The sequence below is a fragment of the Myxococcus sp. AM010 genome, from assembly GCF_013372585.1.
Classification (GTDB): Bacteria; Myxococcota; Myxococcia; order Myxococcales; family Myxococcaceae; genus Myxococcus; species Myxococcus vastator.
In genome coordinates, this window is sequence record NZ_JABXEO010000025.1 from 1 (window position 1) to 57,671 (window position 57,671).

The 57,671-nt window shown below is 72.1% G+C and carries 45 protein-coding genes; 29 read left to right on the forward strand and 16 right to left on the reverse strand.

Going from position 1 to position 57,671, the window contains the following annotated elements:
* The 7 genes from HV826_RS14490 to HV826_RS14520 form a co-directional block, all read right to left on the reverse strand.
* The coding region (locus HV826_RS14490; RefSeq protein WP_176417599.1) for a methyl-accepting chemotaxis protein at positions 1 to 717 on the reverse strand (717 nt) is incomplete at its 3' end.
* Complete coding sequence (locus HV826_RS14495) at positions 714 to 1,883, reverse strand: sensor protein KdpD (protein WP_176417600.1); 1,170 nt, start codon at positions 1,881 to 1,883, stop codon at positions 714 to 716. The genes HV826_RS14495 and HV826_RS14490, both read right to left, overlap by 4 nt.
* Positions 1,884 to 1,972: 89 nt before the next feature.
* Positions 1,973 to 2,599, reverse strand: a complete 627-nt coding sequence (gene kdpC, locus HV826_RS14500; protein WP_176417601.1) for a potassium-transporting ATPase subunit KdpC — start codon at positions 2,597 to 2,599, stop codon at positions 1,973 to 1,975.
* Positions 2,600 to 2,613: 14 nt separating this feature from the next.
* Positions 2,614 to 4,674: a potassium-transporting ATPase subunit KdpB gene (kdpB, locus tag HV826_RS14505; protein WP_176417602.1), complete on the reverse strand. Its 2,061-nt coding sequence runs from the start codon at positions 4,672 to 4,674 to the stop codon at positions 2,614 to 2,616.
* A 1-nt stretch (position 4,675) separates the two neighbouring features.
* Entirely contained in the window at positions 4,676 to 6,397 is a 1,722-nt protein-coding gene (gene kdpA, locus HV826_RS14510; RefSeq protein ID WP_176417603.1) for a potassium-transporting ATPase subunit KdpA, read from the reverse strand.
* A gap of 9 nt (positions 6,398 to 6,406) precedes the next feature.
* Positions 6,407 to 6,496: a K(+)-transporting ATPase subunit F gene (kdpF, locus tag HV826_RS14515; RefSeq protein ID WP_163778980.1), complete on the reverse strand. Its 90-nt coding sequence runs from the start codon at positions 6,494 to 6,496 to the stop codon at positions 6,407 to 6,409.
* 108 nt (positions 6,497 to 6,604) lie between these two features.
* On the reverse strand, positions 6,605 to 7,708 hold the full coding sequence (locus HV826_RS14520) for an outer membrane beta-barrel protein (protein WP_176417604.1): 1,104 nt from the start codon (positions 7,706 to 7,708) through the stop codon (positions 6,605 to 6,607).
* A 295-nt stretch (positions 7,709 to 8,003) separates the two neighbouring features.
* Here HV826_RS14520 and HV826_RS14525 point away from each other — a divergent pair, with 295 nt between their 5' ends.
* From HV826_RS14525 to HV826_RS36695, 4 genes are all read left to right on the forward strand, one after another.
* Complete coding sequence (locus tag HV826_RS14525; RefSeq protein WP_368670922.1) at positions 8,004 to 8,663, forward strand: cytochrome b/b6 domain-containing protein; 660 nt, start codon at positions 8,004 to 8,006, stop codon at positions 8,661 to 8,663.
* Positions 8,656 to 9,351 (forward strand): molybdopterin-dependent oxidoreductase, encoded by a 696-nt coding sequence (locus tag HV826_RS14530; protein ID WP_176417606.1) that lies wholly within the window; start codon positions 8,656 to 8,658, stop codon positions 9,349 to 9,351. The genes HV826_RS14525 and HV826_RS14530 overlap by 8 nt, the downstream gene beginning before the upstream one ends.
* 111 nt (positions 9,352 to 9,462) lie before the next feature.
* On the forward strand, positions 9,463 to 10,128 hold the full coding sequence (locus HV826_RS14535; RefSeq protein ID WP_176417607.1) for a hypothetical protein: 666 nt from the start codon (positions 9,463 to 9,465) through the stop codon (positions 10,126 to 10,128).
* Between the two features lie 48 nt (positions 10,129 to 10,176).
* Positions 10,177 to 10,854 carry a hypothetical protein gene (locus tag HV826_RS36695; RefSeq protein WP_217918629.1) on the forward strand — a complete coding sequence of 226 codons (678 nt, stop codon included), beginning with the start codon at positions 10,177 to 10,179 and terminating at the stop codon, positions 10,852 to 10,854.
* Positions 10,855 to 10,904: 50 nt separating this feature from the next.
* Here the strand turns inward: HV826_RS36695 and HV826_RS14540 are convergent, their stop codons facing one another.
* A complete protein-coding gene (locus HV826_RS14540; protein WP_176417608.1) occupies positions 10,905 to 11,339 on the reverse strand; it encodes a hypothetical protein in 435 nt (144 codons plus the stop codon).
* A gap of 26 nt (positions 11,340 to 11,365) precedes the next feature.
* Positions 11,366 to 12,151, reverse strand: a complete 786-nt coding sequence (locus HV826_RS14545) for an alpha/beta fold hydrolase (protein WP_176417609.1) — start codon at positions 12,149 to 12,151, stop codon at positions 11,366 to 11,368.
* Between the two features lie 129 nt (positions 12,152 to 12,280).
* Here HV826_RS14545 and HV826_RS14550 point away from each other — a divergent pair, with 129 nt between their 5' ends.
* Positions 12,281 to 13,021, forward strand: a complete 741-nt coding sequence (locus HV826_RS14550; protein ID WP_176417610.1) for a DNA methyltransferase — start codon at positions 12,281 to 12,283, stop codon at positions 13,019 to 13,021.
* On the opposite strand, the gene HV826_RS14555 is transcribed toward HV826_RS14550, so the two are convergent.
* Together HV826_RS14555 and HV826_RS14560 are read right to left on the reverse strand one after the other, a co-directional pair.
* The gene (locus HV826_RS14555) at positions 13,022 to 13,627 is read right to left on the reverse strand and encodes a hypothetical protein (protein ID WP_176417611.1); all 606 of its coding nucleotides are present in this window, start codon (positions 13,625 to 13,627) and stop codon (positions 13,022 to 13,024) included.
* An 88-nt stretch (positions 13,628 to 13,715) separates the two neighbouring features.
* The gene (locus HV826_RS14560; RefSeq protein ID WP_176417612.1) at positions 13,716 to 14,606 is read right to left on the reverse strand and encodes an EamA family transporter; all 891 of its coding nucleotides are present in this window, start codon (positions 14,604 to 14,606) and stop codon (positions 13,716 to 13,718) included.
* A gap of 172 nt (positions 14,607 to 14,778) precedes the next feature.
* On the opposite strand from HV826_RS14560, the gene HV826_RS37165 reads away from it, so the two are divergent.
* From HV826_RS37165 to HV826_RS14630, 14 genes are all read left to right on the forward strand, one after another.
* Positions 14,779 to 15,201 (forward strand): hypothetical protein, encoded by a 423-nt coding sequence (locus HV826_RS37165; RefSeq protein WP_255217221.1) that lies wholly within the window; start codon positions 14,779 to 14,781, stop codon positions 15,199 to 15,201.
* A complete protein-coding gene (locus HV826_RS14570; protein ID WP_176417613.1) occupies positions 15,198 to 16,556 on the forward strand; it encodes a sensor histidine kinase KdpD in 1,359 nt (452 codons plus the stop codon). The genes HV826_RS37165 and HV826_RS14570 overlap by 4 nt, the downstream gene beginning before the upstream one ends.
* Positions 16,553 to 17,290 carry a hypothetical protein gene (locus HV826_RS14575; RefSeq protein ID WP_176417614.1) on the forward strand — a complete coding sequence of 246 codons (738 nt, stop codon included), beginning with the start codon at positions 16,553 to 16,555 and terminating at the stop codon, positions 17,288 to 17,290. Before HV826_RS14570 ends, HV826_RS14575 begins: the two co-directional genes overlap by 4 nt.
* Positions 17,287 to 18,171: a cyclopropane-fatty-acyl-phospholipid synthase family protein gene (locus tag HV826_RS14580; RefSeq protein WP_176417615.1), complete on the forward strand. Its 885-nt coding sequence runs from the start codon at positions 17,287 to 17,289 to the stop codon at positions 18,169 to 18,171. Before HV826_RS14575 ends, HV826_RS14580 begins: the two co-directional genes overlap by 4 nt.
* A gap of 163 nt (positions 18,172 to 18,334) precedes the next feature.
* Positions 18,335 to 18,658, forward strand: coding sequence for a hypothetical protein (locus HV826_RS14585; RefSeq protein WP_176417616.1), 324 nt, complete (start codon positions 18,335 to 18,337; stop codon positions 18,656 to 18,658).
* 286 nt (positions 18,659 to 18,944) lie between these two features.
* Complete coding sequence (locus HV826_RS14590) at positions 18,945 to 20,198, forward strand: DNA repair exonuclease (protein WP_176417617.1); 1,254 nt, start codon at positions 18,945 to 18,947, stop codon at positions 20,196 to 20,198.
* The gene (locus HV826_RS37860; protein ID WP_176417618.1) at positions 20,195 to 23,419 is read left to right on the forward strand and encodes an AAA family ATPase; all 3,225 of its coding nucleotides are present in this window, start codon (positions 20,195 to 20,197) and stop codon (positions 23,417 to 23,419) included. The genes HV826_RS14590 and HV826_RS37860 overlap by 4 nt, the downstream gene beginning before the upstream one ends.
* A gap of 59 nt (positions 23,420 to 23,478) precedes the next feature.
* Positions 23,479 to 24,348, forward strand: coding sequence for an alpha/beta fold hydrolase (locus HV826_RS14600; protein WP_255217222.1), 870 nt, complete (start codon positions 23,479 to 23,481; stop codon positions 24,346 to 24,348).
* Positions 24,349 to 24,538: 190 nt separating this feature from the next.
* Complete coding sequence (locus tag HV826_RS14605) at positions 24,539 to 25,435, forward strand: ATP-binding cassette domain-containing protein (RefSeq protein ID WP_176409248.1); 897 nt, start codon at positions 24,539 to 24,541, stop codon at positions 25,433 to 25,435.
* 41 nt (positions 25,436 to 25,476) lie between these two features.
* Entirely contained in the window at positions 25,477 to 26,241 is a 765-nt protein-coding gene (locus HV826_RS14610; RefSeq protein ID WP_176409247.1) for an ABC transporter permease, read from the forward strand.
* A complete protein-coding gene (locus HV826_RS14615; protein ID WP_176417619.1) occupies positions 26,228 to 27,478 on the forward strand; it encodes an aminotransferase class I/II-fold pyridoxal phosphate-dependent enzyme in 1,251 nt (416 codons plus the stop codon). Before HV826_RS14610 ends, HV826_RS14615 begins: the two co-directional genes overlap by 14 nt.
* Positions 27,475 to 28,386 (forward strand): nucleotidyltransferase domain-containing protein, encoded by a 912-nt coding sequence (locus tag HV826_RS14620; RefSeq protein WP_176417620.1) that lies wholly within the window; start codon positions 27,475 to 27,477, stop codon positions 28,384 to 28,386. Before HV826_RS14615 ends, HV826_RS14620 begins: the two co-directional genes overlap by 4 nt.
* 14 nt (positions 28,387 to 28,400) lie before the next feature.
* Positions 28,401 to 30,083 (forward strand): alpha-amylase family glycosyl hydrolase, encoded by a 1,683-nt coding sequence (locus HV826_RS14625; protein ID WP_176417621.1) that lies wholly within the window; start codon positions 28,401 to 28,403, stop codon positions 30,081 to 30,083.
* Entirely contained in the window at positions 30,080 to 31,069 is a 990-nt protein-coding gene (locus HV826_RS14630) for a nucleoside-diphosphate kinase (protein WP_176417622.1), read from the forward strand. The genes HV826_RS14625 and HV826_RS14630 overlap by 4 nt, the downstream gene beginning before the upstream one ends.
* A 5-nt stretch (positions 31,070 to 31,074) precedes the next feature.
* Here HV826_RS14630 and HV826_RS14635 read toward each other — a convergent pair whose 3' ends face one another.
* The gene (locus HV826_RS14635) at positions 31,075 to 31,863 is read right to left on the reverse strand and encodes a hypothetical protein (RefSeq protein WP_176417623.1); all 789 of its coding nucleotides are present in this window, start codon (positions 31,861 to 31,863) and stop codon (positions 31,075 to 31,077) included.
* 86 nt (positions 31,864 to 31,949) lie between these two features.
* On the opposite strand from HV826_RS14635, the gene HV826_RS14640 reads away from it, so the two are divergent.
* Genes HV826_RS14640 through HV826_RS14650 form a run of 3 tightly spaced genes read left to right on the forward strand, consistent with a single transcriptional unit; the run spans position 31,950 to position 36,074 of the window.
* Positions 31,950 to 34,691, forward strand: coding sequence for a PEP-utilizing enzyme (locus HV826_RS14640; protein ID WP_176417624.1), 2,742 nt, complete (start codon positions 31,950 to 31,952; stop codon positions 34,689 to 34,691).
* On the forward strand, positions 34,684 to 35,313 hold the full coding sequence (locus tag HV826_RS14645) for a gamma-glutamyl-gamma-aminobutyrate hydrolase family protein (RefSeq protein WP_176409240.1): 630 nt from the start codon (positions 34,684 to 34,686) through the stop codon (positions 35,311 to 35,313). The genes HV826_RS14640 and HV826_RS14645 overlap by 8 nt, the downstream gene beginning before the upstream one ends.
* On the forward strand, positions 35,310 to 36,074 hold the full coding sequence (locus tag HV826_RS14650; protein WP_176417625.1) for a phosphocholine cytidylyltransferase family protein: 765 nt from the start codon (positions 35,310 to 35,312) through the stop codon (positions 36,072 to 36,074). The genes HV826_RS14645 and HV826_RS14650 overlap by 4 nt, the downstream gene beginning before the upstream one ends.
* 3 nt (positions 36,075 to 36,077) lie before the next feature.
* Here the strand turns inward: HV826_RS14650 and HV826_RS14655 are convergent, their stop codons facing one another.
* The 4 genes from HV826_RS14655 to HV826_RS14670 form a co-directional block, all read right to left on the reverse strand.
* Positions 36,078 to 36,593 (reverse strand): hypothetical protein, encoded by a 516-nt coding sequence (locus HV826_RS14655; RefSeq protein WP_176409238.1) that lies wholly within the window; start codon positions 36,591 to 36,593, stop codon positions 36,078 to 36,080.
* Positions 36,594 to 36,689: 96 nt separating this feature from the next.
* Positions 36,690 to 38,021: a peptidoglycan-binding protein gene (locus tag HV826_RS14660; protein WP_176417626.1), complete on the reverse strand. Its 1,332-nt coding sequence runs from the start codon at positions 38,019 to 38,021 to the stop codon at positions 36,690 to 36,692.
* 151 nt (positions 38,022 to 38,172) lie between these two features.
* Positions 38,173 to 38,643, reverse strand: a complete 471-nt coding sequence (locus HV826_RS14665) for an NUDIX hydrolase (RefSeq protein ID WP_176417627.1) — start codon at positions 38,641 to 38,643, stop codon at positions 38,173 to 38,175.
* Positions 38,640 to 39,830, reverse strand: coding sequence for a DUF2380 domain-containing protein (locus HV826_RS14670; RefSeq protein ID WP_176417628.1), 1,191 nt, complete (start codon positions 39,828 to 39,830; stop codon positions 38,640 to 38,642). The genes HV826_RS14665 and HV826_RS14670 overlap by 4 nt, the downstream gene beginning before the upstream one ends.
* Positions 39,831 to 40,316: 486 nt before the next feature.
* On the opposite strand from HV826_RS14670, the gene HV826_RS14675 reads away from it, so the two are divergent.
* The 7 genes from HV826_RS14675 (at position 40,317) to HV826_RS14705 (ending at position 57,305) form a co-directional block, all read left to right on the forward strand.
* The gene (locus HV826_RS14675) at positions 40,317 to 41,027 is read left to right on the forward strand and encodes a 1-acyl-sn-glycerol-3-phosphate acyltransferase (RefSeq protein WP_217917319.1); all 711 of its coding nucleotides are present in this window, start codon (positions 40,317 to 40,319) and stop codon (positions 41,025 to 41,027) included.
* 69 nt (positions 41,028 to 41,096) lie between these two features.
* Complete coding sequence (locus tag HV826_RS14680; protein ID WP_176417629.1) at positions 41,097 to 44,273, forward strand: carboxypeptidase-like regulatory domain-containing protein; 3,177 nt, start codon at positions 41,097 to 41,099, stop codon at positions 44,271 to 44,273.
* Between the two features lie 50 nt (positions 44,274 to 44,323).
* A complete protein-coding gene (locus tag HV826_RS14685) occupies positions 44,324 to 45,178 on the forward strand; it encodes a phospholipid scramblase-related protein (RefSeq protein WP_176417630.1) in 855 nt (284 codons plus the stop codon).
* An 18-nt stretch (positions 45,179 to 45,196) separates the two neighbouring features.
* The gene (locus tag HV826_RS14690; protein WP_176417631.1) at positions 45,197 to 47,929 is read left to right on the forward strand and encodes a hypothetical protein; all 2,733 of its coding nucleotides are present in this window, start codon (positions 45,197 to 45,199) and stop codon (positions 47,927 to 47,929) included.
* A gap of 15 nt (positions 47,930 to 47,944) precedes the next feature.
* The gene (locus HV826_RS14695; protein WP_176417632.1) at positions 47,945 to 48,832 is read left to right on the forward strand and encodes a cupin domain-containing protein; all 888 of its coding nucleotides are present in this window, start codon (positions 47,945 to 47,947) and stop codon (positions 48,830 to 48,832) included.
* Between the two features lie 86 nt (positions 48,833 to 48,918).
* Positions 48,919 to 55,455 (forward strand): HEAT repeat domain-containing protein, encoded by a 6,537-nt coding sequence (locus tag HV826_RS14700; RefSeq protein WP_176417633.1) that lies wholly within the window; start codon positions 48,919 to 48,921, stop codon positions 55,453 to 55,455.
* Positions 55,452 to 57,305 carry an SWIM zinc finger family protein gene (locus HV826_RS14705; protein ID WP_176409233.1) on the forward strand — a complete coding sequence of 618 codons (1,854 nt, stop codon included), beginning with the start codon at positions 55,452 to 55,454 and terminating at the stop codon, positions 57,303 to 57,305. The genes HV826_RS14700 and HV826_RS14705 overlap by 4 nt, the downstream gene beginning before the upstream one ends.
* Positions 57,306 to 57,671 lie beyond the last annotated feature (366 nt).

Consider the following 57,671-nt stretch of genomic DNA (forward strand, 5'->3'; position numbering starts at 1 on the left):
AGAGGTGTATAAGAGACAGATTTCGTCCCGCCCCTCCACCACCGCGCGCGCCGCGTAGTCGCCTTCGCCCAGGCGCCGCACTGCCTGCGACAACACCGACACCGGCCGGAGCGCCCGGTGCGTCAGCGACTGCGAGGCGAGCACCCCCACCACGAAGGCCACCAGCACCGCCGTCACCATCACCGTGTTCACCCGCGCGCTCTGCCGCTGCAACGCCTCGCTCTTGCGCACCATGGCGTCCTGGTTCAGGTCCAGGATGGCCCGGGCCGCGCCCATCACCGTCTGGAAGGCCGGCTCGAGCCCACCGAAGTACGCCGCCCGCGCGCCCTCCTGCGACGGCTGGGCGAGGAACCCCTCATAGCGTTCCAGGTAACGCCGCCAGGCCAGGCGCAGCCGGAGCGTCGCCGCGTCCTCGGCGGGCTCGGTGACGTTGCCCTCCTGCACCCGCAGCCGCGACTCCACGCGCTCGCGCTGCGCCGCCTGCTGCGCCAGCCCGCGCTGCCGCTCGCCCGCGATGATGAAGAGCGCCCCGCTGTCCATGCGCTCCAGCTGCGCCATCATCTCCTGCGCGGCCAGCACGCTGCGGTAGTTGTCCTGAAGCACCCGCGGCCCAGCGCGCCCCAGCCGGGACAACGTCCCCACGGCCACCACGCCCACCAGCAACAGCGCCAGGGCCAGGGGTGCCTGGGCCAGCAACAACCGGGCTCGCAGCGTCATGGGCGGCGTCCCTCCTCCCGCGGCTCGAAGGCCACCACGTGGATGTCGAAGCCCCGGCCCTCGCGCACCAACCGCACGTCCACCGAGCGCCCCAGCCGCTGCTTCCACCACGGCTGATGCGAGCGGCCGACGATGATGTGCCCCACCCCGTGCGAGCGCGCGAAGTCCAGGAGTCCCTCCACCGGGTCCCGGGTCCGCAGGCGCACCACCTCCGCGCCCAGCTCCTTCGCCTTCTCGATGTTCGTCAGCAGGTGCCGCTGCGCCTCCGAGTCGATGAGGTGCGGCGCCTCGCGCGGCGTCTCCACGTACACGACGAACCAGTCCGTGTTCAGCCGCCCCGCCATCCGCGAGCCCCGGCGCAGCAGCGTCGCCGCGTGCGGGGGATGGCTGGACAGCGCCACCAACACCCGGCCCCACGCCGCGCTCCGCTGCGAGCCCTCGTCCCCTTCACGCGGCGCTGGCCTCGCGGTGGCGCGGTCCAGGCTCTCCGCCACCTCCCGCAGCGCCAGCTCGCGCAGCGTGGCCAGGTTCTCCGCATTGAAGAAGCGCTCCAGCGCCTGGGGCACCTTGTCGTCCGCGTAGATCTTCCCTGCCCGGAGCCGCTCGTGCAGGTCCTCCACCGCCAGGTCCAGGTTCACCACCTGGTCGGCGGCCTTGAGGAAGCTGTCGGGCAGCGTCTCGCGCACGGTGACGCCGGTGGCGCGCCCCACCAAATCATTGAGGCTCTCCAGGTGCTGGACGTTGAAGGCCCCGATGACGTTGATGCCCGCCTCCAGCAACGCCTGCACGTCCTGGTAGCGCTTGCGGTGACGGCACACCGGCAGGTTGGTGTGGGCCAGCTCGTCCACCACCGCCACCTGCGGCTTGCGCGCGAGCACCGCGTCCAGGTCCATCTCCTCCACGGTGACGTCGCGGTAGGTGTACTGCTTGCGCGGCACCACCTCCAGGCCCTCCACCAGCGCCTGCGTGTCCGCGCGGCCGTGCGCTTCGACGAAGCCCAGCACCACGTCCACACCGCGCCGCTTCAGCGCATGCGCCTCCTCCAGCATCCGGTACGTCTTCCCCACTCCGGCCGCGAAGCCGATGTAGAGCTTGAGCCGGCCGCGCCGGCCCCGCTCCACCAGCTCCAGGAAGTCCTCCGCGCGTGAGCGCCGCGTCATCGTCATCCTCTCCCCATCCGGTGGGACGCCGGCGGAGGATGCCCTCGCGCCCGGCGAAGCTCACGTGGTGAATGCGCGCCTGCACGCAGCGGTGTTCAGGGCGGGCCACGGCCCGGCCGCGGCCCGCCGTCCCCCACCCCCGGCGCCGGGCCGAAGCGCCGGTCCAGCGCCAGGTTCAACAGCAGGACGTTGACGCGCGGCTCGCCCAGTACACCGAGCGTCCGCCCCTCCACCTGCGCGTCCACCACGGCCAGCACCCGCTCCGGCGCCACCCCCCGAGCCCGCGCCACCCGCGCCGCCTGCCAGCGCGCCGCCTCCGGCGACAGGTGCGGGTCCAGTCCAGACGCGGACGTCGTCACCAGCTCGGCGGGCACGGGCCCCGGGGCCTCCGGATTCTCCCGGCGCAGGCGCTCCAGCTCGGCCGCCGCGCGTTCCTTCAGCTTCAGCGACGTGGGCCCCAGGTTGCTGCCCGAGGACGCCGCGCCGTCGTAGCCCGCGCCAGCGGCGGAGGGACGCGGATGGAAGTACCCCGCCCGGGTGAAGCCCTGCCCGATGAGCGCGCTGCCCACCACCCGGCCCCGGTCGTCCTTCACCAGCGAGCCGTTGGCCTCCCCCGGAAAGAGGAGCTGCGCCAGCCCGGTGACGGCCAGCGGGTACAGCAGGCCCGTGAGCACCAGCGTGACGACGCATGCGCGCAGGGCCGTGAGGAGTGTGGAGAACATGGGGATGAGTCCTTTCACGCCAGGCCCACGGCGCCGAGCAGCACGTCGATGACCTTGATGCCCACGAAGGGGGCGATGACGCCGCCCACGCCGTACAAGAGCAGGCTGCGCCGCAGCAGGGCCTCCGCGCCCAGCGGGCGGTAACGGACGCCCTTCAGCGCCAGGGGGATGAGCAGGATGATGATGAGCGCGTTGAAGATGACGGCCGACAGCACCGCGCTGAACGGCGAGGCCAGCCCCATCACGTTGAGCGGAGCAATCTGGGGAAAGACGCCCATGAAGAGCGCCGGGAGGATGGCGAAGTACTTCGCCACGTCGTTGGCGATGGAGAAGGTCGTCAGCGTGCCGCGCGTCATCAGCAGCTGCTTGCCCACCTCCACCACCTCCAGCAGCTTGGTGGGGTTGGAGTCCAGGTCCACCATGTTGCCGGCCTCCTTCGCCGCCTGGGTGCCGGTGTTCATCGCCACGCCCACGTCCGCCTGCGCCAGCGCGGGGGCGTCGTTGGTGCCGTCGCCCGTCATGGCCACCAACTTGCCTCGGCCCTGCTCGGTGCGGATGAGGGCCAGCTTGGCCTCGGGGGTGGCCTCGGCCAGGAAGTCATCCACGCCCGCCTCGCGGGCAATCGCCGCCGCGGTGCGCGGGTTGTCACCCGTAATCATCACCGTGCGGATGCCCATGGCGCGGAAGCGGTCGAAGCGCTCCTTGATGCCGCCCTTCACCACGTCCTTCAGGTGGATGATGCCCAGCAGCCGCGCGCCGTCCGCCACCGCCAGCGGCGTGCCGCCCGCGTCACCGATGCGGCCAGACACCTGGGTCAGCTCATCCGGCACCGCGCCACCCTGGGACTTCACATGCGCGACGATGGCGTCCACCGCGCCCTTGCGGATGCCGCGCGGGTGCGGGTCCACCAGGTCGCAGCCGCTCATGCGGGTCTGCGCGGTGAAGGGCACGAAGGTGGCGTGGTGCGCCTGGAGCTCGCGCGGGCGCATCTTGTACGTGTCCTTCACCAACGTGACGATGGAGCGCCCCTCCGGCGTCTCGTCCGCGAGGCTGGCGAGCTGCGAGGCCTCCGCCAGCTCCTCCATCCGCACGCCCGGCATGGGGAGCAGCTCCGTGGCCATGCGGTTGCCCAGGGTGATGGTCCCCGTCTTGTCGAGCAGCAGCGTGTCCACGTCACCCGCCGCCTCCACCGCGCGTCCGCTCATGGCCAGCACGTTCTTGCGCAGCAGCCGGTCCATGCCCGCGATGCCAATGGCGCTCAGCAGGCCGCCAATCGTCGTGGGGATGAGGCACACCAGCAGCGCCACCACCGCCGCGCCCGACAGCGGCGCGCCCGAATAGAGCGCCAGCGGCACCAGCGTCACGCACGCCAGCAGGAAGATGAGGGTGAGCCCCACCAGCAGGATGTGGAGCGCCACCTCGTTGGGCGTCTTCTGCCGGGCCGCGCCTTCCACCAGGCCAATCATCCGGTCCAGGAAGGACTCGCCGGGGTTGGCGGAGATGCGCACGCGGATGCGGTCGGAGAGCACCTTCGTGCCCCCCGTCACCGCCGAGCGGTCGCCGCCCGACTCACGGATGACGGGGGCGGACTCGCCCGTCACCGCGGACTCGTCCACGCTGGCGATGCCCTCCACCACCTCGCCATCGCCGGGGATGAGGTCTCCGGCCTCGCAAATCACCTCGTCGCCCTTGCGCAGGTCCGGCGCGGGCACGCGCTCCTCGCGACCGTCCTTCCAGCGGCGCGCGGGGGTGTCCTTGCGCAGCTTCCGCAGGGCGCCGGCCTGGGCCTTGCCGCGCCCCTCCGCCATGGCCTCCGCGAAGTTGGCGAAGAGCACGGTGAACCACAGCCACACCGTGACCTGCACGGTGAAGCCCAGCGGCGCGGCCTCCGGGCGCGGCGCCACCAGGTCCTTCACCACCAGCACCGTGGTGAGCAGGCTCCCGGCCCACACCACGAACATGACGGGGTTGCGCGCCACGTCGCGCGGGTGGAGCTTGCGCAGGCTGTCCACCAGCGCGGGTTTGAGCAGCGAGGCGTCCAGCAGCGACGCCGGCTTCGAAGCAGGGGAGGACATCTCAGTAGACCTTTCCGGCCCCGGCGAGGAAGTGCTCGACGATGGGACTCAGGGAGAGGGCGGGGAAGAACGTGAGCGCGCCGACGATGACAATCACGCTCACCAGCAGACCGGTGAAGAGCACGCCGTGCGTGGGGAAGGTGCCCGGGCCCGCTGGCGCCACCTTCTTGCCCACCATGGAGCCGGCGATGGCCAGCGCGGGCACCATCACCAGGAAGCGCCCGCCGAGCATCGCCATGGCCAGGGTGATGTTCCAGAAGGGCGTGTTGGCGTTGAGGCCCGCGAAGGCGCTGCCGTTGTTCGCCGTGCCGCTGGTGTACGCATAGAGGATTTCCGACAGGCCGTGCGGCCCCGCGTTGTTGAGCGAGGACACGCCCTGCGGCAGCACCGCCGCCAGCCCGCTGAAGCCCAGCGTGAAGAGCGGAAAGATGAGCACGTACAACATGGCGAGCTTCATCTCCCGCGCCTCGATTTTCTTGCCGAGATATTCGGGCGTGCGGCCCACCATCAGCCCTGCGATGAAGACGCTGAGCATCACCATGACGAGGATGCCGTAGAGGCCCGCGCCCACGCCGCCGAAGACGACCTCCCCCAGCTGCATGTTGACCAGGGGCACCAGGCCGCCCAGGGGCGTGAAGCTGTCGTGCATGGCAATCACCGCGCCGCACGAGGCCGCGGTGGTGACGGCGGCGAAGAGCGCGGAGGCGGTGATGCCAAAGCGCGTCTCCTTGCCCTCCATGTTCCCCGCCTGCGCCACCTGCCCGGCGGCGGCGATGGCGGGGTTGCCCTGGGCCTCCGCCGCGTACACCGCCGCCACGCCCGCGAGGAAGAGCACGGACATCGCCGCGAGCAGGGCCCAGCCCTGCCGGGTGTCACCCGCCATCTTCCCGTAGGTGTACGTGAGGGCCGCGGGGATGGAGAAGATGGACACCATCTGCACCAGGTTGGTGAAGGGCGTGGGGTTCTCGAAGGGGTGGGCGCTGTTGGCGTTGAAGAACCCGCCGCCGTTGGTGCCCAGCATCTTGATGGCCTCCTGCGAGGCCACCGGCCCCTGCGCCAGCGTCTGGCTCGCGCCCTCCAGCGTCGTCAGCCGCAGGTAGGGCGCGAAGCTCTGGAGCACGCCCTGCGACACCAGGAAGAGCGCGTAGAGCAGACACAGCGGCAGCAACACGTAGAGGGTGGCGTTCATCACATCCACCCAGAAGTTTCCCAGCGTCCTCTGTCCTTCCGGGCCGGGCCGGCGGGTGAAGCCGCGCGCCAGCGCCAGGGCCACGCCGATGCCCGCGGTGGCGGAGACGAAGTTCTGCCACGCCAGGCCCACCATCTGCGTGAAGTAGCTGAGCGAGGACTCCCCGCCGTACGCCTGCCAGTTGGTGTTGGTGGTGAAGCTGGCGGCGGTGTTGAACGCCAGCTCCGGCCCCACCGCCGTCATCCCCTGTGGATTGAGCGGCAACAGGTGCTGCGCGCGCTGGAGGCCGTAGACGATGAGGACGGAGAAGAGACTGAACGCCAGCAGCGAGCTCGCGTAGGCCACCCACGTCTGTTCGCGCCGGTCCGCCGCGCCACACAGGCGCAGCAGCAGGCGCTCCACGGGCCCCAGCACGCGGGCCAGCGGGCGCGCGTCGCCTTCGAGGACGCGAAAGAGGTAGGCGCCCAGCGGCTTCGTCACCGCCAGGACCAGGGCGAAGAACAGCAGGATTTGCGACCAACCGATGAAGGACATGGCGGGGGCCTAGAAGCGCTCCGGACGGAGCAGCGCATAGAGGAGGTAGGCGCCGAGCAGCACGGACAGGACGGCGCCAGCGGCGTATTCGAAGGTCATCGGGAAAGACCTCACAGGCGCTCGCAGCCGTGGACGTAGGCCCACGCGAGCGCGAAGAAAGCGGTGGTGACGAGGACGAGCACGAGGTCCATGGCGTGGGGCTCCCGTTCAGAACCAGGCGACGGCGCCGAGCACGGCGAGCGTCTCGGAGTCCTCGAACGTGGGCGCGCCATCCACTCCGGTGGCGCGTGCGGTGAAGACGTCCGCGGTGGAGGTGTCGTGGCGCGCCTCCAGCTTGAGGACCAGGTGTTCGGCGGGCTTCACCTCCAGGGTGAGCGTGCCGCCCGCCAGCGTCTGCGACGCACCGGAGATGACACCGTCCAGGTCTCGGTACGCCTCCACGCGGGCCGCCAGGGCCACCGGCTCCGCGAGCTGGACGCGCGCGTTGAGGCCCGCCGCGTACCACGGGGCCGCGTCCTGTCCGGAACGCGCCTGCCGGCCCACGTCGGCGGTGGCCGCCAGTGAGAAGGCCCGCGTCACCGTCCAGGTGGCCACGGCGTCCGCGAAGAGGCGGAGGCCGCCGTCACCTTCCTCCCCCACGAAGGTGTTGAAGGCGGCGGACAGCCGGTGCCCCGCGTAGGCCACCTGGGTGCCCAGCGCCTTGCCGCGGTTGTTCTCACCCATCGTCTGCCAGCCATTGAGCACATGGAGCTGCGCGCTCCACGCATCATTGAAGGCCCAGGTACCCTTGAGGCCGGACTGGTAGTAGGGCGACAGCTCACCCATCCACGAGCGCGTGTAGGTCCAGTTGAGCTGCGACTGGAACGACTCCAGGCCGATGTGGCTGGGATAGACGCCCGCCTCCAGCGTCAGCGGGCCCGTCACATACGACACCGTGGCCTGCTGGAGATGGCGCCACGCTCCGGGGCCAATCGCGGCGCCCTCTGGCTCGGCCTGGTGCAGCACCTCGATGCCGGTGCCGAAGCCCAGCAACACCTTGAAGCCCACGGGCGCGGCGGCCAGCGACACGCCCAGCGAGGCGAGGTTGATGGAGACCTCGTTGTCGCGCTTCGCGGTGGTGCCCGTGCCAGGGAGGAAGCTGGCCCCGTCAGAGGGGCGGTTGAAGTTGCGCGCGTAATACACGTCCACCCCGCCCTCCACCGTCAGGCGGGACAACAGGCCCGGGGGTTCGGCATCCGGGGACGGCTCCGGCGCGAGAGCCTGGGACAACAACAGGGAGGACAGCAGGGACGACAGTGGGGATGCGAGCATGGTCGTGCCCTCCCCAAGAGCACCCGCCGTGCCCGGCCAGCGCCCACGGTGCCCCTGTCATTCCAGGGGGTTGGGCCCCGGACTTCCTGCCCTGGGTTGCACCTTGCACGAAACAGCCTGAAGGTTTCGTGCGAGCTGAAAGCCCGGCCCGGTTGGCCGGGTGCCCCCCGGGGCCAGGGGCTCGTCCTCCGCGCGACGCACGGGCGCATGGCACCAGCCCTGAATGACGGCTGCCCATCAACGCGAGCCACACCGCGCCCACGCCGCGTGACGCCGGGTGCTTTCTTCCGCGCGCGTGCAAGCCCCTGAACGACGCAGGCCCCAGCCGTGGCTCATCCGAGTCACCCACTGGCTCAACGTGCCGCTGCTGCTCATCATGGCGGCCAGCGGCCTCCAGATTTGGGTCGCCTATCCCATGCTCGGGCCGCAGGGCCGTCCCTACGGCGGGTATCCCTTCCAGGGCATCACTCCGCCCGAATGGATGCGGCTGGGGAGCTGGCTGGCCGGCGCCCGTCACTGGCACTTCGCCTTCGCCTGGTTCCTCACGCTCAACGGCGTGGCGTACGTGCTCTACCTCGCCCTCAGTGGTGAGTGGCGCCGCCGCCTCTTCCTGCCCCGCCGCGACGCGCGCAACGCCCTGGACACGCTCGCCTTCTACCTGCGCGTGCGCAAGCACGCCCCCGCGCAGGGGCTCTACAACGGACTCCAGCGGCTGGCGTACACGGGCACGCTGGCGCTGGGCCTGCTCGCGGTGCTCTCCGGACTGGCCCTCTACAAGCCCGTGCAGCTCGGCGCGCTCACCTCGCTGCTGGGTGGCTACGACGCGGCGCGCGCCGTCCACCTCATCATCCTGGTGCTGCTCGCCCTCTTCACCGTGGGCCACATCGCGCTGGTGCTGCTCCACCCGCGAAGCCTGGTGGAGATGGTGACGGGCGGAAGGAAGCCGGATGCCTAGCCACCTCCTCACGCGGCGCACGGCACTGCTGGGCACCACCGCCCTCACCGTCAGCGCGTGTGACAGCAGCCGCCCTCGCGAGGGCTTCCTGGGCGTCATGGAGCGCTTCAACGCGCGCGCACAGGCCGCGTTGTTCGATGAACGCCGGCTGGCGCCGGAGCTGCCTCCCGAGGAGACGACGCCCCCAGGGAAGTTCCCCGAGTACTTCGTCTCCGACACGGTGCCGCTCGCGCCCACGGGCTGGGCGCTCCAGGTGGGCGGAATGGTGGCGCGGCCCGGCGTGCTGACGCTGGACGACCTCCAGCGCCTGCCTCGCACCGACCTGCGCATCCGCCATCACTGCGTGGAGGGCTGGAGCGCGGTGGCGTCCTGGCATGGCGTGCGCCTGAGCGAGCTGGCCCGATACGCGGGCGCTGACACCCGAGCGGGCTACGTGGAGCTGCGCTCGTTCGACGCGGGCTATTATTCGTCCTGGGACCGGCCCAGCGCCTTCCATCCGCAGACGATTCTGGCCTACGGCATGAACGGTCAGCCGCTGACGCCCGGACACGGCGCGCCCCTGCGCCTCTATTCGGGCGTGAAGCTGGGCTACAAGATGGTGAAGTACCTCACCGAGGTAAACTTCCTTCCCGAGCCCACCGGCGGCTACTGGGAAGACCGCGGCTACGAGTGGTTCGCGGGCGTGTGAGGCCCCCCTGCGCTCCCCCTCCCCTCCCACGACAGCCAGGTGGATGTCAGACATTCACTCATGGTATTTTATAGACAACACCAAGAGAATACCCCGCAAGGAGACAGGTCCATGAGCCAGCCGCGAGCGCACGCACTCCTGATGGCATCCCTTTGCGGCGTCCTCATCCTGGCCGGCTGCGACGCGCGAACCGCGGAGGCCCCCCAGGCGCAGGAGGTCGACGAACAGGCCGCTGGGCTCAGCGACACCATGACCCAGTGTGGCTACGAGTGCCCTCCGCGCGGCTGGCACACGCGCGGCTGGAGCTGCGCCCCGGAATGTGGCGGCACCTGCGGTCCCTGGGGCAATCAGGTCACCTGCGGAGTCAACACTGGCACCTTCACCATGTGTGGCTACACCTGCCCCAATGACTTCCAGCCCATTGGGAGCAGTTGCAAGCCGGAGTGTGGTCCGTTCTGCCTCGCGCCCTATTACAGCAACGCGACGACGTGCGCGCCCATCTGTGATTCCCGGGAAGGAACGCACGGGGACATGGAGGCCGACTTCCGTTACTACGACGCGTATGCCAACTACGAGGGCTGGTGCACCTCACTGCCCACCGACGTCTGCGTCGACGGCTCGTACTACTACTCCCGCCTGCTCGCGGGCTTCTTCTGTCACACCGTGGGGAGCAATGGCTCCTGCGGCGACCCAGACGCCATCTGGGAAGTGAACTGCCGGTCGCGCATCGACTGTGTCTATGACTGCGAAGGCGCGTGCGTGAAGACAGACTGCTGAGCGCGCCTGAGCCGCCATTCCTACCCTCCAAGCGAGAGGAATTCGACCATGCAAGGAATGATGAGACTTTCGGCCCTGACCACCGCGCTCTGCGGCGTGCTTGTACTCGGGGGATGCAACATCCAGACGGACGAAGCATCTCCAGCGTCTGGAACCGAGCTCGAGTCTGGCGAAGCCGCGCAGGAGTTGACCCTCTGTGGCACCACCTGCCCCGCGGGGCATCATGTGACGAGCCAGACCTGCAATCCGGCCGCCTGTGGCGGCTCGTGCAGCAGCGCCTACTCCTACAATCAGGTCACCTGCGCCCCCAACACCGAGACGTTCTCGCAGTGTGGTGGTCCTTGCCCGAGCGGCTGGCAGGCGACGGAGTGGGGTTGCTCCTCGGCATGCGCCGACTTCTGCAATGGCATCTACGTCAATCAAACCACGTGCACCCGCGGCTGCGACCCTCGGGCGGGGACCTATGGCCGGAAGACCCTCTACACCTCCGCCGAAAGCGAGTATGCCTATCGGTCCGGATGGTGCGGCATTGGCACCGTCTATCCCGCGATGTGCCATGAAGGAACGTACTACTACTCCCAGTCACTCGAGACGCGGGGCTGCCTGCGGGCGGGGAGCAACGGCACGTGCCAGGACCCCGATGCCGTGTGGCGGGTGACCTGCCGGTCATCCGTCCAATGCGTCTACGACTGCGACGGGAACTGTGTTCAGACGCACTGCTCATGAAGCAGGCGGACGGGGGCCGCTTCGACGGCCCTCGTCCCTGGCCGCGAGGCTCAGACCTTGCTGCCGACGAAGCCACCGCTGAAGGGAGAGAAGCCCCGCTTGCGCAGCGCCTCGCGCTCGGCCTGGAGCGCGGCCAGCGCCTCGTCGCGGGTCGCGTAGTGGTTGACGGCCGCGCCGTTGATGGCGCCGCTGGTGAGCACGAACATGCGCGTCATCTCGTCCCCACCGAAGCGGTACGAGCGGTGCGTGTAGCGCTCCAGCACGTCGCGGCGCTCCTTGCCGAAGACGCGGCCAGCGGTGAACTTCACCACCAGCCCGTCCAGGTTGATGAGGAGGTCCACCTTGGACGGGTACTTGGAGAGGTGGTCCTCGACTTCCTTCCGCCAGCGAAGGACGTCCGCCTCATTCATCAGGAGACAGTCGGTGAAGTACGCGGTGACGACGTCGTTCTGCGCGTCGTACTCGAAGGACATGTTCCAGGCCATCGTGCTGCCTCCTCGAAGCGCCGCGCTCAGGCCGGCAGGGAGCCGGCGAGGAAGGCGGACACCAGCGCCGCCGTCTCCGCCGGGCGCTCCACCTGGGGGTAGTGGCCGGGGCCGGGCAGGTACGACAGGCGCGCGCCGCGAATCTTCGACACCACCGCCTCCCGCAGGAAGGCAGCCGGCAGGAAGGCATCGTCCGTGGCCAGCACCAGCGTGGGCGCCGCAATCGAGGTCAGCTTGTCGGCGAAGCCACCCGCCGTCCACGCGTCGAAGACGTGCTCGATGGCCGCCGAGCTGACGCCCATCGAGTCCTTCACCAACGCCTCCAGCGCCTCCGGCGACAGCTGCTTGCACGCGAGCCCGAGGATGGCCTGCTTCTTCTCGAGGCTCTCCGCAGACGTGCGGAACAGCCCCGCCGCATCCGGAGGCAGCGGCAGCCCCGCGGCGGGCACCGTGTTGAGGAGCACCAGCCCCTCCACGCGCGCCGGCACCTCCGCGGCCACCCACTTCACCAGCTGGCCGCCCATGCTGTGCCCCACCAGCGTGAAGCGCCGCGCGTCCACGGCGTCCGCCACGGCCAGCACGTCGTTCGCCAGCGACTCCAGGCTGAAGCCCCCGGCCGGCCGGCCCGACTGGCCGGAGCCCCGCATGTCCGGAATCACCAGCCGCAGCCCCGCCAGGTCCAGGCGCTCCACCAGCGCGTCCCAGACAGCGCCGGACACCATCCAGCCATGGACCAGGATGACCGTGCGCGGACCTTCACCCACGACGCGGTAGTGGAGCGAAGTCCCGTCTTTCGCTGAAGTCGTGGGCATTCCATCTCTCCTTCACAACGAGATAAAACAGGATTGTAGAAATCTAGGGAAGCGCAAGCAAGCCACGGTTTCGGCGTGTTTTCCAGCCTGACGCGGAGTGCGCGCGGCTCTGGCAGACTCCCTGGCCACATGGCGGACGAACAGGCAGGCGCCACGGGCGCAGCGAAGCGCACGGTGTACTGCGAAGACGCACTCGTGTGGCTGGAGGCGCGGCCGGTGCTGGAGGGCAGCTCGGCCATCGCGTCCCTGCCGGACGGGTCCGAGTTCCCGTCCCTGTCGCTGGCGGAGTGGAAGGCCTGGTTCATCCGGGCGGCGGCGCTCATCCTCGCGCGCGTGCCGCCCGAAGGCGTGGCCATCTTCTACCAGACGGACGTGAAGGAAGCGGGCACCTGGGTGGACAAGGGCTACCTGGTGTCTCGCGCCGCCGAGGAGGCGGGCGTCGACCTGCTCTGGCACAAGGTGGTGTGCCGACGGCCGCCTGGGACGGTGACGTTCGGCCGGCCCGCATACTCCCACATGCTGTGCTTCTCGCGCGGCGTCCGCGCGGACATGGCGAAGTCCACGCCGGACGTCCTGCCCGAAGCGGGCGAGGTGACGTGGACGCGCGGCATGGGCGTGGAGGCGTGCCTCATCGCGTGCCGCTTCATCCTCGAGCACACGCGCACGCGCACGGTGGTGGACCCCTTCTGTGGCCACGGCACGGTGCTGGCCGTGGCCAACGCCCTGGGGCTGGACTCGGTGGGCGTGGAGCTCAGCCGCAAGCGGGCGCGCAAGGCCCGCAACCTGCGCGCGGAGCTGATGGACGGCACGCTCGTCCTGTCGGGCGCCCATGGCACGGGCGCGCCCGGGGGCGAAGACGACGCGCTGTAGTCACCCTTGCTGCGTCCGCGCCACGGTGGCCTCCAGCTCACCGATGAAGGCCTCGAAGAGCCGCTCTTCCAGCGCCAGCGCGGCGTCCAGCGTGGCGCCCACGGCGGTGAGGCGCGCGACGCACGCGTCCTCGATGGTGCGCCGGTGGCTCTGCTCCTCGGTGACGACGCGCCCCAGCTCCTCGCGCACGGCCGGCTGGCGGGTCGCGGCCTTGTAGAGCGGGTACAGCACCATGGCGCGACGCTCGATGGCCGTCGTCGTGAGCAGGTAATGCAGGTAGACGTCCGGCGCGCCCGTGAAGGACGACGCCCAGGTGGCCAGCTCGTGGTCCAGCGCCTGGAAGTAGCGGCCCGCCGCCTCCGGGCAGAGGAACGCGGTGATTTCCGCGCCGGCGACCTCGGCCGACAGGCGCTTGAAGGCGAAGGCGTGGCGCGTCTCGTCGGCCAGGTGCCCCAGCACCTCCAGCGACGGGTGCCGGTCCGCCACGGTGCGCGAAATCTTCCGCGCGCCGATGAACTCCATCAGGGACAGGGTGTGGAGCCAGCGCGCCTCCATGTCGGGCGTCTGGGCAAGCTGGCGGAGCACGGCCTGGATTCGGTCACGCATGAGGCCGTCGTCTAGCCCGGCGCCGGGCCCCATTGCGAGCCCGAAGACAGGCCCACCCCCGGAGAACGGGGTCGCCGGGCCCTTCCGGTCAGCTCGTGGCCGCGGCGGCCTCAGCGGGCCTGCGCGACGTCGCGGAGCTGCCCACGGACGCCAGGATGATGCAGCCGATGGCCGCCCACTGCACCAGCGACAGCCGCTCCTTCAGCAGCAGCAGCCCGGACACCGCCGCCAGCGCCGGCTCCAGGCTCATCAGGATGCCGAACGTGCGCGTGGGGAGCACCTTGAGGGCATACATCTCCAGCGAGTACGGCAGCGCGCTCGACAGCACGGCCACGCAGAGGATGACCGGCAGCAGCGACACGTCCAGCAGCTTCATGCCCGCGTGCGCCACCCCGAAGGGCATGACCAGCAGCGCCGCGGTGAGCATGCCCAGCGACGCCGCCGTGCCGCCGTGGACGGCGCCTCCGGCCCGCTGACCGAAGAGGATGTACAGCGCCCAGCAGGTGGCGGCCACCAGCGCCCAGAAGACCCCCACCCAGTCCAGCGCCCCCGACGTCTCCGACAGTGGAAGAATCAGCAGGATGCCGGCCACGGCCAGCAGCGCCCACACGAAGTCGAGCGCCCGGCGCGTGGAGAAGATGGCCAGGGCGAGCGGCCCGGTGAACTCGATGGCGACGGCGATGCCCAGCGGGATGCGCTCCAGCGCCAGGTAGAAGGTCAGGTTCATCCCGCCCAGCGCCGCGCCGTAGATGGCCACGGCCTGCAAGTCCGCGCGGGTGAGCCGCTTCCGCCAGGGCCGGAACACCGCCGCCAGGATGAGCGCCGCGAAGAACACACGGAGCGCCGTGGCCCCCGCCGCGCCCACCATGGGAAAGACCTGCTTGGCCAGCGACGCGCCCGCCTGGATGGAGGCCATCGCGACGAGCAACGTCAGGACCGCCACGGTGACTGGCCCCGGCTTCGTCAAGACTCGAGACATTCCGCGCACCTCTTCCACCGCGCCCGCTGGCCATCCCGTACCACCGGGCGGCCCCGAAGGGTGAGGAGAAGACGCTGGACAACACTCGCCTGGCCGGGAGTTTGACGGCGCGTGGGGGCCTTCGCTTTGCTTCGAGGTGAAACGACGGTGCCAGGCCCCGGGGGGAGCCAGCATGACGCCAAGAGTCCGCGAAATCCGAATCCATCCACTTCGCACGCGACGGGAATGCCCACCGCGCTGGGATGCCCGCACGGGCGCGCCCGCGACACCCCGGCCTCGAAGCCGTGTCGTCAGGCCAGCGCACGATGGCTCGCACGGAGACACCGCCCGTGACAGCGCGCTGTCAGACTACCTGGCGCGCTGCAATGAGCTGGGCGCGGTGGAGGGCCCGCTGGGTGCGCGCGCGCTCAACCCCGCGCTGCGGCCCATCCTGGAGGCCCTCCATCACCTGCTCGCGGGCGGCGAGGTGTCGGTGCAGCTGCTCCAGCGCGGCAACGCGGACCTCGTCAACGAGCTGAACCTCCGGGCCGAACGCGCCACCGAGGAGTCCTCCAGCCTGGGTACGGCGGGTGACCTCCTGTCCGCCACCGTATGAGCCCGCGCTCCGCCGGACGACAGGCCCTCCTGTCCTCGTTCCGGCGGTGGACGCGCGCCCAGGATGCCGCGGAGGTGCTGGCCGCCTCGGGCCTGGGCGCGTGGCTCGCCCTCTGTGCCTTCGTGCCGAGCCTGCTGGCCATGACGGCCTGGGCCCCGGGCGCGCGGAGCTTCTTCGGCATCCACTTCGGCACGGCGCTGCTGTGCGCCGTGCCCATGTTGGCCAGCGGCGTCCTGTTCTCGCTCGCCCACCGACGACGCCGCCGCATCGAGCCCTGGGGCTGGGTGTGGCTCATCTTCAGCGTGGCGGCGATGCACTTCTTCGTGGCCGCGCTGATGGCGCTGTCGGCGCCGCCAGGGGCCGCCGTCCTGGCCTCGCTGTTCCTCTTCGCCACCGCCTTCCATGGCCGCCTGCACCGGGTGACGCCGCGCCAGCCCTTCCTCGCCTTGGGGACCCTGCTGGCCCTGGCGCTGGCCTTGCCCCTGCACGGGAGCGACGAGCACTTGGCCCTCTTCGGCGTCATCGGTCCCGCCGCGCTCACCGCCCAGCTCTACCTGGGGACCTTCGCCGTGCAGCATGACCGGGCGCGCGCGGACGCTGAGCGCCTGCGCGCCGCCGTGCACGCGCAGCTGCTGGAGCAGCAGGAGCGCGACGTGGGCCGCCTGTCGCAGGCGCTGTCGGAAATCCTGGGCTACCACCACGACATCGACAACGCGCTCATGGCGGCGGGCAGCGCGGCGGACATGCTGGCCGTGGTGGGCGCGCACCGCCCGGGCCCCGGCCGCACCGAGTTCGACGACCTGCTCCGGCAGCTCAACGACAACCTGACGCAGATACGGGACATGATGATGGACGCCCGCAACAAGGGGCGGCGCCATGCCGGCATGGAGCCGGAGCCCGTGGAGCTGACGCCGGTGCTGGACTCGGTGCAGGCCAGCGTGGGCCTGCGCTTCCCGGACGTGGACATCCAGGTGGAGGTGGAGCAGCCCTCTCCCCCCCTGCTCGCCCTGATGCGCGGCGGCGCGCCCACGCTGCGCCGCGTGGTGGAGAACCTGGTGCTCAACGCCTGTGAGGGAAACGGCGAGGAAGGCGCGGCGCGGGTCCACATCCACGCGCGCGTGGAGCCGCTCAGCGGGCGCCTGGAGGTCACCATCACGGATGACGGCCCCGGCTTCCCGCCCGGCCAGCTCAGCCGCCCCGCCGAGGCGCTGTACACCAGCAAGCCCCACGCGACGGGCCTGGGCCTCTACACCAGCGAGTGCCTGCTGCGCGCCAGCGGCGGCATGCTGCACCGGCAGAACGCGGACGGGGGCGGCGCCGTGCTCCGCATGGTCCTCCCCAGGGAGTACCGATGAGCGGCGGAGCCCTGTACCAGGAGTCGCTGCGCGCGCTGCGCCGGCTGGGCTTGCCGGAGGTGTCGGAGCGGGACGTGCTCGCGGCGCTGGAGGCGGCGCAGCCGGGCCCCCTGTCCCTCTTCTACGAGGCGGGCGCGGAGGCCGGGCTGCCGCGCGAGGCCCTGCTGGCGCGCGGCGCCGGGCTCTTCCTCAGCTTCAGCGCGGGCAACCTCGCCGACGACCTCATCGACGGTGAGTGCACGTACCACGACCCGCCCATCCGCGTGGGGCCGTGCGTGCAGTTCATCCTCCAGAACCTGGCCTTCGCCACGCTGTGCGGCGCGCAGGCGCAGCTGCCGGGCCCGGTGTTGGAGGAAGCGGCCCGCACCCTGGCGGTGGCCGCCGGCCCGCAGGCGCTGGAGGTGCGCGCCAGCGAATGGTCGGCGCCGCTGTTCCGTCAGGTCGCGGAGGGCATCGCCGGCCAGCAGTGGGCCGCGTACCTGCGCGTGTTGTGGGCGGGCACGGTGCTGGAGCCGCGCGCGGCGGCGGCGGGCCGGGCGCTGGGCGTGGCCGCGCACGTTGCGGAGGACATCCGCACGCGGGACGTGCGCTTCACCCGCATGCCCGAAGCAGACCGTCACGCGGTGGTGGAGTGGGCGCGCGCCGCCGCGCAGGCGCTGCGCCAACAGGACCTGCGCTGCCTGGACGCGGCGCTGCGCCGCATCGAACCGATGCTGCCAGAGGGGGAGTCATGAGCGCCGAAGCCGTGCCATCCGACGAGTGGAGACGCGACGAGGTGAGCGCGTACTACGAGGCGAAGACGGAGCGGCTGCTCCAGCGCTACGGGCCCGGCCCGCGCGTGCACTATCACTCCGGGCTGGTGGACGTGGTGCCGCCGCCCGGCGCGGCCTCGGGGGTGCTGCGCGACACGGTCCACTCCGCGCAGGAAGCGCTGTTGGTGGAGCTGGCGCGCGCCGTGGGCCGCTTCCCGGACGGCGGCGAGGTGCTGGACGTCGGCTGTGGCCTGGGTGGCGGCGCGCTGTACTGGGCCACCGAGCACCAGGCGCGCGTGACGGCGGTGACGAACGTGCCCTCGCATGTCGCGCTGGTGCGCGGCTTCGCGGAGGCCGCGGGCGTGAGCGCGCACGTGCGCCCCATCCTCTGTGACGCCCTCTGCGTGCCGGGCCGCACGGCCTTCGACGCGGTGGTGGCGGTGGAGAGCGCCTGCTACCTGCCGCGCGCCGAATGGTTCCGCCGCACGCGGACGCTGCTGAAGCCCGGGGGGGTGCTGGCCATCGCCGACTGCTTCCTCCGCCGTCCGGAGCTGGCCCCCGGCTTCGACCGGTATTGGCGCACGCGCATCGGCTCGCTCGACGAATACCTGTCCGCCGCGCACGCCGCGGGGTTGGAGCTGGAGGTGCGCGACGACGTGTCCTCGCGCGTGGTGGGCTTCTGGTCACTGACGCTGGAATTGATGGTCCATGAGCGCGCTTCGGCACACCCCGCCCAGCATCCCCTGCGTGCGCTCGCTCAGGCAGGCCGCGGCGAATCCAGCCGCGCGCACCTGCGCCTGCAGCAGGCGTTGATGGATGGCGGCCTGGAGTACGGGCTGCTCGTGCTCCGCCGCGTGGACTGAGGACTGGCGCCGTCTCCGGCGCGGACCGCAGGACCGAGTGCGGCGGGCCCCTGGCCGGCCGGCCGAGGCCTGGGCGGACATGCGCAACGGTCGAGAGGGCGGGGTGAAACACGCGCAGGTCGCCTCCAGCCTTGGGCCAGTCGCTACTCAGGGAGGAAACGCGATGCAGGCTTTCAATCGGTGGATGGTGCTCGGCGCGGTGGCGGTGGCGATGTCCGTCACGGGCTGCAGGGAACAGAACCGTGACCAGCAAGGGACGACGACCACCCCGGGCATGGAGGGCACGGGCGGCAGCGGCCAGGACACCGCGCCGCGCCCCATGGACGACATGGGCGGCACCGGCCAGGAGATGCAGGGCATGGACGCGGGGACGGGCGGCTCCGGGATGATGGAAGACGGCTACGACGCCGGCACCGGTGGCTCTGGGAGGATGGAAGACGACCGCCCCATGGATACGGAGACGCACAGCCCCGAAGGCCAGCAGTAGCCCGCCTGCCCGCGACACGCCGCGAGCAAGCAACCCGCGGGGTCCGGGATGCTCCGGGCCCCGCGCCGCATCCAGGCCCTTGCGCGGAGCGACCTGGCGGGTCCGCCACGCCGAGCCAGGAGGATTCGCTCCGGACCTTCGGCTCTGTCCTCCCCGTCACACCCGTTCTGGCGGCGAGTCGACGCCACCCGGGCGCAAAGGGCGAGGTCGCTGTCGGCCAGCGACCGTGCGTCCGGGCTGGAATGTCGGGTCACCCGCCCGCATCGGGTACGTTGTGCGGCGCGCCATGCCCTTCAAGTTCGTTCATGCCGCCGACCTGCACCTGGACACGCCTTTCCGAGGCGTCGCGACCCAGGGGCCGCTCCTGGGGCGCTTCCAGGATTCGACGTTCCGCGCGCTCACGCGCATCACGGAGGTGTGCCTGCGAGAGCGGGTGGCCTTCCTGCTGCTCGCCGGAGACCTCTTCGACGTGAAGGACCGCTCGGTGCGCGCGCGGCTGGCGCTGCGGCGCGAGCTGGGCCGCCTGGACGCGGCGGGCATCTCCACCTTCATCGTCCACGGCAACCATGACCCGCTGAGCGGAGACACCGGCGCGCTGGGGCTCCCGCCGTCGGTGAAGGTGTTCGGCCCGGACTGGGAAGACGTGGAGGTGAAGCGCGAGGGCCGGCGCCTGTGCCGAGTGCAAGGCATCTCCTATCCAGACGTGGAGGTGCGTGACGACCTCTCCGCGCGCTTCCGCCGCACCGGGGACGGCTTCAGCGTGGGCCTGCTGCACGCCAACCTGGGCGGCGTGGAGGGCCACGCCAACTACGCGCCCTGCACCACCGCGGGGCTGGGGTCGCGCGGGCTGGACTACTGGGCGCTGGGCCACGTCCACACGCGCGCCGAGCACCTGCTCCCCGGCGGCGGCGTCGCGGTGTACCCCGGCAATCCGCAGGGCCGGCACGCGAACGAGACCGGCCCGCGCGGCTGCATGCTGGTGGAGGTGGAGGACGGCGGCATGCGGCGGCGCTTCATCCCGGTGGACGGCGTGCGCTGGCACAAGCTGGAGGTGCCGCTGACCGGCGTCAGCACGTTGGACGGCCTGCTGGCCACGGCGATGGAGGGCGTGGAGGCGCGCTGCGCGCCCGAGCTGGACGGGCACGCGGTGCGCCTCACCCTCACCGGAAGAGGTCCGCTGCACCGCGAGCTGGCCCGCCCCGGCGCGCTGGTACAACTGGAAGTGGACCTGCGCGAGCAGCTCGCGAGGAGCCACCCGCCGGTGCTGCTGGAGTCGCTGCGGGACAGCAGCCGGCCGGAGGTGGACCTGGAGGCGGTGTGCGCGGCGGGCGGCTTCGCGCGCACGCTGCTGGACGAGGTGGGCTTCCTCACCGAGGACCCGGAGGCGCTGGCGCGGCTGTGGGAAGAAGAGACCCTGGGCGCGCTGAGCCAGCGGCTGAAGCGGCTGGGCGTGGACGCGCTGGAGGCGCCCCGCGCGGAGTGGGTGGCGCAGGCGGGGCTGCACGGCGTGGAGTCGCTGCACGAGGAGGAGACGTCATGAAGCCGGGGCTGCGCATCGACGCGTTGCGCGTGCTCGGCTTCGGCCGCTTCTCCGGTCTCACGCGCGACCTGGGGCCGGGGCTGCACCTGCTTTACGGGCCCAACGAGGCGGGGAAGAGCACGCTGCTGGCCTTCCTGCGCAGCATGCTGTTCGGCTTCGAGAAGCGCGGGCAGCCGGAGCGCTACGAGCCGGCCCACGGCGGTGCGTTCGGCGGCGAGCTGACGCTGACCACCCACGCGGGACCGCTGTGGGTGCGCCGCATCGCGAGCCGGCGCTCGTCGGAGGGTGAGCTGTCGGTGCGCGACGCGGAGGGGAAGGAGCTTTTGAAGGAGTCGCTGGAGAGCGCGCTGGCCCACGTGTCACGCGAGCTGTTCTTCGACGTGTTCGCCTTCCGCCTGGATGAGCTGGCCGGCTTCGAGCGGCTCACCGAACAGCGAGGCGCCTCCGAGGCCCTGGTGGCCGCCAGCATGCGCGGCGCGCGCCGGTTGCCGGAGGTCATGGACCAGCTCCGCAAGAGCACCGAGGGCATCTACAAGCCCAACGGCGTGAAGCCTTCGCTGAACGAGACGCTGAAGGCCCTGGAGGACGTCCAGGTCCGGCTGCGGCAGGAGGGAGACCGGCCCGCGCGCTACTTCGCGGAGAAGGAGCGGCTGGGCGCGCTGAAGGAGGAGCAGCGGACGCTCGAAGCGGACCTGCTGGAGACGGGGACCGGCCTGGAGCGGCTGACGCGGCTGGAGGCGGCGCTCGGAGACGTGGCGGCGCTGGCGCAGACGCGCGCCGAGCTGGCGACGCTGCCCGCGCTGGAGTCCTTCCCCGAGGCGGGTGAGTCGCGGCTCGAGGAGGGCCTGCACCGGCGGAGGAACCATCGCGCGGAAGGCGCCCGGCTGGCGGAGCGACTGGCCACGGTGGAGGCCGGGCTGGAGCGGCTGTCCGCGCCGTCAGGGGTCCGTGGACGCGAGGAGGCGCTGAGCCAGGCCCTGGGGGCGTACACCGAGGGCGCCGCGCTGCTGCGCGCCCTGCCCTCGCGCCGGGCCGCCCTGGCGGAGAAGCAGCGGCAGGTGGAGCTGGCCTTGCGCGAGCTGGGCCTGCCCGTGGATGGGCCCGGCCTCCTGGCGTTGGACTTGAGCGTGAGCGTCCGCGTGACGCTGGAGGAGCTGGCGCTCCGGCTGGGAGCGGCCGAGGTCGCGCATCGCGAGGCGGAGGGCGCCTGGGCCCGCGCGGTCTCGGAGCGTGAGCGGCTGGATGGGGCGCTGGCGCGGGTGGACGCGGAGGTGTCGACGCTTCCGGAGGAGCGGACGTCTCGAATCCGCCAGCAGCAGGCGGGGCTGGGACGGCTGCGCACCGTGCGCGCGGAGATGGAGCGCCTGTCGGAGCAGCGCGCCGAGCTGCACCGGCAATTCGAGAGCGTCCGCACCCAGGGCGAGCCACAAATGACGGCGGCGGTGCTGCCCACGTGGTGGGTGCCGGCTGTCGCGGCGATGGTGGTGGCCCTCGCGGTGACGGCGTGGCTGCTGGCGGGCAACGGGGTGGGCGCGCTGTGCCTCGTGGGCGGACTGCTGCTGACGGGCGTGCTGGAGCTGGCCCGGCGGCGAGTTGAGGCCGCGCGCGACGCGGACGTGGAGGCGCAACGCGCGCGCCAGCACTGGCGGCAACAGGAAGAGGAGCGGCTGCGCGCGGCGTTGATGGGTCTGTCCGCGCGGGAAGAACTGCTGCACCGCGAGCTGCTGTCCGCGGCGTCCGAGGCCGGACTCAACCTGGTGGCGACGGCGGCGGACATGGCGGCACGGGAAGCCGTGCTGGCGGATGCGCTGGAGCGAGCGGGACGGCGCGAACAGCTCCAGCGGGAGCGGGAGACCCTGCACGCCGAGCACGCCGCCGCGCGACGAGAGGAGCACCGCGCGAGTGACGCGGTGGCCGAGGCGGAGTCGAGGCAGGAGCAGTTGGGCACGGAGCTGACGGCCCTGCTGTCCGAGCGGTGCTTCCCCTCCACCCTGGCCGCGTCCGCGGCACTCACGCTGTGGCGGGACACTGCGGCGCTCCGCCAGCGGCTCCTGGACGTGGGCGCGGAGGAAGCCGCGCTCACGGTGGACGCGCAGGTCTGCGCCCTGGTGACGTCACGGCTGTGGGCGGAGGCCGTGGTGGCGGAGCTCCTCCCGGGCGCGACGGAGGCCCGCGAGCTGGATGCTGGCGTGATGGAGCCCCTGGCCTCGCGGGTGGCGACGGCGCTGGAAGCGGAGCGCGCGCGGAGCCTGGAGCGCAGGACGCTGGAGGAGCGGCGGCACGAACTGCGCGCGGAGAAGGCGCGGCTGGACGGGCTGTGTCACGACGAGGAAGCGGCGTTGGCGACGCTGCTGGCCGAAGGTGGCAGCGCCGACGAGGAGACCTTCCGCCGCCGCGCCGCCCAGGCACGCCGCTACGTGGAGCTGACGGGCCGGACGCGGGAGCTGTCACACCGCATCGAGGCGCGCACGGGCTTGTCGGAGACGCCCGCGCGGCAGGCGCTCATCGACGTGGGCGGAGAGCAGGGTCTGCGCGTGGAGCTGGAGTCCCTGCGCGACAGACAGGCGGGGGCCCAGGAGCGACTGAAGGCGGTGCTCACGGAGCGCGGCGCCCTCAGCCACCAGTTGGAGCAGTGGGAGAACGACGACGCGCTGGCGAAGCTCCGCATCGTCGAGGAGTCGCTGCGCGCGCGGGCCGCCGAGCTGGCGAAGCAGTACGCGGCGGACCGGCTGACCCTGGCACTGCTGGCCCGAGCCCGGCGCCGCTTCGAGGAGGAGCAGCAGCCGCGCGTGGTGCAGCTCGCCTCGGAGCACTTCGCCGCGCTCACCCAGGGCCGCTACCAGCGCGTCTTCATCCCCACGGGGGAGGAGCGCGAGCTGCGCGTGGGAGATGGCCAGCGCGACTGGAGCGCGGCGCAGCTCTCCCGAGGGACGCGCGAGCAGCTCTACCTCGCGTTCCGGCTGGCGGTGGTGCGCGACTTCGGCGAGACGCGCGGGGCGCTGCCGCTCATCGTCGACGACGTGCTGGTGAACTTCGACCCGGAGCGGGCGCAAGGCGCCATCCACCTGCTGGCGAGGCTCTCCGAGCACCAGCAGGTCATCGCCTTCACCTGCCACCCCTGGCTTCGGGACGCCTTCGCCGCCGAGGGCGCGTGCGTGCAGACCCTAGATGCCTCCACCAGCGAGCCGCCCGCGCCGGTGTCCGTGCTGAAGGCGGGCTAGCCCGGCGAAGCGCCAGAATGCCGTGCCCGGAACGTATCGGGGGCACTGTCAGGTTCCACATGAAGACCATCGAGATGCAGACCCCAGAGCGGCAGGGGACGACAGCGCTGCCCGACGGGCGCGTGTTGAGCTGGAGCGAATGGGGCCCGCTCACGGGCAGGCCCGTGTTGCTCTGCCCGGGAGCGGCGACCAGTCGCTGGCTGGGCTTTGGCTCGGCGGTGTTGGCGGAAACAGGCGTCCGGCTCATCTCCGTCGACAGACCTGGCCTGGGGGCCTCCACGCCCATGCCGCGGCGGAGCCTCCTGGACTGGGCCACGGACGTCCGGCACCTCCGTCTTTCCCGGGCGCTGAACGGGCTCCGCGTGGTGGGATTCTCCCAGGGCGCGCCCTTCGCGCTCGCTTGCGCGGCCACACAGGAGGTGGAGGCGGTCGCGCTCGTTTCAGGCGGGGATGAACTGGCACACCCGGCCATTCGCGCACTCCTCCATCCGGATGTCGCGAAGCTGGTGGACCTCACCGCCACGGAGCCCGCGCAAGCCGAGGCCTTCTTCGCGGGGATGAGCGCCCAGATGATGTGGGACATGGTCATCGGCATGAGCCACGAAGCGGACCGCGCCGTGTACACCGAGCCCCGCTTCGCCGAAGCGTACCGGCGCGCGCTGGACGAAGCCTTCTCACAAGGCACCGCGGGCTACGCGCGAGACACCGTGCTGGCCATGTCCCGGTGGCCCTTCAAGCCTGAGTCCATCTCCGTGCCGGTGGACCTCTGGTACGGAGCGCTCGACACAAGCCCCGTCCACTCACCCGACCATGGACAGACGCTCGCAGCGAGGCTTCCCATGGCCCGGCGACGCGTGGAGCCAGACGCCGGCGGCGCGCTGCTGTGGACGCATGCCGAGCCCATCCTCACGTCGTTGCTCGCCCGGTAGGCGCCGCGCGACGGCACCCGGCTTCCCATCCGGACACCCCAGGAAGAGACGCTCCACGGCGCCATCGGCATGACGCTAACGCCCGATGTCAGACCGCTCCGGTACAAGCCATTCCAGCAATGACTGGAAAAGCCAAAAAATCAGATAAACGCTCATCCTCCGAAATCCGGCCTGGGCGGACCCACTGACCATGGGACACACGCCGGAAACCGTCTTTCTCTCCGCGCAGGGACTGTCCTTCGCGTTCGCTGGTGGAGCGCCCGTGCTGCGCGACGCCACCCTTCGCTTGAGAGGGGGGACTTGCGTCGGGCTGCTCGGGGCCAACGGCGCGGGCAAGACGACGCTGCTGGGCGTGCTCACCCGCACCGTGCGGGGGACAACTGGAGGCGCGCTCCGGCTCGACGTGGGGGCGCTCCCCGCCCGCCGCGCCATCGGGTTCGCGACGCAGGCCATCGCGCTCTATCCCGTGCTCACGGTGGAGGAGAACGTCGGGCACCTCGCGCACCTGCTGCTGGGCCGCAAGGAGGCGAAGGCCGCCGTCGACCGGACCCTGGAGGAGTTCGCGCTGGGGCCCATCGCCCGCACGCGCGTGCACCACCTGTCAGGCGGGCAGCGGCGCCTCGTACACCTGGCGGCGAGCTTCGTCCACGCGCCGCCCATCCGGCTGCTCGATGAGCCGACCGTCGCGCTCGACTTCGAGGCCCGCCAGCTCGTCGTGCGGCGGGTGCGCGCCTGGCGCGAGGAGGGCGCCGCGGTGCTGGTCACCGCGCACTACCCCGAGGACATCGAGGAGCTGTCCACGGAGCTGGTGCTGCTGCGGGACGGGACAACGCGCGACCTGGGAGCGCTGGGCGCCGTCTTGTCGAGCCAGGCGCGCACGCTGTCGCTGCGCGGCGAGCGCCCCACGGACACCGCGTGGGAGCTCGCGCTGACCACCAACAGCCTGGAGGAGGTCCGCTCGAAGCTCGGCGAGCTCCCCTCCGACGTCCACCTCTCCGAGCTGCGCCTGTCCGGCAACCGGCTCCGCGACCTCCTGCTGAGAGACCCGTCGCTGAGCGCCTTCGCTCGGGAATCCGAGGCCCCATGAGTCACGACCCATCGTCCCCGCCCTCCGCCACACACGGCGGAGTGGCTGGCTTTTTCAACGAGGCGCGGTGCTACGCGCTGACCGAGTGGCGTGTCCTCGCGCGCGAGCGCACGGCCATGGTGTTCATCTTCATCCTGCCCGCGGTCCTCTCCGCCATCCTCGGCCCGGGTGTCTCGGGGCTCAGCGCGGCGCCGGGCGCCATGGGCCGGGCCACCATCGGCTTCGCGGTGATGTTCAGCTACATGGTGGTGACGTACTCGGGTCACGCCTTCTACCGGGACTTCTGGTACCACACCCAGGGCAGGCAGGCGCTGCTCCGCCCGTCGAAGCTCGCGTTCGCCCTGGGCAAGGTCCTGCCCGCGTGCGCGATGTCCTTCGCGCAGCTGCTGCTCTTCACGGGCTTCGCGGCGGCGTTCCTGGGCCTGCCGCTGCACGGCAGCCTGCCCCAGGTGGCGCTCACCGGCGCGGTGCTGGTGGCCAGCGGCGCGGCGCTGGGCTTCCTCCTCTTCGCCGTCACCCGCAGCACCGCCACGCTCTCCAACCTCTCGTACCTCGTGCTCGTGACGTTCAGCGCGGTGGGCGGCGCCATCGTCGTCACCGAAGCCCTGCCGGGATGGTCGCGCGCGCTCGGCCATGTCACCCCGCACTACTGGGCGCTGCGCGCGCTCAACGAAGCCACCTTGGGCGAAGGCCGCTGGAGCGTCGTGCTCCAGAGCGCCGCCGTCATCCTCACCTTCACCGCCGTGTGCGCGACCGCCGCGAGTCTGGCGTTCGACTTCCGGGACCAAAAGCATGACACCACATGACCCAACCACCGCGGGCCGCTCTCGGGCGCCCGTCATCCAGAAGCTGCTCGGCGACCCGCGCGTGGCCCAGGCCCGCCTGGGCAGGCGCATCGGGCGCCTCCCGTACTTCACGCGGGTGGAGTCCGCCACCGGCCCGCTCACGCGCATGGAGGGCCGGGACATCCTCAACTTCGGCTCCAACAATTACCTGGGGCTCGCGAACGACGCGCGCGTCATCGCCGCCGCGCAGGAGGCCTCGGCCCGCTGGGGCGCGGGGGTGACGGGCTCGCGGTTGCTCAACGGCAACCTCGCGCTCCACGAGGAGTTGGAGGAGGCCCTGCGCCGCTTCTATGGCCGCACGGGCGCCATGGTGTTCTCCACCGGCTACGGCGCCAACCTGGGCCTGATGAGCTCGCTGCTCGGCCGCAATGACCGCGCCTGGGTGGACGAGGAGATGCACGCCTCCGTCCTGGACGGCGTGTGGCTGGCGCGCGCGACCATGAAGCGCTTCGCGCACAACGACCCCGAGGACCTGCTGAGCCAGGCGACGCAGGAAGACCTCCCCGGCCTCTGTGTCGTGGAGGGCGTCTATTCCATGCGTGGGGACCGGGCGCCGCTTCGCCGGTTCCTGGAGGTGTGCCGCGCCACGCGGCTGGCGCTCATCGTGGACGAGGCCCACGGCCTGGGCACGGTGGGCGAGCGGGGGCTGGGCACGGTGGAGGAGGAGGGCATCGTCCAGGACGCGGACTTCATCACGGTGACCTTCTCCAAGAGCCTGGGCTCTTGCGGCGGCGCCATCATCGGGGACGCGGACCAGATTGAAGCCCTGCGCGTCCTCACGCGCCCCTTCCTCTTCACCGCATCCAACACGCCCGCCTCCGTGGCCGCGGCCCTCGCCGCCCTGCGCATCCTCCAGACGGAGCCGGAGCTGGTGCGCGAGCTGAAGGCGCGGGTGTCGTCGCTGCGCGAGGCGCTCACGGCGCGCGGGCTGCGGCCCCTGCCGTCGGATGGGCCCATCGTCAGCGTGGAGGTGGGCGCGGACTTCGACACCCTCCAGGCGTGGCGGCTGCTGTGGAACCGGGGCATCTACGCCAACCCGGTCATCCACCCGGCCGTCCCAGCCGGCCGCGGCCTGCTGCGCCTGAGCGTGATGCGGACGCATGAGGCGCAGATGGTGCACACCGTCGCGGACGCGTGCGCGGACGTTTTCTCGGACTTGCAACTGTCCCAGCAGGGGCAGGGGAAGGTGACCTCATGAAGCGCACGCATCAGCTCTCCGATGGCCAGCCGCTCACCGCGGAGACGCTCCGCGCCCACGGCGTGGACCTCGAACGCATCCTTCCGGAGCTCGTCAGCGACCCCGCCTCGTGCGGCGTGCTGCTGACGGGCTCGCTCGCGGCCGGCAATGGCACGCCCAGCTCGGACGTGGACCTGATGGTGCTGGTGCCGCACCGCACGTCGCTCGTCACGGCGCGGGAGGGCATGCGCTTCAAGAACAGCCGCTTCAGCGAGGCGCTCCAGTACTGCGACGGCATCGAGGTCAACATCGAGCTCGCCGAGCGGGGCCGCGTCGCGGAAATCATGACGTGGATGACGGCCATCGCGCCGGCGCTCTACAAGCCGTCCGAGCTGAAGTTCGTCCCCATCATCGACGGCCCGGAGCTGCGCTTCCTGCACCGCCTGCGCACCGGCGTGCCGCTGCTCAACCCGAGCCTCGTCGCGAGCTGGCGGGATGAGTTCCTCGTCGAGCTGCTGCCCACCTATCTCACGGTGCGGCACTTCATGGAGGTCCACGAGTACCTCGAGGACGCCATCAGCCACCGCCCCACCAGCGAGGAGTCCAGCCGGCACGTCGCGCGCATCGCCGTGGAGGAGGCGCTCGTCTCCATCCTCGCGACGCTGGGGGTGACCAGCGCGTCGCGCAAGTGGCTCCTCATCGAGTCACGCAAGGCGATGACCACCGCGGGCGAGGTGGACCGGGCGCTGCTGGCGGAGGGGCTCTCCATCCTCGCGGACTGCGCGGCGGGCCCGCTGGGTGACTGCCTCACGCGCATCGAGGCGCTGCATCAGCGCATGGCCGCGCGCATGTCGGCGGAGCCGGAGCTGGCGCGCGCGGTGGAGTTCCTCCAGGGCAGCATCACCTACGTCCTTGAGCACCAGGCATGACCACCCCCCGCACCATGGCTGAACCGGTCCGCGCCTCGGCGATGGCGCGGCTCGGAGAAGCGCTGGGCCGGCTCCATGGCGCGGAGCGCGCGGACGCGCGGGCCCAGGCGCTGGCGGCGGAGGCGGAGGACGTCCGCGCGCGCATCCGGCCCGGACACGCGGCGGCGAGCGCGCGGCCCGCGGTCATCACCGTGTACCCGGACCACGTGGCCGACGGCGGCGTGGCGCCCCTCGCGGCGCTGCGGCGCTTCCTCGACGAGGAGGTGGGCCCCCTGGGGACGACGCTGCTGCACGTATTGCCGCCCTATGTGTCGGACGGCGACGACGGCTTCGCGGTGGTGGACCACCAGGCCGTGCATCCACGCCTGGGCGGGTGGGAGGACCTGGAGCGGCTGGCGGAGGTGGGCGGCGGGCTGATGCTCGACCTGGTGCTGAACCACGTATCCACCGCGCACCCGGGGTTCCGGGAGGTGCTGCGTGGCGCGGGACGGCCGGAGGACTTCCACCTCTTCCAGGAGCCACGGACCATCGAGTGGGGCACGCGGGTGCGCACCGCTCCCCTCCTCCAGCGCTTCGACGCCGGGGGGCGTCCCGTGTGGGCGTGGTGCACCTACGGGCGCGCGCAGGTGGACCTCAACCATGGCTCGCCGGACGTCTTCGAGCGCATGGCGCGGACGCTCCTGCGGCTGGTGGCGGCGGGCGCACGCGTCATCCGCCTGGACGCCATTCCCCACGCGTGGAAGCGCGTGCCCGGCGGGCCACACCAGCCCGAGGCGAAGGTCCTGGTGCGCGCGCTGCGCGCCGTGGCCGACCTGGTGGACCCCTCGGTGCGCCTGCTCGCGGAGACGGACCACGGCGCCGGGGAGCGGTGCTACCTGGGCGAGGAGCTGGCGCAGCACGACAACCACCTCGCGGCGCCGCTGCTCGTCTTCGCGGCGGCCCTGGCGGGCGAGGGGCAGCCCCTGGTGGACTGGGTGAACGCGTCCGCGTCCGATGCGCGCCACCGCGACGGCTACGCCTTTCTCCAGACTCATGACGGCGTACACCTGCGGCCCATGGACCCGCCGCTCGACGCGCCCACCCTGCGGCGCGTGCTCACGCGGCTGGAGCGCGCGGGGGTCCAGGTGTCCCACGCGGAGGTGAGGGGCGAGTCACGGCCCTACGAGCTCAACAGCTCCCTGCACCGCATCTTCTCCACCGAGGCGGGGCTCGACGTCGAGCGCTACCTGGCCGCCCACGCGCTCCTCTTCGCGCTCCCCGCGACTCCTTGTCTCTACTTCCCCACGCTCTTCGGACTGCCGGACGCGGTGGAGTTCGAGCCCTCGAACCCGCGCGCCGCGAACCGGCACCGCTACGCCTACGAAGCGCTCCGCGAGCGGGTCCGGCGACCGGTGCATGCGCGCATCCTGAAGTCCCTTCTGAGACTCATCCACCTGCGCGAGCAGGCGCCCGCGCTGATGGAGGACGGCGGCTGCGAGGCGCGGCTGCCCGCCCCGCGGGTGCTCCACCTGGCGCGGAGCCATGACCGTCAGCCCCTGCACGTCCTGGTGAACTTCGGCGTGGAGCCCGTGTCCGTCGCCACGCCCCTGCGGACCTGGAAGGACCTGCTCGGCGGGCGCCAGGGCAGCGGGCCCGTGTCGCTCGCGCCGGCCGAGGCGCTGTGGCTGGTCGAACCCGGGAGCGGAGAACACCCATGAGAAACCTCGCCAGTGTGTCCGGCCTCGTCGACGACTTCGCCACGCGTCCTGGGAGCGAGGCGTTCGTCTTCACGTTCTTCGACCCGTATGCCCTCGGGCTCGGGCTGGCCGAGGAGGCGCTCGCGTTCCTCCAGCGTGAGGGCTTCCACGTCGTGGACCGGCGCTTCGTCCAGTACACGCAGAGCACCATCGAGGCGGTCTACAGCCCCAACCGCCCCATCGCGGTCGACAAGACGTGGGCCGTCCCGAGCGAAATCTATCTGCTCGAGCCCTCCTGCGCGCTGCTCCTCCACACCCCGGGGCGCTCGGCCTGCGCGGCGTTCAAGGCGCTCAAGGGCTCCGCGGACCCGCGCAAACGCTCGCCGCACCACCTGCGCAGCCGGCTACAAGCCCCGACGCGCGCGCTGAGCCTCATGCACTCCTCGGATGACACCCGCGCGACGCTGGAAGAGGCCGCCACGGCCTTCGACCCCCGCGAGCTGCGCCTGCTCCTGGCGTCACAGGGACAGCCCACCCGTCGCGCCACGTCGCCGGGGCAGCAGCTCCCGGAGGCGCTCGTGGGACGGGCGTGGCGGCCTTCGCCCATGGAGTTCCTGATGCACCTGCGCTTGCGGCTCGCCGAGGAGGTGGAGCTCATCGCCCCCTTCCCCGAGGCGCTCGTCGGACCGTGGCGCGAGGCCAGCAGCCAGTTCGCCGCGCTCCGCGCCGAGCACGACGCGTCCCGCGAGCTGTACCTGCGCGGGGTGGCCCACGAAGCCCCGCGGGTGGCGGAGGTGGTGCGCGCGGGGCTCGCGCATCCACGGCGGCCCGGGATGTTCGACTACCGCGTGGAGCCGGCGCTCATCGCCACGGTGCTGGAGCTGCTCCATCAGCCCGCGCTGTACCGCGAGACGGACCTCACGCGGCTCATCGGTCCGCTGGGGGCGCTGGTCCGCAACGCCTACGAGCGCGTGCTCCTGCGCAGCGCGCTCCAGGAGTTCGAATGAGCCCGTCACTCCGCCAGCGGCACCCGGTCAAGCACCCGGCTCTTGAGGATGAGGTCGTCGTGCGTGCGCAGGATGGAGAGCTCGTTCACCTCGAGCTCCACGATGACGGTCTCCCGGAAGCTCCGCAGCACGCCGAAGAGCTCGTCCGCCTCATGCACGTCCAGCTCGGCGTTGAAGCGCAGGTGGTCCATCAACTGCAAACAGCCGATGTAGAAGCCGGGGTGGAGCGAGTGCCCCAGCCGCTTCTGGACCTCGGTGAGGTGGTCCACCGGCGCCGGGCCCTCCGTCAGCTCCGGGTAGACGGGGAAGTAGATGCGGCCGTTCTTCTTGCCCCAGAACCAGCCGCCCTTCACCTGGACGCGGAAGCGGGGGAAGCCCTCCAGTCGCTGCTTCACGAAGGGGACGATGTCCTGCGCGGGCATCCGCTCATGCAGCCCGTTGCAGATGGTGAAGTGGTGTCTGTATTTGCGCCGCTCGACGAGGTCCCACGCAATCTTCCGCGCCGCGGCCGTCATGGCGACGGCGTTCATGAAGCGGTTGAACTGGGGGCTCTGGGCGAAGGCACCGAAGTCCACGAAGCCCACCAGCGAGACGCGCGGCGCGCGGTAGGTGCCCAGCCAGTCATAGCCGGCCTTGAGGTCGAACGGCACGACCTCCGGATGGTCGGGCCGCACCAGCGGCAACTGCATCAGCCGGTATTCGTAGGAGAGGACATGGTCCTCGGACGGGCGGGGCTGCAGCTCGTTGCCCGCGCGGCGATACGCGAGCCGCTCATCCGTGGCGAAGGTTCTCATGCATTCAATCCACCACACGTGGGCAGGGGCCACAATGCGATGCCTCGCTCGTGCCATGCGCCACGTCCGCCCGTGCGAGGCTGCCCGTGACTGCCCTGGACCGTGACACCGCGACGCTTCACCTCACCCCGCGGGTCGGAAGCGCGCCCGACTGCCGGAGCCGAAGCATCGGCCCCACCCACGCCTCCATGCGCGTCTGGGCCGAGCGTGTCCTGAGCACCCTGGCCCAGTCGTATGACGGCGCGCCGCTGACGCTCGTCTTCAAGGGAACGGTGCTCCCCCGGCCGCGCGCGCTCCACGCGCTGCTCCAGCAGGCCCCCGCCGTCGTCGCGACCTGGCGGGGAGCGTGCCGGTTCATCCTGGGGAGGACCCAGGCCGTGCGAGGCGCGCTGGAGGGCTGGGACCTGGACGAGGTGGCGGGCCGCCTCGCCCAGGCCGGAGACGTGGCCCACCTCGAGCTCCGTGAGGACGAGGCCACGAGCGAGCCGCTCACCCCCGTGGGCCGGCTCGTCCTGGGGGACAAGGCGCGCACGCTCGACGTCCTCTCGGAGCTGCACGGGCCATGGCGCATCTGCCAGCCGCTCGTGGTGCGCGGCGAGGAGTGGGCCCGGGACAGGGACGACGTGCTCCGGCGCGTGCGCGAGCGCTTCGGGAGCGAGCGCGTCGTGGTCCGCTCCTCCTGCTCCGCGGAGGATGCGTGGAGCGCGTCGAACGCCGGGCGCTTCCTGTCGGTGCTCGACGTGGACGCGGGCGACGCCGAGGCCCTCAGCGGCGCCATCTCGGACGTGTTCGGCTCGTATGGCCCGGGGGCGGCGGCGGAGAAGGTCTTCCTCCAGTCCTACGTCTACCCCGTGAGCGAGAGCGGCGTGCTGATGGCGCGGCACCCGGAGACGCTGGCCTCCTACTGGGTGGTGGCGTCGGACGTACACAGCGGGCGCACGGACCAGATTACGTCCGGGGCCCTGGAGAAGCCCTCCTCCGCGTATGTGGAGCACGGCGTCCCCAAGGGGCTGCTGCCGGACTCGCTCCGCCGCGTCGTCACCGTGGGCCGCGAGCTGGTGAAGCTCATCGGGGTGGAGGCGCTCGACATCGAGTTCGCGATGGCCGGCGGCCACTTCCACCTCTTCCAGGTGCGGCCCATCGCCAAGGGCGCGTCGCTTCCGGAGGGGAGCGAGGTCCACCGCGCGAGGTTGCTCGCGGAGGCCTGCACGGCGCACCAGGCGCTGCTGCGGCCGAGGAGCCCCGTCGTCGGCGAGGGGCCCGTCTACAGCACCATGACGGACTGGAACCCCGCGGAGATGATTGGCCGGCGCCCGCTGCCGCTCGCGCGGAGCCTCTACGGCGGGCTCATCACAGACAGGACCTGGGCGGAGCAGCGCGCCGGCTACGGGTACCGCGACCTGCGCGGCGTTCCCCTGCTCCGCGACTTCGCGGGGCATGCCTACGTGGACGTGCGGGCCTCCCTCAACTCCTTCATCCCCGCCGTCACCCCGTCGCACGTGGCGGAGGCCCTGGTCTCCCACCAGCTCGCCCGGCTGGCCGAGTCCCCCGAGCTGCACGACAAGGTGGAGTTCGAGATCGCCGACACCTGCGCGAGCCTGGGCCTGCGGGAGCGGCTGAGGCGCCACTATGGGGCCTCGGTGGATGCGGAGGAGCTGGACGCCCTGGCCGCGGCGCTGAGGGAGCTCACGCTCAACGGGCTCCGCGACCTGCCCGCCTGGCTGGCGCAGGTGGAGCGGCTGCGTGCCCACCCGTTCGCGCCTGGCTTCGAGGGTGGGCTCGGCCCCGTCCTCGCGCGCCTACGGGAGCTGGGCACCCTGCCCTTCGCGCACCTGGCGAGAACGGCGTTCGTGGTGACCGCGCTGCTCAAGAGCTTCGTGCGCGAAGGCGTGCTCGACGCGAGCGAACAGCGCGAGGTGCTCCAGCGCATCCGGACAGTGGCTGGGCAACTGCAAGCGGACGCGCTCCGCGTGCGGCGGGGCGCGCTGGGACTGGAGGCGCTCGTCGCGGAGTTCGGGCACCTTCGCCCGGGGACCTACGACATCCGGATGCCGCGCTATGGCGCGGACCCGGAGCGGTACTTCGGTCCGCTCATCTCGGGAGCGGAGGAGCCTCCCAGAGACGCAGCGCCGCTCTCCCGGGACCTCCTGGAGCGCCTCGACGCGGGCCTCCAGGGCGCGGGGCTGGCACTGACGAGCGACGCGTTCCTCGGCCACCTGGGCGCGGCCATCGCGGGCCGCGAGTACGGCAAGCATGTGTTCACCAAGACGCTCAGCGGCGTGCTCGAGCACCTCGCCGCGTGGGGAGAGCCGCTGGGGCTCAGCCGCGATGACCTCGCGCACCTGTCGCTGGAGCAGGTGGAGGCGGCGCTCGGGCTCTCGCCAGCCGAGGCGAGGCGGTGGTGCCGTGACGCCGTGGACGAGGCGCGCGAACACGCCGCCGCCGTCAACCTCATCGAGCTGCCGGACATCCTGGTGCGCACGTCCCACCTGCTCTTCCACGTGAGCAGCGGCGAGCAGCCCCTGTTCGTCACCCAGGCCTGTGTGCGCGCGCCGGTCCTGGTCGCCAACGGCCTGCCGGACCCGGAGCACGTCCGCGGCGCCATCGTGCTGCTGGAGCGCGCCGACCCTGGCTATGACGGCCTGCTCGCGCTCGGCGTCGCCGGCATCGTCACGGCGTACGGTGGCGCGAACTCACACATGGCCGTGCGCTGCACCGAGCTGCAGCTCCCCGCCGCCATCGGCGTGGGCCGGGAGCAGTTCCGGCGGCTGTCGGGCGGGCGGGTGATGACGCTGGACTGCGGGGGGCGCAGGCTCATCCATGAGTGAGCGACGCGTGGTCCTGCTCACCCAGCGAAGCGACCGCGTCCCAGGGCGCCCGGAGGTGCGGGACGCGCTCGAGTCCTCCTGGGCCGCGTGTCTGTGGGAGGCGGGCTGGGTGCCGTTCCCCGCGGTGAACGTGGCCGCCGCGGCGACCGCCCAGTTCGAGGCCCTCCGTCCCGCGCTCGTCATCCTCACCGGAGGCAACGACGCACCAGGGACGGGTGAGGCGCAGGTCCCCGCGCGGGACGAGGCGGAGTCCGTGCTGTTGTCGCTCGCCGCCCGGGCGGGGACGCCGCTGCTCGGCGTGTGCCGGGGCGCGCAGATGCTCGCGCTCGCCGCGGGGATGCGGCTCGTGCGCGTCGAGGGACATGTGCGTGTACGCCACGCGCTGACCGGCCCGCTCGCCAGGGCGTGGCGGGGCCCGGCGGAGGTGGCGAGCTTCCACCACTGGGGCGTGGAGGAGCAGTCCGTTCCCGCCGGCTGGGACGTCCTCGCGCGCTCGGAGGAGGGCTCGGTGGAGGCCTTCGCGAGCAGGCAGCGGCGCGCGCTGGGAATCCTCTGGCACCCCGAGCGCGCGCCTCATCACCTGGCGGCGGTCCTCGACTTCATGGAGGCATACAACCTGTGAAAGCAATCGTTCTGGCCGCGGGGCTGGGAACCCGCATGGGGCCGCTGGCGGCGAGCCGGCCGAAGTGTCTGGTGGAGCTGGCCGGGGCGGCGCTGCTCGACCACCAGTTGGCCGTCTACAAGCACTTCGGCGTCGACGTCACGGTGATGGCGGGCGCGTACCCGGAGCAGATTCAAGCGGGGCGCGACGTGCGCGTGGTGGTGAACCCGGCCTACACCACGGGCAACATGGTCGCCACGCTGCGCTTCAGCCTGCCCGTGGTGTCGCGGAGCGAGCCCGTCCTCGTCGCCTACGGGGACATCGTCTTCTCGCGCGAGGTGCTGGGGACGATGCTCGCCGCGTCCCGGGACATCGACGTCGCCGTCGACACGCGGTGGCGCCGCCTCTGGGAGCTCCGGATGGAGGACCCCACGACGGACTGCGAGTCGCTGCGCTTGGAGGGTGAGCGCATCATCGACATCGGCGCGCGGGTGCGGTCGGTCGACGAAGTGCAAGGACAGTACATCGGCCTGCTGCGCTTCGCTCCAGGGGTGCTGCACGCGCTCTTCGAGCGCTTCGACCTGCGCGTGGCACAGGATGCCCGCTACTGGAACACGTCGATGACGACCTTCCTCCAGGACCTCATCCGCGACGGCGTGGCGATTCACGCCGTGCCCATCGCGTCTGGCTGGCTCGAGGCGGACAACGCGGAGGACCTGCGCCGCTACACCGAGGCCCACGCCGCGGGCGCGCTGGCGGACCTCTGGTCTCCAACGGCGTGAGTCTCAGATAAGGCGCACCCGCGCGTCCCCCGCGTCCTGGAGCAGCGAGAAGCCGGCGCGATAACGCTCCTGGATGCCGGGGACGGAGGTCAGCGCGCGGACGGCCTCGTCCCAGTCCGGCCAGGTGAGGGCCTCCGCGCGGACGGCGTCGCTGAAGGGCGCGCCGTCCGTGAGGTGGAAGTGCACCTGCCCGACGTCCTGGCGAGGGCCCGCGTTGACGAGCACTGAGGACGGGGCCCGCTGCCGGGCGCTGGCGATGAGCGCGAAGAGGCCCGCGCGGAGCCCTGCATGGCGCGGATGCGCCAGGGCGAAGACATCCGGCACGCCATGCAGGGGGACGGCGATGTGGTGGAAGGTGCCGTAGACCGGACGCGGGTGGCGGTAGATGGCGGCATGCGCCGAGCGCGCCACGGAGGTGAGCGGCAGGAGCCGGTCCGCGTGCGCGAAGCCGAAGCGCACCAGGGCACCTGAAGCGGGAGTCCTCGCCATCTGGAACGCGACCTGTTTCAGGGTTGCCATGGACGCCCTTCACGCGTGTGTCAGCCGGAGGAATCATGTCCTCTCCGGCTGACAGGCGACGCTACTACAGCCCTGGCTCCGCGGCCGGGCCCCGCATCACGACACGGGAACGGGCGTGGGACTCACCTCCACCATGCCGAGGTTGCCGTCCACGTACTCGGCCATCTGCTCCGGCGTCACCTCGATGGGGCCGTTGGGGCAGAGCGGGTCATTGACGATGTAGTTGCCCGACTCCGTCATGCCCGTCACGGTGACCCAGTGGCCACCGAAGTTCTCGCCCATCAGGTAGTTGTCATCGGCACGCGCCGTGGGCCCCCAGGCCTGGTGGTCGGGGTCGTTGCCGAAGGGATTGCCTCCGAGGATGACGGGATGCCCGCGAGAGAGCGCGGCGTCCACGGCCGCCATGTCGACGTCCGCCGAGCCTACGACGGTGGCCACGGCGCCCGCGTCCGTCACGCCCTCGGCCACCTGGTTCACGGTCATCGTCACGGACGTGTTCGAGTCCGGGTCGTCGAGGATGTTCTCCCGCACCGTGTCGATGGCCTCGCCCGCTCCGGCCGCGCCCGGAGGCGCCATCGCGCCCACGGCCGTCGCCGCGATGACCACCGAGGCCGGGCCGCAGTCATTGCCGCCGTAGTACTTGCTGCCATCGTTGAAGTCCCTGTAGCCCTCCGCACCCCACTGGGCGACGTGGAAGGCCGTCGCCTCCTCCAGCGTCGACACGGTGCTCGGGGACACGGGGGGCACCAGGTCCTCGCCGTTCAGGTCCTGCACGCGCACCTCGCCCCCCGGCAGGCGCGTGAGGGTGCCGTGCTCGAATTGCTGCACCATCGCGCCGTCCCTGCCCGGCTCCAGCGGGCTCATGGGCCGCCCGAGCTGCGGCGCGTAGGCCTGGGCCAGGGAGGCCATCGACGGGTCCGCCGCCGGGTGCTGGGGGCGCTGCATGGCGGCGAGCGTGGCCGGGCTCATGTTGCCGTCCGCGGGGCTGAGGCCTTCGGCGGTCTGGAAGTCCCGCAGGGCCGCCTGTGTCAGGCGCCCGAACGTGCCGTAATCGGCGCCGCCCATGTCCAGGTAACCCGCGCCCTCGAGGAACTGCTGCAGGCGCGTGACGGGGCCACCATCGGCGCGGTCGACCTGGTTGAAGGCGACGCCGCCAACGTCCGTGGCGTCGGTCAGCGAGGGCGGACCGCCCCGCGGCTGGGACGGCGGGGCGGCGCAGTGGGGCGCCACGCTCACCTGCATCGCCAAGCCCTGCAAGCGCCGCAGCGCATCGAGGCTCACTGCCTGCTCGAACGTGTCTCGCACGGGGTTGCGCGGAGGCGCGGGCGGCGCCCCCTGCGTCCCCAACTCCCGAGACGCGGGGCTGCTCCGCGGCGCCACCGGAGTCGACGACGGTGTGAAGAATGAACGGCTCTGGATGCGTGACATTCACTTCCCCCTCTGGGCCCCCACGGCCCTGATGAACCGAGTATCGCGCCCGGCCACGCTCCCGTTGAATTAAGCCGAGTTAAATCTGTGGGCGCGAAGGCGCGGTCCTGGGAGGGCTGTCGTCGCGGCCCGTGCTTCGCGCCGCTGACGCTCAGGCTTCTTCGTCGGGGAGGAGCGTTCGCAGAAGCTCGTCGTCAGGGCCGAGCGGGCGCCAGCCAGGACGAGGAGGAGTCGCGCGAAGCGCTGCCATGACTTGATCGGCACGCTCTTGGTGGGACTCGGGTACGTGTCCGTACCAGCAGCCGAGCGCTTGGGCGACCTCGAAGCGGCCATCATCATCCATCACGGTCGGCCAACCGTCGGGGAAGCTCTCGGACAGCTCGCGCACGAGCATGTCGCGAACAAAGCGTGTGACATGCCTTTGTCGTTCCGCTTCGTCGAGGAGCCCGCTCAACACCTGTACTCCCGCGATGTCGTCCCGCCCAAGCTCGTCGGCCAGGAGATACAGCGGGATAGCAGGCCGCGCATTGGCGAAGGCCGTCAGCGAGTTGTAGCCGCGCTCGCGAACTCGCTCATAGAGGCGGGCCTTCCAGTTCCCCTGCCAGGAACGATCCTCGCTCATCGACTTCTCCCAGGAACGAAGTTCATCGGGAGCTTATGGGTTCTCATGTTCCTTGCGACGATCTTCAGGATCTCATTCCGAGTCAACACTCGGCCTGTCTCACTCTCAGCCTTGCTCAGTACGCGCATGATCATCCGATTCCACTCGCCCGGCCATATGCGCCCCAGCTTCCAGTTTCCACCACCATGAATCGCCTCGTGGTGGGCCCGCTCCAGCCGCACGCAGAACTGGTCGATGTCCGTGTCGCCCTTGAAGCCGCGCGCCTCGAACCACTCGCGGTGCTCCTTCGGCAGGACGTGGTGCTTCGGCGCCTCGGACATGCCCGCGCCAGCCCTGCCTGTCACCCTCATGCCGCGCACCTCGGGGCTGTCACCCAACGCATCGCGCACGCCCTTGGGCAAGTCCTGGTGCGCCTGCGCCATCAGCACCTGTCCGCCGTGGATGCGGATGGCCGCGCTCACAGCCGGAACGGAGAGGACTCCCGCCTGCACCAGCCTTCGCATCATCTCCACCCACTCCGCGGAGACGACGATTCGCGAGCCCACCATGACGCCACCCGGACTCATCACCAGCCCCACGCCGAGCGTCGCGGGTCCAGCCGGAGGCAACCAGGGGAGTGACAGCTTCATCGTGGAAACCATGGTGAACATCTCCACCACCTGCGCCGCCACCATGAGCTTGGCGCCGTTCTCCATGGCCGCGCGGGCGCCTCGATGAATCGCGTCGAACTCGTGGGTCAGCTTCCCCATCAACTCGGGCATCGCGGTCGCCGCCTCTTCGACGCGCTCCGAGTCCCCCGAGGCGAGGTCGGCCAGCGTCGGAGCCATCAGGCCTAGAACTCGATTCAGGTCCGCGAACAGCTTCTCAACGCTATAGGCGGGGCACTGTCGAAGCACGGCGTCAGCGAGTTGGAGGAAGTCCACCCACGTGGCCAGCAACAGCGCGCCAAACATCGCGGCCTGGAGTCGCGGCCCCGACATGCGGAGGAGGCCCCGCTCCATGTCGGAGTCCCCCACCTGTGACGCCACTCCCACCAACCCGGTGGCGCTCCCGAGCGTTCCTCGGAGCCAGGCCCATTGCCTGGAGCCATGGTCGAGGTAGCGCGTGAATGCCCCATGGAGTCCCCGGCCACCGAGCGCGGGCGGACGCGACGCGAGCCGAGCGCGCGCGGCTTCAATGCCCTCCATGGAGCGCTTCACCTCGTCAATGGCGTCGAGGACGGCCTGACGCGCCGGGGAGGCCCCCTGCCTTCTCCCCCCGACAACTCCAGAGACAGGGCCAAACCCAACCATCGTTGCTTCGTTTCGTAGCGCCGACCGTCGCCACAGTCGCTGTTGCGTTTCAGGGCCTGCGAGAATGACACGCTCACGCGGGTCCGTGAGGGATTGCGCCGGGACAGCGAATCACACCAGCAGGTAAAGAATGGCAACGAGTCGGGGCAATGCACGCCCTCCCGGCTCGAATCTACCAGACAGCCTCACTCGCGCTTCTTGGGTTTCCAACCATTGCGAGCGGAGGCACCGCGCCAGGGCACGTTGGTGCGGCACGGAAGAGGACTCCTGAAAGGGCCTCTGACGCCCGTGGGCCCCCAAGTACAAGCCCACGCCCCGCGAGCCTGTGGCACACTGCGCGCCATTCGACTCCTCTTCTCCATCGTCTTCTGGGCGTTCCTGATGCTCTCCAGCGCCGTGCTCTTCGTGGGCGCCGTGCTCGTGTGGGCCGTCACGCTGCCGTTCGACCGCGACGGCCGCGTCCTGCACCTGTATTCGTGCTTCTGGGCGCAGCTCTACTTCTACGTCAACCCGCTCTGGCGCCTGGAGATCGACGGCCGCGAACACCTGCCCTGGCGGGGCCCGGCCGTGCTCGTGGCCAACCATGAGTCGCTCGGCGACATCCTGGTCCTCTTCGGCCTCTACCGCCCCTTCAAGTGGGTCTCCAAGGCGTCGAACTTCAAGCTGCCGCTCATCGGCTGGAACATGCGGCTCAACCGCTATGTCCCCCTGGTGCGCGGTGACAAGGCGAGCATCATGAAGATGATGGCGGCCTGCGAATACTGGCTGTCTCGCGGCGTGCCCATCCTCATGTTCCCCGAAGGCACGCGCTCCTTCGACGGCGTCGTGAAGCCGTTCAAGGACGGCGCCTTCGCGCTGGCCTTGAAGCAGCGCTGCCCCATCATCCCCGTGGTCCTCACCGGCACCGCCCGCACCCTGCCCAAGCATGGCCTGGTGCTGGAGACCTCCTCCCGCTGCCACGTCCAGGTCATGCCCCCCGTCGACCCCAGCGGCTTCACCGACGTGGCGTCCCTGCGTGAGCACGTCCGGAATCTCATGGTCTCTGAGAAGGCGCGCATCGAGGCCCTGACACCCGGCGCCGCCACCCCGTAGCGCCCGCCTGAGCCCCCGGGCGAAGATATGCTCCGGCTTCGACGCGGGGCTCACGCTCCGGGGGACGCAATGCGCAGACAACCGGTGGTGATGGTCGCACTCGGGGGGCTCGTGCTGCTGCTGGCCGTGGCGCTCGTCCACCGGGGGGAGGACACCGGCGAGCGGCCAGCCGCCTCCACCGCGCGGCGAACCCCATCACGGCGCGACCTCGGCGTCCCGACGCCCCCACCGCGTGGCGACCACTCGCTCCGCGGACGCGTGCTCGATTCGCAGCGCCGCCCCGCCGCGGGCATCCAGGTCTCCGCCACGCGCGACATGCCCGGCGAGTCCCTGTCCGCGCGCCCATGCGACACGCGCTCACCGGAGCTGCCCCTGTCCTCCGGAGGCTGCATCGGCGAGCCCGAGGAGCTGGTGCGCGCGCTCGTCGAGGCCGGCCACGGCGCCGCGCCCGTGGTGGCCCAGGCCCGCACCGCGGCGGACGGAACGTTCCTGCTCGAAGACCTCCCCGAGGGCCTGGTGGCGCTCTGGGCCATCGGCGAGCGCCACGCCACGCTGGCCCTGGAGGTCCGCACCGACGCCCAGGACGTGCAGCTCGTGCTCGAAGCAGGCCGCTTTCTCCCTGGCCGCGTCGTCGCCGAGTCCGGCACACCGCTGCCCGGTGCGCGCCTGACGCTCTTCCACCAGGACCACACCCGCTTCTTCGATGCCCTGGCCGACGCGGACGGCCGCTTCGCCTTCGGCCCACTCCCGCCGGGCGAATACACCGTCGTCGCCACCCGCGAGGGCCTGCTCACGGAGTCGCTCCAAGAGGTGGACGCGGAGAAGCTCGACCCCGTCGTCCTTCATCCACCGCGACGCCTGTCCGGCCGCGTGCTCGCCCAGGACAAGCCGGTGTCCGGTGCGGAGGTCCTCGTGGAGGACACGCCGCATGTCACCGTGACGGACGACCAGGGCCGCTTCTCCTTCGAGCCACTCGCGCCGGGCGACTACGAGGTGCGCGCGGCGCATCAAGGCGAGCACGGCTTCGCCACGGTGTCGCTGACCGAGGAAGGCGGGGACGCCGAGGCCACCGTGCGGCTGGGTACGCTCGTCTACGTGGAGGGCTCGGTGCGTGACGAGTCCGGACGCCCCATCGCTCGCGCCAGGGTGGGCGCCGGCGCGGCCAGGGGACGGGCGCCTCCCGCGGACGACGTCACCACGGCGGAGGATGGCCGGTTCCGGCTGGGCCCCCTGCGAATGGAGCCCTACATCTTCAACGTCATGGCCCCCGGCCACCAGGGCCAGCTCCGTGACGTGGTCGCCAGCCCCGGTGAGCGCGTGGACTTCACCCTCGCGCGCGCCCACCTCCTCCAAGGCACCGTCACCGACGCCCAGGGCAACCCCTTGTCCGACGTGGACATCGACGTGGACGACGCGCTTCACGTCGAGACCGGGACCTTCCGCGAAGAAGTCGACCCCACCACCTCGGACGAACACGGCCGCTTCGAGCTCACGTTCCCCGACCCTGGGGACTACACGCTCGTCCTCACCCGCCCTGGGCACGTCGAGGAGCGGGTGGGGGTGGACGTGCCGGGCCCCGCGCTCAGCGTGACGCTGCGCGCGGCGGGCCGGGTGGAGGGAGTCGTCACGAACACCCAGGGCGTGCCCATCCCCGGCATGACGCTCAGCCTGGTGGACACCCGAGAGGCGGTGGCTTCCCAGGAAACCGAAACGGACGCGGAGGGGCGCTTCCTCATCACCGAGGTGGGGCCGGGCACGTACACGCTGATTTCCGGGCCGGACCTCGGCGTCAGCGGGCCCAAGGCGCTGCGCACCGTCACCGTGCAAGGGACGGAGCGCGTGGAGGCCTCGCTGCGGCTGGAGACGGGCGCCCCGGTGTCCGGCATCGTCGTGGACGAACACGGACGCCCGGTGGCGGACGCGCGGGTGGACGGGAACAACTTCCCAAGGTCCCGTGACGGCGTCTTCGAAGGCACCTCCAGCGACGCGGAGGGCCGCTTCATCCTGCACCACCTGACGGAGGGCGCGTGCGCGCTGAGCGCGTCGAAGGACGGATATGTCTTCGAAGCCCCAGGCCCCACGGTGGCCGGGCGCTCCCCATTCGTGGTCTTCGCGAGGTCCGGGGCGGACGACGTGCGGCTGATGCTGCGAAGCCAGGGCCGCATCCGCGGCCGCGTGGTGCGCGGGGATGGCTCCCCCATTACCCGCTTCACCATTGACCAGCAGTCCTTCCGGGACCCCCAGGGCGCCTTCGAGCTCGCCGCCGAGTTCGAGGGCACGCAGCGGCTGACCTTCGAGGCCCCCGGGCTGACACGCGCGCTGCGCGAGGTGCGGGTCTCCGCGGGCCAGGACATGGACCTGGGCGAGGTGCGGCTGGAGGCCGGACGCAACGTGCGCGGCCGGGTGGTGGACGCGGAGACGTCGCGCCCCATCGCGGACGCCGTCGTCGAGGCCCACCTGCCCGATGAAGGGGGCTGGACGAAGGAGGTCGCGCCCATCGCCGCGGAGGCCACCGACACGGACGGGACGTTCGCCTTCACCCCGCTGGAGGCGCGCCCGCTGGACCTGCTGGTCCAGACTTACCGAGGCCACCCCTTGACGCGCCAGCGCATTGGCACCGGTGACGAAGCACTGGAGCTGCGAATCTACCCCGGCGCGCAGGTGGACGGCACCCTGAAGGACCGCGACGGAAGGCCCGCGGAAGCCATTGTCCAGCTCGTGGCCAACGACGGGGAGTACTCCGCCTCGGTGGACGAGGCGCTGGGGACGTTCCAGGCCCGGAACGTCCCGGCGGGCACCTACACGCTGTCAGCCACCATGGGACAGAACGCGGAAGGCCGCGGCGTGACCTTCCTCCCGCGGCGCGTGACCATTCCCCCCATGGGGAAGGTGACGTTCGCCTTCACGGAGGCCACCGGCGGCGGCACGCTGCGGCTCGGCATCCGGATGCCTCCGGCCAGGCCGGGCGAAGGGCGCTACCAGGCGCTGCTGGCGGGCACGGTGCCACTGGCCGTGTCCGCTCGGGAGCTGCGCACGCGGGCCCGCTTCGGCGACATCCGCCCGGCCACGAAGAGCCAGGAGGGCGTGTGGGTGTACGAGCAGCTCCCAGGTGGGACGTACACGTTCATCGTCCTGCTCGAAGAGGGCAAGCCCGCCCGCTTCACCGTCCACCGGGAGGAGCTCTTCCTCGAAGAGGGCGAGACGCTGGAGCGCGAAATCCAGGTGATGCCGCACCCCCTGCCCTGAGCGGGGGGTGGGATTATCGGGGCGCCCGGCCCAGGCTTAGAGTGAAGTGAATGAGCGACAAGCGCCCCCTCGCGGACACGACCGAGCTGGAGCTGGACTGGCGGGGCCGCGAGCCTCGCAAGCCCGAGGCGCCCGCCAGCGCGGCCCTGGAGCCGCTCTCCGAGGTCGAGGTGCCCTCCGGCGCGGGCAAGGGGCTCCCGGGCGACCCGCGCCATATGGGCACCGAGCTGCGCATGGCGCTCCAAGGAATGATGGAGACCCCCGCGCTGCGCATGCGGCAGTTTCGCGAGGGCCTGGAAATCATCTTCGGGGCCCAGACGCGCAACCGCTACGAGGTCTGCGACGACATGGGCCGCGTCGCGCTGTACGTGGAGGAGGAGGCCCGTGGCTTGGGCGCGATGCTCCGGCGGACCTTCTGGCCCTTCTACAAGGCCCGCCTGGAGTGCATGACGCTGGGCGGCATCGTGGCGCTCGTGGTGGAGCGCCCGTGGAGCCTCATCCTCACGAAGGCGGACATCCTCGCCTGGGATGGCCGGTTGATGGCGCGCATCCAGCAGCGCCTCACCCTCCTGGGGCGCAGGCTGGACATCGTCACCCCGGGCGGCGCCGTCATCGCCACCGTGAAGGGGCCCCTGTTCAGGCCCTGGACCTTCCGCGTCCTCCAGAATGACGTGGAGGTGGCCGTCGTCCGTAAACGCTGGAGCGGCTTCCTGCAGGAGAGCTTCAGCGCCGCGGACAACTTCACCCTCGACTTCCAGCCCCAGTGCACCGACTTCCGGCTGCGGCAGCTGGTGCTGGCCGTCGCCCTGCTCGTGGACCTGACGTACTTCGAGAACAACAGCTCCCGCTCCGCCCTGGGCCCCGGGCTGGACCTGTTCGACGCGTTGATGTTCTGGAAGAAGTAGCGTGGTAAATCCCCCTCCATGTCCACGTCCACGAGCGATGCGCTGAGCGCGGCAGACCTGGAGCGGCTGGTCCGCGCCGAGTCCCCTGACCTGGCCGATGCCGTCCTCGCCCTGCTCGCGCAGCCCGAGCAGCCGCCGGAGAAGCCGCTGCCGAAGGACGCCTTCACCTTCGAGGCGCTCCTGCGGACGCTCACCCAGGCCCGGGCGCACTACGAGTCGGACGGGCGGCGTCAGGCCTCCTCCGAGGCGTGGCAGCGCTACCTCGCGCAGCAGGACGTGCCCCGCCCTCCCCGCCTGGCCCTGGCCGACCTGCTGGTGGCGCTCTACCAGCGCGGCACCCAGGCCTCGCGCGCGGCGCTGATGAACATCGCCCGCCGCGCGGACCTGCGCTTCGGCCTGTGGGGCGGCCTCAAGCGCATCTACAAGCTGGCGGAGGCCAACCACGACGCGGAGCTGTTCGGCGTGCTCGCCTGGCGCTTCGACGTGGAGCGCCACCGCCCCAGCGCCAGCCGCGAGGTCTCCGGCGGCACCCTCACCTACCTGCGCCGCCGCGCGTGGCGCTACCTGCGCCACCTGGGCGCCGCCGTGCCGGAGCTCTACCCGCAGTTCGCGGTGGAGGTGCTGCGCCACTACGCGCCGGACACCTCCTGGTACGGCGTCTGGGTGGCCCACCACCTCTGGGCGCACGGCAGCGGCAAGTACTCGCAGGACTCCTTCGCCATGCCGCCGCCGACGGACATGGTGAAGCACCGCGCCTTCCCGGACGCGTGGAAGCGCTCGCCGGACGCGCTGATGCGCCTCTTGGACGTGTGTGAGTCGGACCCCGCCGCCAGCTTCGCCATCCAGGGCCTGCGCAAGGACTTCCCGGAGGCGCTGCGCAAGGTGACGCCCGCGTGGCTGGACCGGCTCGCCCGCCGGCCGCTGGGCAGCGCGCACGACTTCCTGGTGGAGACGCTGCAGGGCTCGCCCGAGTTCCACCAGGGCCGGCTGCGCGAGCTGGGCCTGCATGAGGCGGTGCTGGCGCTGCTCCTGTCCCCCAGCGCCAAGGCCCGCGCCTACGCCATCGAGTACGCCCGCGCCCACGCGCAGGACCTGCCGGCGGAGCGCCTGGAGGAGCTGGTGGCCCAGGGCGCCCCGGACGTGAAGTCCTTCGCCGCGGCCACGCTGGAGAAGCGCAACCCCCGCGAGCTGGGCGTGGCGCTGCTGGGGCGGCTGTTGCAGCACAAGGCCACGTCGGGCTTCGCGGCGGGCGCGCTGGCGCAGTCGTTCGACCGGGCGGAGCTGCCCGCGGACTTCCTGCGCGACATGTACCTGGGCACCGGTGAGCAGCTCAACTGGGTGAAGGGCTTCATCAGCTCCAAGTACGGCGCCACCGAGCTGCCCTCGGACTTCTGGAAGGCGCTGCTGGACGACCCGCGGCTGCAGAAGAAGCCCCACCCCGTGGAGAACCTGGCGATGCGGGCGCTGTCGGCCTACCCGGCCGCGGCCATCGGCCCGGAGTGGCTGCTGGAGAAGGCCGCGCATCCCCGCATCGGCAACATGGCGACCCAGGCGCTCATGCGCGCCGACAGCCTGCCCGGGCTGGACGTGGAGCAGGTGAAGGCGCGCGTCTTCAGCGCGAAGTACCGGGGCGTGGCGCTGGGCCTGCTGGGCAACCGCAAGCTGTTCACCGCGCGCCAGCTCACCGTGCCCTGGCTGCTGGCGCTGGCCCGCCGCGCCGACCCGGAGCTGCACGGCTTCGCGCACCGCTACCTGCTGGAGAACGTGGCCCCCGCGGACTTCAGTGACGCGGGCGACGCGGCCGCGGGCCTGGAGCGCCTCTTCGAGCTGGCCCTGGGCGCGAAGCAGCCGGTGCCCGTGCGCGCCTTCGCGCAGACGTACCTGCGCTGCCACCACCCCGTCATCGGGCCGGAGCAGCCGGAGTCGAAGTCCTACAACCTCAAGCCCCGCGCGCCGCGCAAGGCGTACACGCCGGAGCTGCTGTGGCCCGCGCTCACCGATTCGCGTGACGACGTGCGCCGCTTCGCCCTGGCCATTGCCCGCGCGGAGCTGCGCGCCTGGGGCTGGCACACGCGCGTGTACGAGCTGGCGGACGCCGAGGCGAAGGAGGTCCGCAACCTGGCCTATGACGCCCTGCTGCGCGCGGGCGAGGAGGGCGCGGACGCCCGGCACACGCTCCAGCCGGAGGAGCTGGACCCGGTGAAGGTGTTCGCCCTCACGGAGAGCACCAAACGCAGCACACGCGAGGTCGCGGTGGAGCTCATCCGCCGGCACTACGCGCGGCTGGGCGGCGCAGAGCGGCTCGCGTGGCTGATGCAGAGCGCGGACCGCGAGGTGGGCCTGTTCGCGGTGCGCCTCCTCTGGGAGAAGCACCGGCCCACGCACCTGCCGGAGGGGTGGAAGCCCGCGGGCGCCCAGGAGGCCCCGGCCGCCAGTGGCACGGAGCGCTTCGCCAACGTGGACGCGCTGCGCACCTTCCTGCGGAAGATGCTCTTCGGCCTGCCGCCGGGCCGCGCCAAGGAGGCCCGCGAGGGCGAGGTGCAGAAGCGCCTGTCCGCCAGCGTGGCCAAGCGCCGCGTCATCGAGCTGGTGCGGGATTTGGGCCTGGACGACGCGGCCTTCGCCCGCGTGGTGGCGCCGGTGCTGGAGGAGTTCACCGGCTCGCTGGCCAAGGGGGAGTGGCAGAGCTGCCTCGCCTCGCTGGTGCGGCTGCGAGCCGCGCACCCGGATGCGCAGCTCGGCGGCGCCTGAGCAGATTGAACGCCCATGCTGCTCGATGAACTGCTGAATGGCTTTCCGCGGGAGCGCTTCCTCCAGGAGCACTACCAGCGGCGCCCCTTCACCGGCGCCTCCGCCGCGGAGCGCCTCCAGCGCCTGGGGACGTGGGAGACCCTCGACTTCCTCGTCGAGGAGACGGCCTGCGACGTGCTGCTCGCGCGCCAGGGCGTGCCCTACCCGGGAGCGCGGCCCACGACGGCGAAGGCGGCGCGGGAGCTGTTCGCGCAGGGCTACACGCTGGCGCTGCGACAGCCGGACCAGCACCACCCGGAGCTGGCCCAGCTGGCGCGCGCCTTCAGCGCGGAGCTGCACGGCCGCATCAACCTGCACATTTACTGCACGCCCGCGGGGCACCACGGCTTCGGCTGGCACTGCGACCCGGAGGAGGTGTTCATCCTCCAGACGGCGGGCCGCAAGGACTACCTGCTGAGGGAGAACACGCTCCACCCCGTGCCCCTGCCGGAGTCCGTGCCCAGCGGCTCCCTGGCGGCGCAGGAGCAGACGCCCGTGGAGACGCACGCGCTGGGCGCCGGGGACTTCATCTACATCCCGGGCGGGTACTGGCACATGGCGCAGGCCTCCGAGGAGGCGCTGTCCATCTCCATCGGCCTGATGCCGCCCACGCTCCTGGACCTGCTCGACGGGGTGAGGGCCGCGCTGGCCAGCAGCCCGGTGTGGCGGCGGCGCCTGCCCGCGCTGGGGCGTGCCTCCACGCTGGATGACCCGAGCAAGCTGGCGCTGCTGCGGGCGCTGCTGTCGGAACTGGGTGGTGAGCTCCAGCGCCAGCTCGCCGACCCCGGCTACCCCCTGCGCTTCCTCGCGCAGACGGCCCGCTTCTATCTGCGCTCCACCGGAATCCGGGGCAACGGGCGCTGACGGGGCGCGGTCGCCGCGAACACCCGCACTGCGTGCTCTTCTATTGAGGGCGCTGGTGCTAAGAAGGGTAGCCTCTGAGGAGCGTGATGCCCGTACTCGCCATCGGCAACATCGAGAAGGTCCGTGCACTCGCGGCCAACGCGCGCCTGCTGCTCGTGGGCGGCGCGCGCGCATCCGCCGCCAGCCGCGTCACCGCGTTCGAGCCGGGCACCAACAAGGTGCTGTGGAGCACGGAGCTGCCCTCCGCGGTGAACGCGCTCGCGCTGTCCGGTGGACAGTGGGCCGCGGCCAGCGCGGATGGCACGCTGCGCATCGGCGCGGTGTCCGACGGACAGGTGCAGTTCCAGCTCAACGACGTGCACCCCGGCGGCGTCACGGCGCTGGCCTCCAGCGCGGATGGCACGCTGCTCTTCAGCGCGGGCGCGGACGGCGCCGTGCGCGCCTGGGACTGGGAGTCCACGCGCAAGCTGCACGAGTGGGCGGCGTCCACCCAGCCCCTGCGCGCGGTGGCCGTGGACCCCTCCGGCACCTACGCGGCGGGCGCGGGCGACGACGGCGTGGTGCATGTCTTCACCGTGGCCACGGGCGCGCGGCGCGACATGGCCGGCCATGAAGGCGCCGTGCGCGCGCTCGCCTTCACGCCGCGCGATGGCCGACTGGTGTCCGCCGGTGACGACGGCAAGCTGCGCATCTGGTACCTCGTCGGCGCGGTGGAGTTCGAGGTCCGCGGCGAGAAGGACACCGGCCACGCCGGCCCGGTGCTCGCCCTGCTCTTCCCGCCCACGCCCACCGTCAAGCCGGGTGAGGAAGACCCCGGCGACCGCGTGTGGTCCTCGGGCAGCGACGGACAGGTCAAGGTCTGGCGCCTGGACGTGCGCCGCAAGCCGCGCTCGCTCGACGCGGGGGGCAAGCCCGTGCAGGCGCTCGCCTTCGCCCCGCCCGCCAATCCGCGGCTGGCGAAGACGTCCCTGGGCTCCGTCTTCACGGGCGGAGATGACCGCCGCACGCACCGCTTTGGTCTCGCTCCGGATGGCTCGCCCGCGGGCGACCACGACACGTCCCAGCACGGCGTCGACCTGCTGACGGAGTCGCTCAAGGCCGGCCGGCCCCGCCGCGAAGCCGCGGTGCGCGAGGCCGCCGCGCTGGAGGAGCCGGAGGCGCTGGACTTCCTCTTCCAGGTGCTGGCCACGGAGAAGGACGTGGAGGTCCGGCGGCTCGCCGTGCGCGAGCTGGCGGACAAGGGCCGCACCGCCGCGCGCCCCAAGCTGCGCGAGCGGCTGGACGACTCGCACCCGATGGTGCGCAAGGCCGCGCTGGAGGCGCTCGTCGCGCTGGAGCCGGAGGCGCCCCTGTCCGCGCCGCGCGCGGCGCTGGGCTCGCAGCACCCAGAGGTGCGCGTGCTGGGCCTGGAGCTGCTGGCGAAGCTGGGCGGCACGTCCCCGCTGGTGCCGGGCCTCATCGCCGGACAGCTCGCGGACAGCCAGGGCGCGGTCGGCCTGGCCGCGCTGGACGCCCTCACCCAGGTGGTGCCGGGCGACGGCGCCGAGCCGCTGCGCACCGCCTTCGAGCGCGGCCCGGCCCCGCTCAAAATCGATGTGCTCGTCCGCGCCGCGGCGAAGGGGCTGCTCGGGCACGCGCAGCTCCAGGCGCTGGTGGGCCGCGCGCTGGATGACGCGGACCTCGGCGTTCGCCGCGCGGCCTTCACCGTACGCGTCATGGAGCGCCGGGCGCTGTCCCACGCGCTGGAGTCGCGTGACGAGGGCTTCGCCCGGGGCACCAAGGAGGTGTCCCGCTGGCTGGCTCAGCACGCGCGCCGGGCGCAGGGCGTCGCGGGCACTCCGCCCATCACCGACGCGGAGCTCCAGGCCGCGCGCGACGCGATGCCCGCGCAGGGCACCACGGGCGCGGCCATCACCGAGAGCGACCTGGAGCCGCTGCTGGCCGCCATGGCCTGCCGCACGCCGGACACGGCCGTGCACGGCGCTCGCGGCCTGGCGCAGCTCGGTGACGCGCGGGCGCTGGGCGCGCTGCTCCAGCTCTCCCGCGAGCCGGACGCCACCATTCGCCGGATCGCCGCCTCCTCCCTCCAGGCCCTCCAGGACGCGCGCGCTCGCGAGCGGCTGGTGTGGATGCTGGATGACGAGGACGCGGACGTGCGCGCCGCCGCGCTGGACGCGGTGGTGGCGCTGGACGCGGAGGCGCCGCTGGCCTCGGCGGAGGCCGCCCTGCGCGCGGGCCACGAGGACGTGCGCGTGCGCGGCCTGGACCGCCTGGTGAAGCTGGGCGCTTCGACGCCGGGCGCGGAGCCGCTGCTGGGTGACGCGCTGGAGGACGAGTCCGGCAAGGTGCGCGGCGAGGCCTTCCGCACGCTGTGGGCCTGGAACGAGCAAGCGCCAGAGAAGGCGCTGGACCGCGCGCTGGCGGGCCGCTTCCCCGACCTGCGCCACCGCGCGGTGGAGGTGCTGGCGCAGCGCGCCGCCGAGGGCTGGGCGCTGGAGCGGCTGAAGAAGGCCGTGGAGGACCGCGACACCAGCGTGGCCACCGCCGCGTATGACGCGTGGGTGAAGCACGTGGGCAAGGAGCACGCGGAGGCCCACCTCGCGGCGCTCGCCACCACGCACGCGCCGCTGCGGGAGCACGCCGCGAAGGGCGCCGTCCACGCCCCCATCGAGCCGTTGCGCTCGCCGCTGCTCAAGCGCGTCCAGGACGAAGAGGTCCCCGTCGCCGTGGCCGCGCTGGAGGCGCTGGACAAGCTGGTGCCCACCGAGAACGGGCCCCTGCTGGCCGGCCTCTCCGCGGCGCCGCTGCCGGTGCGCGTGCGCGCGGTGGAGCTGCTGGCTCCGCGTGGCGCCGAAGACATCATCGAACCGATGCGCGCGTTCATCACCGACAAGGACCTGGAGCGGCTCTACCCTCCGGCCTTCCTGGTGCCGCTGCGCATCCGCGCCGCGCGGGCCCTGGCGTCACTGGGCTCGCGGCGCCTGCTGACCTTCTTCGCCACCGTGCTGCTGCCGCACGAGCTGGGCGACCTCCAGGAGCAGGGAGGCCGCGGGCTCGCCACCGCCGCTCGCCGGGGCGACGAGGGCTTCCTGCTGGACGCGCTGGGCCACGCCAACGTGGCGGTGCGCTCCTGGGCCGCGGACGGCCTGTCCCGCCTGGGTGACGCGCGCGCCCTGCCGGTGCTCACCGGCAACCTGCGCCACGACCACCTCCCCATCCGGCTGGGCGCCATCCTCTCCTTCGCGGCCCTGGGCCCCGAGGGCGACGGCGGCCTGCTGCATGGCCTGGAGGACCGCGCCCGCGAGGTGCAGGAGATGGTGTTCGCCATCGTCCTCGCCCGTGACTTGCGCGCCAGCCGCCGGGGCGAGCCGCCCGACCTGCTCACCAGCGCCCTCTCCAGCGGCAGGCCGGAGGTCCGCTACGCGGCCGCCCGCGCGCTGGAGCTGCGCACGGAGCCGGACGCGGCGCGTGGCCAGTTGGTGGAGGCCCTGCTGCCGCCTCGGCCGGAGAAGGTGGCCGACATGAAGGACTGGCCGGCCGAAGAGGAGCGCGTGAAGTACGTCGTCGGGCTCGCGGAGGCCCTGTCCAGCCTCCAGCCCGAGCAGCGCTACGCGGCGGCCCAGGTGCTGCTGCTGCGCGACAAGCCGCTGGAGTACTTCCGCCACGCCAGGAAGGTGGCGCGGCCGAGCACGCTGGAGGCGCCCTGGAAGCCGGAGACGGCCCCCGCCAGCGCGCCCGCGCAGGCCACGCCCGCGAAGAACTGGCTGCGGCGCATCTTCTCCGCCGTGAAGACGGAGGCCACCGCCGCCTCGCCCGAGGCCTCCGCCCAGGCCGAGCGGCAGCACCTGCGCCGGCTGGCCTTCGGCGCCTACGTCGGCCTGCTGCGGCAGGTGTCCACGGGCGACGACGAGAGCCACCGCGTGCGCCGCGACGCCGTGGACCGCGTGGTGAAGCTCACGCTGGAGGGCTTCGCCGGCACGCCCGCCGCCGTGGCCGCCCTGCTGCGCGCCCTGGAAGACCCTCACCAGCTGGTGCGCAAGGCCGCGCTGGCCGGGCTGAAGGAGCTCTTCCCCGCCGGGAGCGATGAGCCGCTGGCGCTGGCCCTGGCCTCGCTGGCGCCGGACGTGGCGCGCGCGGCGCTGGATGAGCTGGCCACGCGGGGTGACGCCGCGAAGCCGCGCATCACCGCCGCGCTGAACTCGCCGCTGACGGACGTGCGCCGCTACGCCTTCGAGCTGCTGGAGAAGCTCAGCCCGCCCGGCAGCCTGGAGCCGCTGCTGGCCGCGCTGGGCAGCGAGCACGCCGACCTGCGCGTGGGCGTCATCGAGCGGCTGGCGGGCGCCAACGACTCGCGCGTCACCGAGGCGCTGGGACGCGCCATGGCCAGCGAGCACGAGGACCTGCGCCTGCGCGCCTCGGAGCTGCTGGCGTGGCGCGGGGATGACCGCGCGGTGGAGGTGCTCGCCACCTTCCTGCGCGCGGAGAACGCCAACGCCGCGAAGCGCGCCACGAAGGCCCTGTCCCGGCTGGCCACGCCCGCCGCGGTGGCCGCGCTGGCCGCCCGGCTCACGTCGACCCAGGACGCCGGTGAGCGGCAGCGCCTGGTGACGGCCCTGGGCGACACCCGCCGCGCCGAGGCGCTGGACGTGCTGTCCCGCCAGTGCCTGGCGGACGAGGATGGCTCGGTCCGCGGCGCGTGCGTCACCGCCGCCATGAGCGTGGCCGGCACGGACGTGAAGAAGCGCGATGCGGCCCGGGCCGTGTCCTTCCTGCGCCACGCGGTGAAGAACCAGGACATGTCCGTGCGGCTGGCCGCGCTGCGCGAGCTGGAGCACGGCGCCGAGGCCGGCCAGTCGGAGCTGCTGGCCAGCCTCTTCTCGGACCGCTTCGCGGCCGTGGCCGCGGAGGCGGTGGAGCGCTACGCCAGGCGCGTCACCGAGCACGGCGCCCCGGTGGAGCCGCTGGAGGCGGTGCTGCGCGGCGGCTCGCGCGAGCTGATGCTGCCGGCCGCCGAGGGCGTGGCCTTCAAGGGCGGCGTCAGCGCGCTGCGGCCCCTGATGCTGTACGCCCGCGCGGGTGAAGACGGCCAGCGCGAGCGGGCCCTGCTGGCCCTGGGCACGCTGGGTGACGCGCGCGCCCTGGCCGAGCTGGAGACGGTGGCCGCGGGCGGCACGGCGGAAGCGCCCGTGGAGCCGAGCATGGTGTCGGCCGCCATCGAGGGCCTGGGCCGGCTCGCCGCGAAGCTGCCGGACGGCGAGGAGCGCCGCCGCGTCGAGGAGAAGGTGGAGGCCGCCGCGGTGGAGGGCGCCACGCTGGAGCTGCAGCAGGCCGGCGTGAAGGGCCTGCGCGCCATCGGCGGGGAGCGCGCCCGCGTGAAAATCGAGGCGCTGCTCGGCGACACGGGCACGGCGCTGCCGGTGCAACTGACCGCGGCCCAGGAGCTGGGGAAGCTCAAGGACACCGCGGCGGAGGCGGCCCTGGCCGCCGCGCTGGACGCGCCCCAGCAGGACCTGCGCAAGGAGGCGCGCAAGGCGCTCGACGTGCTGTTCCCCACCGAGCGCACGCGGGTGGAGTTCCACGCGGTGGCCAGTCGCTACCCGGACATCTCCGCGCCCGCGGCGGCCTACCTCGCCAACGAAGGCGACCCGGCGCTGCTGGTGCCCCGGCTGGCCACGCTGGACAACGTGACGCTGCGGCTGCGCCTGCGGCGCGGGCTCGCGCGCCGGGGCGCCCTGCCCCTGCCGGAGGTGGTGGCGCTGCTGGGCCACGACAAGCCGGAGGCCCGCGAGGAGGCCGCGCTGCTGGTGGGCACCTGGACGGGTGAGGCCCGCGAGCCCGGCGCGGTGGACCTGGCCGCGCTGTCCCGCGCGCTGGTGACGGCCGAGCGCCGCACGGCCACGGACTGGGCCTCCGCCGCGCCTTCCAAGCGCGCCGCGCTGGTGGCCGCCTGGGAGCGCCTGCTGTGGGCGGGCTCCCGGCTGGGCACCGCGGGCCTGGCCGACTCCGCGCGCACCCTCCTCCAGGGTGGAGAGGCGGCGGCCCCGGGCACCGTGCGCCAGGAGGCCGCGCGCGCCCTGGGCCGGCTGGGCACGCCGGGGGGCACGCTGACGCTCACCGGACAGGCTCCGGCGGCCGTGCTGACGAACGAGAAGGAGCGCGCCGCCGCGGCGGACACGCTGCGCAAGTCCCTGGTGGACCCGGACGCGCGGGTGCGGGCGGCGGCGGCGGATGCGCTGGCGAAGCTCGCCCCCGACCGCGCCACCGCGTGGGCGCTGGAAGTGAAGCCCTTCGACGCGGTGGCCTTCGGCCCCATGGGCGCCCGGACGACGCCGGCGCTGCTGGCCACCTCCGAGGGCCGCCGACTGTCGGTGCCGCCGCTGCTGGGCGCCCACGCGCTGGAGCCCTTGAAGCCCCTGGCCACCGACGCGAAGCCGGAGACGCGGCAGGACGCGTGGGCCGCGCTGGGCCGCCTGGGCGGAGACGACGCGGCGAAGCTGCTGCACGAGGCCGCCTTCGACAAGTCGCAAACCGTGGAGCTGCGCAAGGCCGCGTGGCGCGCCCACAAACGAGCACGCCGGGCCGCTGAGCGCGCCCGGAACCGGAAGGAAGGGAACCCGTCGTGACGACCGCCACCCGACACCCCGTCGAGCTGCGCTACGCCACCGCGAGCGACGTCGAGTCCGGCACGGACGGCTCCCGCGTCCGCCTGGCCCTGGAGGGCTCGCGCGGCACCGTGGGCGTGAGCGGCCGCGTCACCGACGCCGCCCTCTTCCGCGACGCGCTGGCCGCCACCTTCGGCATCCTCGCCAGCGACCTGCGCTACCGGGGCAAGGACCGCACCGCGTACCTCGCCTACCTGATGAAGCAGGGCAAGCGGGCCAGCGCGCTCATCTGGGAGGCGCAGAAGGCGTTCCTGGACAACGCGCTGGACGGCGAGAAGCAGCAGGACGCGGTGCTGGACCCCGTCCTCACGGTGGATCCGGACAGCGTGTCCCTGGAGGTCTTCTCCCGCGACGAGAGCGCCTACGCCCGGCTGTCCTTCGACAACCGCCTCTTCGAGGGCCGCGAGGCCGCGCACGGCTCCACCTTCCTGGACGTGCCGCCGGAGCTGCCCGCGCGCGTGGACCGGCTGCGCACCTACGTGCCCGTCTCCCTGGAGGCCCACGTCGCGCTGGCCACGCCGGCCTCCCAGCCGGCCCGCGCCCCGCGCAACGTGGAGGTGCCCCACGCCTGGCTGCGCGGCTTCCTCCAGGTGCAGTCCGCCGCCACGCTGCCCGCGAGCACCTGCGAGCTGGCGCCCATCGACCTGTACAACCTCCTCTTCGCCCTGCGCGCGCGCAAGGCGAAGAAGGCCCCGCGCGCGCTGCGCTTCGAGCTGGTGCCCGGCGCCCCGCCCCGGCTGGTGCTGGAGCCGTGGGAGCTGGTGCTGGAGTGCCACGGCGGCACGTACAACGGCACCGCGCCCGCGGTGGTGCGCACCTTCGGCCGTCAGCGGCTGGCCGCGCTCGCGCGCCTGCTTCCCCACGCGAAGTCCGTGCGCGTGCAGTTGATGGGCCCCGGCCTGCCGGTGTTCTGGGTCATCGACATGGGCGCGGCCACGCTGACGCTGGGCCTCACGGGCTGGACGGAGAGCGGCTGGTCCTCCGCCGCGGCCTTCGACGTGCTGATGCCCCGCGCGGTACCGGACGGACTGGCGGAGCGGCTCCGCGACCGGCTGCGGACCGAAGGCCCCCTGCCCTTCGACACGCTCGCCGCCAGCGCCGGCGCGCCCAAGGAGTCCGTGCGCGCGGCGCTCCAGCTGGAGTGCCTGCGCGGGCGCATCCTCTTCGACGTGGCGCGCGGCCAGTACCGTCCGCGCGAGCTGATGCCCACGCCGGTGGACGCCGCCGTCATCCGCTACGGCAGCGAGCTGGAAGCGCGGGCGCACCGACTGCTGGGCGGCGACGGCGCGCCAGGCGCGGGCGAGGTGAAGCTGACCAAGGTGCACGACGTGGTGGGCGAAGGCCTCCGCATCCACGGCGAGGTGGTGGACCGCGAGGCCCTGCGCAGCTTCTTCCCCAGCTTCACGCTGGACTTGGAAGGCCGCGTGAAGGACGCCAGCTGCGGGTGCCCGCACCACCGGCGCTCCGGGCTGCGGGAAGGCCCCTGCGAGCACCTGCTGGCGCTGCGGCTGGCCTACGCGCGCCGCCGGGCGGAGGAAGAGGCGCTGCGGCAGACGCCCGAGGGCCGCAAGCTCATCCGCGCGGAGACGCGCGCCTACGTGCGCCGGGACGCGGAGAGCGGCCTGGAGACGGTGTACCGGGTCTCCCTGGATGGCCAGGTGGTGGCGGTGGAGTGGGGCCCGCGCACGGGCACGTCGCGTCACCAGCGGCTCTGGTTCGACTCGGATGCCGAAGCGCGCGGGGCATATTTCGCGCGGCTGGAGAGATTGGCGGCTGAAGGCTACATCGACGCGGCCTCGGCCTTGGTGTAAACCCATCAACCACGGCCCGGCCGCTGCGAGCGGCCGGCAGGACAGGTGCGACGAAGAGACGACGACGTGCGCTTCACGCGCGAGCAGCCGAGAGAGGTCCGGAGTGCATCAGCCTGAGCGCCTCGAGCGCGGGAGCGGCGTTGCGCCGCTCCGGTTGGAATGCAGGACACTCTCCGCAAGGTAGCCTGTTCTTGGCTCTCTCCCTCCTAGGCACTACGGCCAGGGTGGGTAGCGGAGCCAACGACGCGACCGCCGTTTACCCACCCCGGCCGTAGTGCCTAGGAGGGGAGAGCCGGTGAGGCTACCGTGCCCCAGGTAAGATGGTGGTGCTTTCCCGGCCTCCCTCGACTGCTCGCGCCATGTCCC

Bases quoted from the DNA above. Each gene is read 5' to 3' on its own strand.
- HV826_RS14625 (WP_176417621.1), top strand. From the start codon at position 28,401: ATGGCTGAACCGGTCCGCGCCTCGGCGATGGCGCGGCTCGGAGAAGCG.
- HV826_RS14645 (WP_176409240.1), top strand. From the start codon at position 34,684: ATGAGTGAGCGACGCGTGGTCCTGCTCACCCAGCGAAGCGACCGCGTC.
- HV826_RS14675 (WP_217917319.1), top strand. From the start codon at position 40,317: ATGCTCTCCAGCGCCGTGCTCTTCGTGGGCGCCGTGCTCGTGTGGGCC.
- HV826_RS14690 (WP_176417631.1), top strand. From the start codon at position 45,197: ATGTCCACGTCCACGAGCGATGCGCTGAGCGCGGCAGACCTGGAGCGG.
- HV826_RS14615 (WP_176417619.1), top strand. From the start codon at position 26,228: ATGACACCACATGACCCAACCACCGCGGGCCGCTCTCGGGCGCCCGTC.
- HV826_RS14545 (WP_176417609.1), bottom strand. From the start codon at position 12,151: ATGCCCACGACTTCAGCGAAAGACGGGACTTCGCTCCACTACCGCGTC.
- HV826_RS14495 (WP_176417600.1), bottom strand. From the start codon at position 1,883: ATGACGATGACGCGGCGCTCACGCGCGGAGGACTTCCTGGAGCTGGTG.
- HV826_RS37860 (WP_176417618.1), top strand. From the start codon at position 20,195: ATGAAGCCGGGGCTGCGCATCGACGCGTTGCGCGTGCTCGGCTTCGGC.
- kdpC (WP_176417601.1), bottom strand. From the start codon at position 2,599: ATGTTCTCCACACTCCTCACGGCCCTGCGCGCATGCGTCGTCACGCTG.
- HV826_RS14580 (WP_176417615.1), top strand. From the start codon at position 17,287: ATGAGCGCCGAAGCCGTGCCATCCGACGAGTGGAGACGCGACGAGGTG.
- HV826_RS14530 (WP_176417606.1), top strand. From the start codon at position 8,656: ATGCCTAGCCACCTCCTCACGCGGCGCACGGCACTGCTGGGCACCACC.
- HV826_RS14555 (WP_176417611.1), bottom strand. From the start codon at position 13,627: ATGCGTGACCGAATCCAGGCCGTGCTCCGCCAGCTTGCCCAGACGCCC.
- HV826_RS14655 (WP_176409238.1), bottom strand. From the start codon at position 36,593: ATGGCAACCCTGAAACAGGTCGCGTTCCAGATGGCGAGGACTCCCGCT.
- HV826_RS14535 (WP_176417607.1), top strand. From the start codon at position 9,463: ATGAGCCAGCCGCGAGCGCACGCACTCCTGATGGCATCCCTTTGCGGC.
- HV826_RS14585 (WP_176417616.1), top strand. From the start codon at position 18,335: ATGCAGGCTTTCAATCGGTGGATGGTGCTCGGCGCGGTGGCGGTGGCG.
- HV826_RS14635 (WP_176417623.1), bottom strand. From the start codon at position 31,863: ATGAGAACCTTCGCCACGGATGAGCGGCTCGCGTATCGCCGCGCGGGC.
- HV826_RS14685 (WP_176417630.1), top strand. From the start codon at position 44,324: ATGAGCGACAAGCGCCCCCTCGCGGACACGACCGAGCTGGAGCTGGAC.
- HV826_RS14660 (WP_176417626.1), bottom strand. From the start codon at position 38,021: ATGTCACGCATCCAGAGCCGTTCATTCTTCACACCGTCGTCGACTCCG.
- HV826_RS14680 (WP_176417629.1), top strand. From the start codon at position 41,097: ATGCGCAGACAACCGGTGGTGATGGTCGCACTCGGGGGGCTCGTGCTG.
- HV826_RS14670 (WP_176417628.1), bottom strand. From the start codon at position 39,830: ATGGAGGGCATTGAAGCCGCGCGCGCTCGGCTCGCGTCGCGTCCGCCC.
- HV826_RS14630 (WP_176417622.1), top strand. From the start codon at position 30,080: ATGAGAAACCTCGCCAGTGTGTCCGGCCTCGTCGACGACTTCGCCACG.
- HV826_RS14695 (WP_176417632.1), top strand. From the start codon at position 47,945: ATGCTGCTCGATGAACTGCTGAATGGCTTTCCGCGGGAGCGCTTCCTC.
- HV826_RS14700 (WP_176417633.1), top strand. From the start codon at position 48,919: ATGCCCGTACTCGCCATCGGCAACATCGAGAAGGTCCGTGCACTCGCG.
- HV826_RS14560 (WP_176417612.1), bottom strand. From the start codon at position 14,606: ATGTCTCGAGTCTTGACGAAGCCGGGGCCAGTCACCGTGGCGGTCCTG.
- HV826_RS14520 (WP_176417604.1), bottom strand. From the start codon at position 7,708: ATGCTCGCATCCCCACTGTCGTCCCTGCTGTCCTCCCTGTTGTTGTCC.
- HV826_RS14575 (WP_176417614.1), top strand. From the start codon at position 16,553: ATGAGCGGCGGAGCCCTGTACCAGGAGTCGCTGCGCGCGCTGCGCCGG.
- HV826_RS14665 (WP_176417627.1), bottom strand. From the start codon at position 38,643: ATGAGCGAGGATCGTTCCTGGCAGGGGAACTGGAAGGCCCGCCTCTAT.
- kdpB (WP_176417602.1), bottom strand. From the start codon at position 4,674: ATGTCCTCCCCTGCTTCGAAGCCGGCGTCGCTGCTGGACGCCTCGCTG.
- HV826_RS14540 (WP_176417608.1), bottom strand. From the start codon at position 11,339: ATGGCCTGGAACATGTCCTTCGAGTACGACGCGCAGAACGACGTCGTC.
- HV826_RS14620 (WP_176417620.1), top strand. From the start codon at position 27,475: ATGAAGCGCACGCATCAGCTCTCCGATGGCCAGCCGCTCACCGCGGAG.
- HV826_RS14600 (WP_255217222.1), top strand. From the start codon at position 23,479: ATGAAGACCATCGAGATGCAGACCCCAGAGCGGCAGGGGACGACAGCG.
- HV826_RS14590 (WP_176417617.1), top strand. From the start codon at position 18,945: ATGCCCTTCAAGTTCGTTCATGCCGCCGACCTGCACCTGGACACGCCT.
- HV826_RS36695 (WP_217918629.1), top strand. From the start codon at position 10,177: ATGCAAGGAATGATGAGACTTTCGGCCCTGACCACCGCGCTCTGCGGC.
- HV826_RS14605 (WP_176409248.1), top strand. From the start codon at position 24,539: ATGGGACACACGCCGGAAACCGTCTTTCTCTCCGCGCAGGGACTGTCC.
- HV826_RS37165 (WP_255217221.1), top strand. From the start codon at position 14,779: ATGACGCCAAGAGTCCGCGAAATCCGAATCCATCCACTTCGCACGCGA.
- kdpF (WP_163778980.1), bottom strand. From the start codon at position 6,496: ATGACCTTCGAATACGCCGCTGGCGCCGTCCTGTCCGTGCTGCTCGGC.
- kdpA (WP_176417603.1), bottom strand. From the start codon at position 6,397: ATGTCCTTCATCGGTTGGTCGCAAATCCTGCTGTTCTTCGCCCTGGTC.
- HV826_RS14550 (WP_176417610.1), top strand. From the start codon at position 12,281: ATGGCGGACGAACAGGCAGGCGCCACGGGCGCAGCGAAGCGCACGGTG.
- HV826_RS14570 (WP_176417613.1), top strand. From the start codon at position 15,198: ATGAGCCCGCGCTCCGCCGGACGACAGGCCCTCCTGTCCTCGTTCCGG.